The 54714-nt window shown below is 57.9% G+C and carries 57 protein-coding genes and 1 tRNA gene (1 of these 58 only partly in view); 26 read left to right on the top strand and 32 right to left on the bottom strand.

Annotation, left to right across the window (positions count from 1 at the left end; translation table 11 throughout):
* Window positions 1–47: 47 nt before the first annotated feature.
* A complete protein-coding gene (locus HX823_RS29280; RefSeq protein WP_033902701.1) occupies window positions 48–665 on the top strand; it encodes a TPM domain-containing protein in 618 nt (205 codons plus the stop codon).
* A gap of 87 nt (window positions 666–752) precedes the next feature.
* Window positions 753–1970: an SAM-dependent methyltransferase gene (locus HX823_RS29285; RefSeq protein WP_177078104.1), complete on the top strand. Its 1218-nt coding sequence runs from the start codon at window positions 753–755 to the stop codon at window positions 1968–1970.
* A gap of 103 nt (window positions 1971–2073) precedes the next feature.
* Here the strand turns inward: HX823_RS29285 and HX823_RS29290 are convergent, their stop codons facing one another.
* From HX823_RS29290 to HX823_RS29315, 6 genes are all read right to left on the bottom strand, one after another.
* Window positions 2074–2973, bottom strand: a complete 900-nt coding sequence (locus HX823_RS29290; protein ID WP_177078106.1) for a DMT family transporter — start codon at window positions 2971–2973, stop codon at window positions 2074–2076.
* 102 nt (window positions 2974–3075) lie between these two features.
* Window positions 3076–5634 (bottom strand): TonB-dependent receptor, encoded by a 2559-nt coding sequence (locus HX823_RS29295; RefSeq protein ID WP_177078108.1) that lies wholly within the window; start codon window positions 5632–5634, stop codon window positions 3076–3078.
* Window positions 5635–5762: 128 nt separating this feature from the next.
* Entirely contained in the window at window positions 5763–6734 is a 972-nt protein-coding gene (locus HX823_RS29300) for a FecR domain-containing protein (RefSeq protein WP_177078110.1), read from the bottom strand.
* On the bottom strand, window positions 6731–7270 hold the full coding sequence (locus HX823_RS29305; RefSeq protein ID WP_038842305.1) for an RNA polymerase sigma factor: 540 nt from the start codon (window positions 7268–7270) through the stop codon (window positions 6731–6733). Before HX823_RS29305 ends, HX823_RS29300 begins: the two co-directional genes overlap by 4 nt.
* Before the next feature lie 201 nt (window positions 7271–7471).
* Window positions 7472–8344 (bottom strand): dihydrodipicolinate synthase family protein, encoded by an 873-nt coding sequence (locus HX823_RS29310; protein ID WP_177078112.1) that lies wholly within the window; start codon window positions 8342–8344, stop codon window positions 7472–7474.
* 28 nt (window positions 8345–8372) lie between these two features.
* Window positions 8373–9155, bottom strand: coding sequence for an aldolase (locus tag HX823_RS29315; RefSeq protein WP_033902694.1), 783 nt, complete (start codon window positions 9153–9155; stop codon window positions 8373–8375).
* Window positions 9156–9260: 105 nt separating this feature from the next.
* Between HX823_RS29315 and HX823_RS29320 the strand changes: the two genes are divergently transcribed.
* Window positions 9261–9788 carry a helix-turn-helix domain-containing protein gene (locus HX823_RS29320; protein ID WP_028619304.1) on the top strand — a complete coding sequence of 176 codons (528 nt, stop codon included), beginning with the start codon at window positions 9261–9263 and terminating at the stop codon, window positions 9786–9788.
* A 124-nt stretch (window positions 9789–9912) separates the two neighbouring features.
* Here HX823_RS29320 and HX823_RS29325 read toward each other — a convergent pair whose 3' ends face one another.
* Window positions 9913–10929, bottom strand: coding sequence for a DUF4917 family protein (locus tag HX823_RS29325; protein ID WP_177078114.1), 1017 nt, complete (start codon window positions 10927–10929; stop codon window positions 9913–9915).
* Between the two features lie 123 nt (window positions 10930–11052).
* Here HX823_RS29325 and yiaY point away from each other — a divergent pair, with 123 nt between their 5' ends.
* Complete coding sequence (yiaY, locus tag HX823_RS29330) at window positions 11053–12201, top strand: L-threonine dehydrogenase (protein WP_177078116.1); 1149 nt, start codon at window positions 11053–11055, stop codon at window positions 12199–12201.
* On the opposite strand, the gene HX823_RS29335 is transcribed toward yiaY, so the two are convergent.
* On the bottom strand, window positions 12168–13355 hold the full coding sequence (locus HX823_RS29335) for an MFS transporter (RefSeq protein ID WP_177078118.1): 1188 nt from the start codon (window positions 13353–13355) through the stop codon (window positions 12168–12170). The two genes, yiaY and HX823_RS29335, sit on opposite strands and share 34 nt — an antisense overlap.
* A gap of 94 nt (window positions 13356–13449) precedes the next feature.
* Here HX823_RS29335 and HX823_RS29340 point away from each other — a divergent pair, with 94 nt between their 5' ends.
* The 5 genes from HX823_RS29340 to HX823_RS29360 all read left to right on the top strand — a co-directional run bounded on the left by HX823_RS29340 (window position 13450) and on the right by HX823_RS29360 (window position 18690).
* Entirely contained in the window at window positions 13450–14124 is a 675-nt protein-coding gene (locus tag HX823_RS29340; RefSeq protein ID WP_177078120.1) for an NAD(P)H-binding protein, read from the top strand.
* Window positions 14124–15038, top strand: a complete 915-nt coding sequence (locus HX823_RS29345; protein ID WP_038842319.1) for a LysR family transcriptional regulator — start codon at window positions 14124–14126, stop codon at window positions 15036–15038. Before HX823_RS29340 ends, HX823_RS29345 begins: the two co-directional genes overlap by 1 nt.
* Before the next feature lie 129 nt (window positions 15039–15167).
* A complete protein-coding gene (locus tag HX823_RS29350) occupies window positions 15168–16361 on the top strand; it encodes a CaiB/BaiF CoA-transferase family protein (protein WP_177078121.1) in 1194 nt (397 codons plus the stop codon).
* Entirely contained in the window at window positions 16358–17299 is a 942-nt protein-coding gene (locus HX823_RS29355) for a hydroxymethylglutaryl-CoA lyase (RefSeq protein WP_177078123.1), read from the top strand. Before HX823_RS29350 ends, HX823_RS29355 begins: the two co-directional genes overlap by 4 nt.
* Before the next feature lie 59 nt (window positions 17300–17358).
* Window positions 17359–18690, top strand: a complete 1332-nt coding sequence (locus tag HX823_RS29360; RefSeq protein WP_061435646.1) for an MFS transporter — start codon at window positions 17359–17361, stop codon at window positions 18688–18690.
* On the opposite strand, the gene HX823_RS29365 is transcribed toward HX823_RS29360, so the two are convergent.
* Window positions 18691–19179, bottom strand: coding sequence for a DMT family transporter (locus HX823_RS29365; protein WP_038842331.1), 489 nt, complete (start codon window positions 19177–19179; stop codon window positions 18691–18693).
* A 68-nt stretch (window positions 19180–19247) separates the two neighbouring features.
* Between HX823_RS29365 and HX823_RS29370 the strand changes: the two genes are divergently transcribed.
* Window positions 19248–20165 (top strand): LysR family transcriptional regulator, encoded by a 918-nt coding sequence (locus HX823_RS29370; protein WP_038842334.1) that lies wholly within the window; start codon window positions 19248–19250, stop codon window positions 20163–20165.
* A gap of 7 nt (window positions 20166–20172) precedes the next feature.
* On the opposite strand, the gene HX823_RS29375 is transcribed toward HX823_RS29370, so the two are convergent.
* Window positions 20173–20457, bottom strand: a complete 285-nt coding sequence (locus HX823_RS29375) for a type II toxin-antitoxin system RelE/ParE family toxin (protein WP_025855368.1) — start codon at window positions 20455–20457, stop codon at window positions 20173–20175.
* Window positions 20447–20686 (bottom strand): CopG family ribbon-helix-helix protein, encoded by a 240-nt coding sequence (locus HX823_RS29380; RefSeq protein ID WP_133074346.1) that lies wholly within the window; start codon window positions 20684–20686, stop codon window positions 20447–20449. The genes HX823_RS29375 and HX823_RS29380 overlap by 11 nt, the downstream gene beginning before the upstream one ends.
* A 104-nt stretch (window positions 20687–20790) precedes the next feature.
* Here HX823_RS29380 and fos point away from each other — a divergent pair, with 104 nt between their 5' ends.
* The 3 genes from fos (at window position 20791) to HX823_RS29395 (ending at window position 22544) form a co-directional block, all read left to right on the top strand.
* Window positions 20791–21201: a fosfomycin resistance glutathione transferase gene (gene fos / locus HX823_RS29385; protein ID WP_177078126.1), complete on the top strand. Its 411-nt coding sequence runs from the start codon at window positions 20791–20793 to the stop codon at window positions 21199–21201.
* 54 nt (window positions 21202–21255) lie between these two features.
* Window positions 21256–21897, top strand: coding sequence for a LysE family translocator (locus tag HX823_RS29390; protein WP_177078128.1), 642 nt, complete (start codon window positions 21256–21258; stop codon window positions 21895–21897).
* A gap of 119 nt (window positions 21898–22016) precedes the next feature.
* Window positions 22017–22544, top strand: a complete 528-nt coding sequence (locus tag HX823_RS29395; RefSeq protein WP_016975135.1) for a DUF4142 domain-containing protein — start codon at window positions 22017–22019, stop codon at window positions 22542–22544.
* Between the two features lie 54 nt (window positions 22545–22598).
* On the opposite strand, the gene HX823_RS29400 is transcribed toward HX823_RS29395, so the two are convergent.
* The 4 genes from HX823_RS29400 to HX823_RS29415 form a co-directional block, all read right to left on the bottom strand.
* Window positions 22599–23024 (bottom strand): low affinity iron permease family protein, encoded by a 426-nt coding sequence (locus HX823_RS29400; protein WP_038842343.1) that lies wholly within the window; start codon window positions 23022–23024, stop codon window positions 22599–22601.
* Between the two features lie 82 nt (window positions 23025–23106).
* Window positions 23107–23607: a methylated-DNA--[protein]-cysteine S-methyltransferase gene (locus tag HX823_RS29405; protein WP_177078130.1), complete on the bottom strand. Its 501-nt coding sequence runs from the start codon at window positions 23605–23607 to the stop codon at window positions 23107–23109.
* A gap of 104 nt (window positions 23608–23711) precedes the next feature.
* Window positions 23712–24122 (bottom strand): type II toxin-antitoxin system HicB family antitoxin, encoded by a 411-nt coding sequence (locus tag HX823_RS29410; RefSeq protein ID WP_177078132.1) that lies wholly within the window; start codon window positions 24120–24122, stop codon window positions 23712–23714.
* A gap of 136 nt (window positions 24123–24258) precedes the next feature.
* Entirely contained in the window at window positions 24259–25143 is an 885-nt protein-coding gene (locus tag HX823_RS29415) for a LysR family transcriptional regulator (protein WP_177078135.1), read from the bottom strand.
* Window positions 25144–25238: 95 nt separating this feature from the next.
* Between HX823_RS29415 and HX823_RS29420 the strand changes: the two genes are divergently transcribed.
* From HX823_RS29420 to HX823_RS29430, 3 genes are all read left to right on the top strand, one after another.
* Entirely contained in the window at window positions 25239–26402 is a 1164-nt protein-coding gene (locus tag HX823_RS29420) for an MFS transporter (protein WP_177078137.1), read from the top strand.
* Window positions 26399–27565: an MFS transporter gene (locus HX823_RS29425; RefSeq protein ID WP_177078139.1), complete on the top strand. Its 1167-nt coding sequence runs from the start codon at window positions 26399–26401 to the stop codon at window positions 27563–27565. Before HX823_RS29420 ends, HX823_RS29425 begins: the two co-directional genes overlap by 4 nt.
* A gap of 322 nt (window positions 27566–27887) precedes the next feature.
* Window positions 27888–28127: a DUF6124 family protein gene (locus HX823_RS29430; protein WP_033902672.1), complete on the top strand. Its 240-nt coding sequence runs from the start codon at window positions 27888–27890 to the stop codon at window positions 28125–28127.
* Window positions 28128–28205: 78 nt separating this feature from the next.
* On the opposite strand, the gene HX823_RS29435 is transcribed toward HX823_RS29430, so the two are convergent.
* The gene (locus HX823_RS29435; RefSeq protein ID WP_028619324.1) at window positions 28206–28511 is read right to left on the bottom strand and encodes a DUF6482 family protein; all 306 of its coding nucleotides are present in this window, start codon (window positions 28509–28511) and stop codon (window positions 28206–28208) included.
* 23 nt (window positions 28512–28534) lie between these two features.
* On the bottom strand, window positions 28535–29059 hold the full coding sequence (locus tag HX823_RS29440) for a DUF3833 domain-containing protein (protein ID WP_038842360.1): 525 nt from the start codon (window positions 29057–29059) through the stop codon (window positions 28535–28537).
* Between the two features lie 382 nt (window positions 29060–29441).
* On the opposite strand from HX823_RS29440, the gene HX823_RS29445 reads away from it, so the two are divergent.
* The 5 genes from HX823_RS29445 (at window position 29442) to HX823_RS29465 (ending at window position 34382) form a co-directional block, all read left to right on the top strand.
* On the top strand, window positions 29442–29786 hold the full coding sequence (locus HX823_RS29445; protein WP_177078169.1) for a toxin: 345 nt from the start codon (window positions 29442–29444) through the stop codon (window positions 29784–29786).
* Window positions 29783–30097 carry a DNA-binding transcriptional regulator gene (locus HX823_RS29450; protein WP_017529609.1) on the top strand — a complete coding sequence of 105 codons (315 nt, stop codon included), beginning with the start codon at window positions 29783–29785 and terminating at the stop codon, window positions 30095–30097. The genes HX823_RS29445 and HX823_RS29450 overlap by 4 nt, the downstream gene beginning before the upstream one ends.
* 929 nt (window positions 30098–31026) lie before the next feature.
* A complete protein-coding gene (locus HX823_RS29455; RefSeq protein WP_177078141.1) occupies window positions 31027–31902 on the top strand; it encodes a hypothetical protein in 876 nt (291 codons plus the stop codon).
* Window positions 31903–32841, top strand: a complete 939-nt coding sequence (locus HX823_RS29460) for a thymidylate synthase (RefSeq protein WP_177078142.1) — start codon at window positions 31903–31905, stop codon at window positions 32839–32841.
* A 119-nt stretch (window positions 32842–32960) separates the two neighbouring features.
* Window positions 32961–34382 (top strand): DNA cytosine methyltransferase, encoded by a 1422-nt coding sequence (locus tag HX823_RS29465; RefSeq protein WP_177078144.1) that lies wholly within the window; start codon window positions 32961–32963, stop codon window positions 34380–34382.
* Here HX823_RS29465 and HX823_RS29470 read toward each other — a convergent pair.
* Together HX823_RS29470 and HX823_RS29475 are read right to left on the bottom strand one after the other, a co-directional pair.
* Window positions 34315–35238: a response regulator gene (locus HX823_RS29470; RefSeq protein WP_177078146.1), complete on the bottom strand. Its 924-nt coding sequence runs from the start codon at window positions 35236–35238 to the stop codon at window positions 34315–34317. The two genes, HX823_RS29465 and HX823_RS29470, sit on opposite strands and share 68 nt — an antisense overlap.
* Window positions 35235–37607 (bottom strand): ATP-binding protein, encoded by a 2373-nt coding sequence (locus tag HX823_RS29475; protein WP_177078148.1) that lies wholly within the window; start codon window positions 37605–37607, stop codon window positions 35235–35237. The genes HX823_RS29470 and HX823_RS29475 overlap by 4 nt, the downstream gene beginning before the upstream one ends.
* 267 nt (window positions 37608–37874) lie before the next feature.
* On the opposite strand from HX823_RS29475, the gene HX823_RS29480 reads away from it, so the two are divergent.
* Window positions 37875–38666, top strand: a complete 792-nt coding sequence (locus HX823_RS29480) for an HNH endonuclease (RefSeq protein ID WP_256350319.1) — start codon at window positions 37875–37877, stop codon at window positions 38664–38666.
* A 549-nt stretch (window positions 38667–39215) separates the two neighbouring features.
* Here the strand turns inward: HX823_RS29480 and HX823_RS29485 are convergent.
* The 6 genes from HX823_RS29485 to HX823_RS29510 all read right to left on the bottom strand — a co-directional run bounded on the left by HX823_RS29485 (window position 39216) and on the right by HX823_RS29510 (window position 44369).
* Window positions 39216–40211, bottom strand: coding sequence for an integrase arm-type DNA-binding domain-containing protein (locus HX823_RS29485; protein WP_256350320.1), 996 nt, complete (start codon window positions 40209–40211; stop codon window positions 39216–39218).
* A 188-nt stretch (window positions 40212–40399) separates the two neighbouring features.
* A tRNA-Gly gene (locus HX823_RS29490) sits at window positions 40400–40473 on the bottom strand.
* Window positions 40474–40583: 110 nt separating this feature from the next.
* On the bottom strand, window positions 40584–41468 hold the full coding sequence (locus HX823_RS29495) for an alpha/beta fold hydrolase (RefSeq protein ID WP_177078150.1): 885 nt from the start codon (window positions 41466–41468) through the stop codon (window positions 40584–40586).
* A gap of 305 nt (window positions 41469–41773) precedes the next feature.
* A complete protein-coding gene (locus HX823_RS29500; protein ID WP_177078152.1) occupies window positions 41774–42466 on the bottom strand; it encodes a 16S rRNA pseudouridine(516) synthase in 693 nt (230 codons plus the stop codon).
* The gene (locus tag HX823_RS29505) at window positions 42466–42678 is read right to left on the bottom strand and encodes a cysteine-rich CWC family protein (RefSeq protein ID WP_038848158.1); all 213 of its coding nucleotides are present in this window, start codon (window positions 42676–42678) and stop codon (window positions 42466–42468) included. Before HX823_RS29505 ends, HX823_RS29500 begins: the two co-directional genes overlap by 1 nt.
* 68 nt (window positions 42679–42746) lie before the next feature.
* Window positions 42747–44369: a methyl-accepting chemotaxis protein gene (locus tag HX823_RS29510; RefSeq protein WP_038848160.1), complete on the bottom strand. Its 1623-nt coding sequence runs from the start codon at window positions 44367–44369 to the stop codon at window positions 42747–42749.
* Between the two features lie 262 nt (window positions 44370–44631).
* Here HX823_RS29510 and HX823_RS29515 point away from each other — a divergent pair, with 262 nt between their 5' ends.
* Window positions 44632–45015, top strand: a complete 384-nt coding sequence (locus tag HX823_RS29515; RefSeq protein ID WP_177078154.1) for a hypothetical protein — start codon at window positions 44632–44634, stop codon at window positions 45013–45015.
* A gap of 48 nt (window positions 45016–45063) precedes the next feature.
* On the opposite strand, the gene HX823_RS29520 is transcribed toward HX823_RS29515, so the two are convergent.
* Window positions 45064–46176: an enoyl-CoA hydratase/isomerase family protein gene (locus tag HX823_RS29520; protein WP_038848167.1), complete on the bottom strand. Its 1113-nt coding sequence runs from the start codon at window positions 46174–46176 to the stop codon at window positions 45064–45066.
* Window positions 46177–46312: 136 nt separating this feature from the next.
* Between HX823_RS29520 and ung the strand changes: the two genes are divergently transcribed.
* Window positions 46313–47005, top strand: a complete 693-nt coding sequence (gene ung, locus HX823_RS29525; RefSeq protein ID WP_064055046.1) for a uracil-DNA glycosylase — start codon at window positions 46313–46315, stop codon at window positions 47003–47005.
* Between the two features lie 6 nt (window positions 47006–47011).
* Here the strand turns inward: ung and HX823_RS29530 are convergent, their stop codons facing one another.
* The 5 genes from HX823_RS29530 to HX823_RS29550 all read right to left on the bottom strand — a co-directional run bounded on the left by HX823_RS29530 (window position 47012) and on the right by HX823_RS29550 (window position 52384).
* Complete coding sequence (locus tag HX823_RS29530; protein ID WP_038848173.1) at window positions 47012–48046, bottom strand: AbrB family transcriptional regulator; 1035 nt, start codon at window positions 48044–48046, stop codon at window positions 47012–47014.
* Complete coding sequence (locus HX823_RS29535; RefSeq protein WP_012722750.1) at window positions 48039–49553, bottom strand: tripartite tricarboxylate transporter permease; 1515 nt, start codon at window positions 49551–49553, stop codon at window positions 48039–48041. Before HX823_RS29535 ends, HX823_RS29530 begins: the two co-directional genes overlap by 8 nt.
* Window position 49554: 1 nt before the next feature.
* Window positions 49555–50013, bottom strand: a complete 459-nt coding sequence (locus HX823_RS29540; RefSeq protein WP_038848178.1) for a tripartite tricarboxylate transporter TctB family protein — start codon at window positions 50011–50013, stop codon at window positions 49555–49557.
* A gap of 61 nt (window positions 50014–50074) precedes the next feature.
* Complete coding sequence (locus HX823_RS29545; protein ID WP_033902662.1) at window positions 50075–51058, bottom strand: tripartite tricarboxylate transporter substrate binding protein; 984 nt, start codon at window positions 51056–51058, stop codon at window positions 50075–50077.
* Window positions 51059–51091: 33 nt separating this feature from the next.
* Entirely contained in the window at window positions 51092–52384 is a 1293-nt protein-coding gene (locus HX823_RS29550; protein ID WP_033902661.1) for an OprD family porin, read from the bottom strand.
* A 234-nt stretch (window positions 52385–52618) separates the two neighbouring features.
* Here HX823_RS29550 and HX823_RS29555 point away from each other — a divergent pair, with 234 nt between their 5' ends.
* Window positions 52619–53290, top strand: a complete 672-nt coding sequence (locus HX823_RS29555) for a response regulator (RefSeq protein WP_010212220.1) — start codon at window positions 52619–52621, stop codon at window positions 53288–53290.
* Window positions 53283–54668, top strand: a complete 1386-nt coding sequence (locus tag HX823_RS29560; RefSeq protein ID WP_177078156.1) for a sensor histidine kinase — start codon at window positions 53283–53285, stop codon at window positions 54666–54668. The genes HX823_RS29555 and HX823_RS29560 overlap by 8 nt, the downstream gene beginning before the upstream one ends.
* On the opposite strand, the gene HX823_RS29565 is transcribed toward HX823_RS29560, so the two are convergent.
* Window positions 54669–54714, bottom strand: partial view of an HDOD domain-containing protein gene (locus HX823_RS29565; RefSeq protein WP_177078158.1) — the 3' end only. Its footprint extends 776 nt past the window's final position; the window shows 46 of its 822 coding nt (coding positions 777–822); the start codon falls outside the window, past its right edge — the gene reads right to left on this strand; its stop codon occupies window positions 54669–54671.

Here is a 54714-nt window from a genome sequence, read left to right on the forward strand (position 1 = left end):
GGCTTCAGGCGGCTGGTGATGATAATAATGAGAGAGCAAGCACAACCATGGCATTACTGACTGAACACGAGCAGCGCCAAGTCGCGGAAGCGATCGCCCGCGTGGAAAAAACCACCGACGCAGAGTTGGTGACCGTGCTGGCCGCCCGCGCCGACGACTACGCCTATATCCCGCTGTTGTGGGCCAGTCTGATCGCGTTGGTGGTGCCCGGCGTGGTGCACTACTTGTCGGGTTACCTGACCATGTACACCTTGCTGTTGGCGCAATGGGCGACATTCATCGTGTTGTGCCTGGTGTTCCGTTTGCCCAAGGTGACCACGCGGTTGATCCCCCGTTCGGTGCGCCACTGGCGCGCGTCCAACCTGGCGCGGCGGCAGTTCCTGGAGCAGAACCTGCACCACACCCTGGGCAGCACTGGCGTGCTGATTTTTGTCAGCGAGGCGGAACGGTACGTGGAGATTCTGGTGGATGACGGCATTTCCAAGCGCCTGGATGACGGCAGTTGGGATGTGATCGTCAAGGCGTTTACCCAGCAGGTGAAACAGGGGCAGACGTTGGCGGGGTTTATCGACTGCATCGAAGCCTGCGGCGAGTTGTTGAAGGTGCATGTGCCGGTGACGCAAACCCGCAATGAACTGCCCAATCGATTGGTGGTGCTGGAGTAAGGCGTACCGCTGGTCAAATAACTCCGTGCCCTGGCGGGCTATCCCCCCTAAAATGCCCGGCATTCCCTGCCCGAGGCGTTTTTGTTCATGTCTGTCACCGCTCAACCTGCCCGCCCTGCGCCGGATCATCACGACCAGTTCATTGAACTGCTCAGCGCAAGCCTCGCGCAAAACGCCTTTATCAAGCTGGTGCTGGCCAAGTACGTCGGTGAGGAAGCCGAGTTGCAGCGGCTGATCATCAAGCCGGTCACGGTCAAGGAGCAGGCGTGCCTGTCCTTCGTCTACCGCTACAAGACCCGCGACATCACCAAGAACTTCCCGCAGGCCGAAGGTGTTGCAGCGATTGCCGCGTTGCTGCCGGCGCAGTTCAAGAACGCGCACCTGCTGTCGCTGACTGACGAAGTCCAGTTGGAATACAGCAAGAAGAACAAAAGCTCGCTGTTCAAAAGCAAGCCGCAGCAACTGCGTGAAGCGCCGTCGGCTGAGCATAACCGCGAGAAGAATCGCTTTCTCGACCTGAGCCGGCCATTCCTCGCCGACCTCGGTGTGACCGACGCCAGACAGGCGCTGATCCCGTCGATGTCGCGTAAGTGGAAGCAGATCAACAAGTTCATCGAAGTGTTCAGCCACGCGCTCACCTCGTCGCCCTTGAAGCTGGACCAGCCGGTGCGTGTCGCTGACTTCGGCTCGGGCAAGGGCTACCTGACCTTTGCCATCCACGACTACCTGCGCAACACCCTCAAGGCCGAGGGCGAAGTGACCGGCGTCGAGCTGCGCGAAGACATGGTGACCCTGTGCAACTCAGCGGCCGCCCGCCTGGAGCATCCGGGGCTGGTGTTCAAGTGCGGCGATGTACGCAGTGTGGCGCCCAGCGAACTGGACGTGATGATCGCCCTGCATGCCTGCGACATTGCCACGGACTACGCGATCCACACCGGCATCCGTTCCGGCGCGTCGATCATCATGTGCTCGCCGTGCTGCCACAAGCAGATCCGCCTGCAGATCCAGAGCCCGCTGCTGCTCAAGCCGATGCTGCAATACGGCCTGCACTTGGGCCAACAGGCCGAAATGGTCACCGACAGCTTGCGTGCGCTGTTCCTCGAAGCCTGTGGCTACGAGACTAAGGTGTTCGAATTCATCTCGCTGGAGCACACCAACAAGAACAAGATGATTCTTGCCGTGAAGCGCACCGAGCCGGTGGACAATGCGCAGTTGCTGGAGAAAATCCAGGAACTCAAGGCGTTCTACCACATCACCGAACACTGCCTGGAAACCCTGCTGCGCGCGGATGGCTTCTTAAGCTGAACACACACAACCCCTGTGGGAGCGGGCTTGCTCGCGAAAGCGTCAGATCAGTCGAACTCTTGGTGACTGACACACCGCTTTCGCGAGCAAGCCCGCTCCCACATTAGACAACGCTCGGCTTTGAAACGGGTGCTGGCTGCACCGTCGTCTTGCGCCCCAGCATCACCGTCACGATCACTCCACAGGCAAACAGCCAGGTGATTGGCTCGATGTGTTCGCCAAAGAACAGCGCCGAAAACGCGATGGTGAAGAAGATCTGCAACAGCTGGATCTGGCTGACCCGCGCAATCCCGCCCATGGCCAAGCCGGCGTACCAGGCAAAGAACCCCAGGAACTGCGAGAACAGCGACACGTAGCCAAACGCCCACCAGGCGCGCATGGAAATCGCCCCTTGATGCTGCGCCGCCAGGTACCACACCGGCCCGATCAGCACGGGCGTCGACAGCACCAGCGCCCAGCAGATCACCTGCCAGCCGCCCATCTCCTTGGCCAATCGGCCGCCTTCGGCATAACCCAAACCGCCCACCGCGATTGCACCGAGCATCAGCAAATCACCGGCCTGGATACTGCCGGCCCCGGTGATCAACGCGTAGCTCAACACCAAGCCACTGCCCAGCGCCGCACAGGCCCAGAAGGCTTTCGACGGCCGTTCATGGGACAGCCACGCCGCGTACAGCGCCACGCACAACGGTTGCAGGCCGTTGACCAGCGCGCCATGGGACGCCGGCAAGGTCTGCATGGCCCAGGCTGACAACACCGGGAAACCCAGGATCACGCCCGCGATCACCAGGCACAGCCCGCGCACCTGGCGCCAGGTTGGCCAGCGCTCACGGCGCCACAGCAACAGCGCCGCCGCGGGGATCGCCGCGAACAACGCGCGGCCCAGGCCGTTGAGCAACGGGTGGATTTCCTGCACCACGATGCGGGTGAAGGGCAGGGTCAGGCTGAAGATGATGACGCCCAGCAGGCCGAGGGCCATGCCGGTGTTTTCGCGCGAACTCATGAGGTAGAACCGAAATCTAGAGGGCTTCAAGGGAAGCCCATCTAGCCACATCCCCCGCCGATTGCGGGCCTACAGCTGGGTGCGGATTTATCCGTACAGTTTTCAGAAGAAGCGCGTGATGCTGATCTTGGCATCACGGCCCTTGGTGTAGGCACGGTCGCCGCTCAGGGCCGGACGGAAGTTCTCGTTGAACAGGTTGTCCACGGTGAAGTTCACTTCGGTGCCTTTCAGGTAGGCCTGCTGTGGTTTCCATTTGGCGAACAGGCCCTGGGTGTTGTAGCGCTTGTTGCCGTACTGGTCATAGAACAGGTCGCCCACGCTGCTGCCGGGGCCGCCGGAATATTTGTCGCTGGGCAAACGCGAGGTCGCGCCGATGAACTGACCGGTCCAGCCCACTTGGGCATCCCACGCCGGAATGTTGGTGCCGAGCACCAGTACCCATTTGGTCGGCGGAATATCCCGTGCCGCCACATCCGGGCCCCAGGGGTTGGTGTAGGCGCCTTCATGGTCACCCTTGGCATAGGCGAAGGACACCGAACCGAACAGGTAGGTGGAGTTGTAGAACGATTCGAGTTCGAAGCCCTTGATGGTCAGGCCGCCGATGTTGCGATAGTTGGACATGGCGCCCGGCGGGCAAGCGGTGGAAATGGTGCCGCCGTTGATGGCCTGGTTCTGGCAACCGACGCCGGTGGCCTTGAAAATTTCGTCTTCGACTTTGTTGTGAAAGAAGGTGGTGCGCAGTTGCAGGTTGTCGTCGTGGGCGATCAGGTTGTCGAAACTGCTGACCGTGCCCACGCTGATCGAGGTGATGCGTTCCGGGTCGAGGTCGACGCTGGTGGCGGTGCGGCTGCCCAGGCCCTGGACCTCGTACTGTTCATCGATCACCGGCGCGCGCCAGGTCTTGCTCCAGTTGGCGAACAGGCCGAGGTGCGGGTTGACCGTCCAGAACACCGCCAGGCGCGGCGACCAGCCGGTGTAGGTGCGGTCGCTGTAATCGTGGCCGAAGGACGGATCGGGGTTGCTGTAGTACGGCGCATCGTTGGCTTCGCCGCGGTTGCGCACGTGGTCGTAGCGCATCGATGGGGTGATGGTGACGTCGCCCAGGGTCACTGCATCCTGCACGAAGAAACTGTTGGTATCGACCTTGCCGTGGGGCATGAAGCCCGGTTGGAAATGCCCGTAGTTGTAGCGCGGGGTGTTGTAGGTGGTGCCCGGCATCCACATTTCGGTCTCGCGGATGTGCTTGCGGATTTGCCCGCCCACAGTGACGGCATGTTGCAACGGGCCGGTGTCAAACAGGCTGACGTTGCGCACGTCGAGGTTCTTGTCGGTGTAGGCGGTGTCCATTTTGCGCCCGCCGGTGGCCAGTTGGAAAAACGCCGTGGCGTCGCGTTCGTCGGTCTGGTCGGTGTTGGACTGGGAGTATTTAACGGTCAGGTCCACCAGCGGGTTGTCCAGCGGTGTGTATTCGTATTTGCCCGACCACGTGGTGTCGACCGTGTCGCGATGGGCCAGAAACCGCTTCAACGCCGCTTCGTAGCCATAGCGGTCAATGTTGGCCTGGGTGGGCGGCGTCGGGTAGCTGGCCGCCGAGAACGGTGTCCAGCGGTCGCTGTGTGAACGCGAGTAGGACAAGCCAACGGCGTGTTCTTCGGTGAAGTGGGCGTTGACCTTGAACAGCTTGCCGTCGACATTTTGCGCGGAGTTCGGCAGACGCTGGGGGTTGATCGGGTACTGATTGTTCTCGTTGGGCAGTTTGGCCGCGACCTTCATGTCGTCGCCATCGCGTTGAGTCAAATAGGCCAGTGCATCGAAACGGCCATCGTCGGTACGCCCGTACACGGCGCTGCTGTAGACCTGCTCATGGTCGTTGCTGGAGTAACCGTATTTGAGCATCGCGCCACTGTTGCGACCGTCCTTGAGCAGGTCGGGGGCATCCTTGGTGGTCATGTTGACCGTACCGCCAAACCCGCCGTTGCCGGTGAAAGGCGAGTTGGGGCCTTTCTCCACCTCGATGCTTTTGATCAGTTCGGGCTCAATGAACACCGTGCCTTGCTGATAGCGTTCAAAGCCGCTTTTGGTGGCGCCATCGACGGTCAGCGGGACGTCTTCGGCATCGCCGAACCCACGGATATTGATGGTCTGGCCGCCAGGTTTCAGCGAGCCGCCCTGGCTGACGCCGGGCAGGGTCTGCAACAGGCTGGGGATGTTATTGGACTGGTAACGGTCAATCTCTTCCTGGCTCAGGGTCGAGCGGCCAACGGTGTTGGAGTTGACCTCGGTACCGGTGCCGATCACGCTCAGGGCGTCCAATTGGATCACGCCGCTGTTGGTGGTCTTGCCCTCATCGGGGCGCACGACGTAGGTGCTCCCGACCTTGATCAGGGTGAACTCGCCGTTTTTCAGCAGGGTACGAATCGCCACTTCCGGTGTGAAATCGCCGTTGAGCGCCGGCGCCTGCACGTTCTTGAGCAGTTCTTCATCGAACAGCAGCTGGATTTTCGCCTGCTGCGCCACCTGGCTCAGGGACGTGGCCAATGACTGCGCTGGCAGTTGCAGCGTGAGCGAGTCGGCCTGGGCACTGAGGCTGAATACCAGGCAGCTAGCGATGAGCGTCGGTCGAAGAAACAGGTGCGAAGCGTGGCAAGGCGCGCGAAACATGAAATCCCCCGGTGTGGCCAAATGGCCGAAAAGGTGTGCGTATCAAACGCAGACCGGGGGAAGACGGGGCTGCTCGAAAAAACCACACCTGCGAATGCAAAATATTCTCAAATAAGAATTTTGCAGGGTTATTTGCTCGGTTCGATCCTTACGATTCCATCGGCCGACGCCACGGTTTTCACCGGCAGCAGGGCAGGCAGGGCATTGAGCAACGCGTCGGGATCATTCACATCCAGATTGCCCGAGACCTTCAAGTGCGCCACGGCGTTGCTGACCTGCAGCGGCGCCTGAGGGCGATACAGGCTCAGCTCATCGATCAGGCTGGCCAACTCGCGGTTGCGAAACGACAGGTGGCCGCTGCGCCAGTCGGCGACCTCCTCGGCGGTGAGGGTCTGCTGCTGCAACGTGCCTTTGGCGTAGCTGAAGATCGCACGTTGCTGGGCGCCCAACAGGGTGACGGGGCTTTTGGCGTCCGGCTCGAACGCGACCTGCCCATGGGCGACGCTGACCACCAGTTGCTGCTGGCTGCGGCGCACATCGAAGCCGGTGCCGACCACGCGCACATTGGCCTCGCCGGCTTGCACGAACAACGGTCGTTCCTTGTCGGCGGCCACTTCGAGGTACAGCTGGCCTTTGTCCAGGTGCACGATGCGTTGGTGCGCGGTGAAATCCACACGTACGCGGGTGTTCGCATTCACATACAAGGTGCTGCCGTCGGGCAGATTGAGGGTGCGCATGCCTTTGGCGTGGGCTGCGACCTGGGTGTGATACAGCTCGCGGGGCGCGCCGATAGGCGTGGTCATGACCGCGCATAACAGGGCGGCGGCCACGGCCAGGGCAGGGCGCCATGCCGACGGTTTGCGCTTGGGCAGCGCCACGGGTTTGTTCAGTTGCTGCAACTGGGCCAGGTCTGCCCACAGTTGCTCGAATTCGGCATAGGCGCGGGCGTGGGCGGGCTCGGCTTGCCAGGCGGCAAAGGCCTTGCGGTCGGCACGCCCCGCGTCATTATTGCGGTTGCGGGCAAACCAGCTGGCGGCTTGGGCATCGATGGCGTCGCTGTCTTCGATGTCGAGCACGTCGGTGTCGCTCAGGCGGTTCATTCTGGCTGCTCCGTGCCGGGTTCGTGTTGAAGGCGTCGCTTGCAATGCAGCAGGGCAAAAGCGATGTGCTTTTCCACCATGCTGGTCGAAATGCCCATGCGCTCGGCGATCTGCGCCTGGCTCAAGCCTTCGAAGCGGTGCAGCATAAGGGCTTCTCGCCTGCGGGGCGAGAGTTCGGCGAGGACTTCTTTCAACTGTTCCAGGCGTTGCAAGCGCTGCACGGCGGCCATGGGATCGTTTTGCTCGTCGGTGACCGGCTCGGCGTCCATTGCGGCCTGATCAGAGTGGACGGTATGCCGTACCTTCTGTTTGCGCCAGTGATCACGCAGCAGGTTGCGCGCCATCTGGAACAGAAACGCCCGTGGCTGCTCGACCTTGGCCCGGTCGCGGTAGTCCAGCCACTGGGTGAAGACATCCTGGGTCATGTCCGCCGCGTCGCTGGCGTTGTCTGTGCGCTTGCGCAGGAAATACAGAATATCTGTATAGAACCCGCGAAAGGCATCGGCCGACAGCGGGTCGGGCTTGGGACGAGACATGGATATCCTTCTTGACGAAGCACGACGTGGAGAAAGTCGCGAATGGTATCGAGAACCATTGTCATTTGTCTCTATTTTACGGATGTACACCGCAAAAAATGTGGGAGCGGGCTTGCTCGCGAAAGCGGTGTGTCAGTCGATTTATCCGGTGACTGGCACACTGCATTCGCGAGCAAGCCCGCTCCCACAGGGGATCGTGGGTTAGCGCAGTAATGTTTTCAGTTGTTCAATCCCGGTTTCGCCCAGTGGGAACACCGGCAGACGCGGGTCACCCGCTTCCAAGCCGGTCAACCGCAATCCGGCCTTGATCGTCGCCGGCAACCCACCCTTGAGGATGAAGTCCAGTAACGGCAACTGGCGGTAAAACAGCTCCCGCGCCTGGGTCAGGTCATTGGCCAACACCGCCTCATACAACGCCAGGTTGAGCTGTGGGATCAGGTTCGGCGCCGCCGTGCACCAACCCTTGGCACCCGCCGCGAAGGCTTCCAGTGCCAGCGGGTTGCAACCGTTGTAGAACGGCACGTCGCTGTGGCGATGCAACTGGTGCATGCGCTGGATGTCCCCGGTGCTTTCCTTGACCATGGTCACGCTGGCCACCTGCTTGATGATGCGCAGGATCAGGTCCACCGACATGTCCGTGCCGCTGGTGGCCGGGTTGTTGTAGAGCATGATCGGCACGCCGATGCTGTCGCCGATCGCGGCGTAGTGGGCGATGATTTCCGCTTCGCTGAGTTTCCAGTAGGAGGTCGGCAGCACCATCACCACATCGGCGCCATTGGCCTCGGCGTAGCGGGCGCGGCGTACGGCTTTGGCGGTGGTGAGGTCGGACACGCTGACGATGGTCGGCACGCGCCGCGCGATTTTTGCCAGGCTGTAGGCGCTGACTTCGTCCCACTCGGCGTCGCTCAAATAGGCACCTTCACCGGTGCTGCCCAGTGGCGCGATGGCGTGTACGCCGCCGTCGATCAGGCGGTCGATGGAGCGGCCCAGGGCGTCGAGGTCAATGCGTTGGCCGTCGGCGCTGAACGGGGTGATGGTGTAGCCGATGATGCCGTGAATGTTAGGGCTGGACATGGGAAGTCTCCGGTCGAAAAAGGGCAAGTCAGTTCAGGCAATCGGCGTGTTGACGCAGGTTCTGCCGGGCGTAGTAATTGAACGCGGCTCCGTGACGCTTGGGCCGGGAGATCCAGTCATGGGCCTCGCGTCCCAGCTCTGGCAGGATCGGCTTGATGGTGCCAGCCGCCATCGCCAGCAACTGCAATTTGGCCGCGCGCTCGATCAACTGCGCGATCACGCAGGCTTCCTCGACGCTCGCCCCGGTGGACAACTGCCCGTGGTGCGAGAGCAGGATCGCGCGCTTGTCACCCAGTGCCGTGGTGATGATTTCCCCTTCTTCATTGCCCACCGGCACACCTGGCCAAGCCTCCAGGAAGGCGCAGTCTTCGTACAGCGGGCAGAGGTCCATATGCGACACCTGCAGCGGTACTTCAAGCATCGACAGCGCGGCGATGTGGGTGGGGTGGGTGTGGATGATGCAGTTCACATCCGGCCGCCCACGGTATACCCAACTGTGAAAACGGTTGGCGGGATTGGGAATGCCGTGGCCTTCCAGTACTTCAAGGTCCTCGTTCACCAGCAACAGGTTGCTGGCGGTGATCTCATCAAAACCCAGGCCCAATTGCTGAGTGTAATAGGTGCCCTGTTCCGGTCCGCGCGCGGTGATCTGCCCGGCCAGGCCGGAGTCGTGGCCGTTCTCGAACAGGATGCGACACGTGAGCGCCAGCTTTTGCCGGACGGTCCACGTATTATCCGCCAGGGTGTTTTGCATCTGGACCAGTGCTTGCTTGACCAGTTGGTCTTTTGGGAGTGCTAATGTCTTGGCCATATCGGGTGCCCTCGGTGGCTGCAAATGACACTAACGATGCTATATGACACTTTGTGTCATTGGCAAGCACAGCTCATCGCTTACTGCATGGATTAATCGCAGCGCATGTCTATCCGTTTGAAATTATTGAGAAAAAAACTTGGTGTGACGTTGGATGTCCTGGCCGAAAAGTCCGGGATGACCAAGAGTTATCTGTCCAAGGTCGAGCGCGGGCTCAACACGCCGTCGATTGCCGCCGCGCTGAAACTGGCCAAGGCGTTGAACGTGAAGGTCGAAGAGCTATTCAGCGAAGACAGCGTCAGCCTCGACAGCTACAGCCTGGTGCGCAGCCATGAGCGCCCGGACACGTCACCGGGTTATGCGGTGCTGGCCCATCAGGTCAGCGAACGCAGCCTGCTGCCGTTCATCATCTACCCGCCGGCGGAGTTCACCGACAAGACCTTCAAGGAGCATGTGGGGGAAGAGTTTCTGTTTGTGCATGAAGGCCAGGTGGAAGTGGATTTCATGAACGAACGGGTGATCCTGGAACGCGGCGATGCACTGCACTTCAATGCGCAGAAGCCCCATCGATTGCGCTCGGTGGGGCCGGTGCAGGCACAATTGCTGGTTGTGGTGCACAGCTCGGAAGAATGACCACGATACAGGATTGAAATAGGGGCCAGTGTGGGAGCGGGCTTGCTCGCGAATGCGGTGGGTCAGTACCTGATTTATTAACTGATCCACCGCATTCGCGAGCAAGCCCGCTCCCACATTTTGATCAGCGTTCGACAGGGACGGACAGGGCAGGATGACCCAATGGATGCGTGCGCGCCGCAAAGAACTTCAGTTCCACGCCCGCCCCGTCGAACAACTCCGAATACCGTCGCTTCTGCTGACGGATAAACCCCTCACTGCGTCCCGACACCGAGATCGCCAGCGTCGTCACGTTGGCCTGGCGAATCGCATCCACCAAGTGTTTATCCTGCGCTCCCAAGTCATGGCCAAAGATGCACAACGCACCTTCGTGGCTGAGCAACTGCTCATAGCAGAACGACAGGTAATCCGAACTGCGGATGGTCTTGAGCTTTTCCTCAACCTTGCCCTCGCTGACAAACAGCGGCACATCATCGAGGGTCTTGATCGTGTTGTTGATCGCAAAGCTGCTGAGCAAGGTGCTATCAGTGGTCGGCAATTTGCGCGCGGTACCATCCAGGTTGCGCACCAGGTGCAGGCCGCCGTGCAGGTAGAGGATGCGTGGTGCGTCGGTGCGGGTATTGCGCAGGTCGAAGCTGGTGTCTGCGCTGCGGAACAGGTCATCGATGCCCGGTGTATGCAGGATCGCCCAATAGTTGAGCAGGTCGTAGTTGCTGGTGAACACCGTCGAGTATTGCTTCAGCTCAGCGTTGATCGTCGCCAGCGTCGACGGCTGCACCAGGCGCCACGGGATATGCACGGCGTGGATGGTATTGATCAAGGCTTCCTTGATCGCGTAATAGCGATTGCGCGGCGCCGCCGAGCTGACCGCCAGGGCCTTGTTGACCCGGCTGGTGGTCTTCAACGCGCCCAGGGCCTGCTCGAAACTGCGGGTTTGCAGGGCGTCGAACACGCTGAGCTCGGATTGGCTGAGGGGTTTTTCCTCAACGGTGCGGGCGTTTTCGAACAGCGAGTCGTAGGAGAAGTCTTCCCAAATGGCACGGCTCGCGCCATTGCCGATCAGAATCCCGCTGAAGTCCGTGCTGCTGCGCAGTGCGCTCCAGTCTTCAAGGTGGGCGTCAATATCCTGGAAATCCTTCATTGCGGCGGGTCTACTCGAAATCGGCTGGGCGGAGACTTTATCACGGCTCGGCGTTGATCCTGATCAAGATGCGGCGGGTGGCGCAGGTTGATGCTGTAGGCATAAAGCCTCTGAGGATTGACCATGAGCAGCACCTTCTTCATCCCCGCCGTCAACATCATGGGCATCGACTGCCTCGACGAAGCCATGACCGCCATTCGCAACTACGGCTTTCGCAAGGCGCTGATCGTCACCGACGCCGGCCTGGCCAAGGCCGGCGTGGCGAGCATGATCGCCGAGAAACTGGCGATGCAGGACATCGACTCGGTGATCTACGAAGGCGCCAAGCCCAACCCGACTGTGGAAAACGTCGAGAAAGGCCTGGTGCAGTTGCAGGAAAGTGCCTGCGATTTCGTGGTGTCCCTGGGCGGCGGATCGCCCCATGACTGCGCCAAGGGCATCGCCCTGTGCGCCACCAACGGCGGCAAAATCGGCGACTACGAAGGCGTCGACCAGTCCGCCAAACCGCAACTGCCGCTGGTGGCTATCAACACCACCGCCGGCACCGCCAGCGAGATGACCCGTTTCTGCATCATCACCGACGAAACCCGCCATGTAAAAATGGCCATCGTCGACCGCAACGTCACGCCGCTGCTGTCGGTCAACGACCCGGCGCTGATGGTCGGCATGCCCAGGGGCCTCACTGCCGCCACCGGCATGGACGCGCTCACCCACGCCATCGAAGCCTACGTGTCCACCGCCGCCAACCCGATCACCGACGCCTGTGCCATCAAGGCCATCGAACTGATCAGCGCCAACCTGCGCCTGGCGGTGCGCGATGGCAGCGACATGGCCGCGCGGGAGAACATGGCCTATGCACAATTCCTCGCCGGCATGGCCTTCAACAATGCATCCCTGGGTTTTGTGCACGCCATGGCGCACCAACTGGGTGGTTTTTACGACCTGCCCCACGGCGTCTGCAACGCGGTGTTGCTGCCCCATGTGCAAAGCTTCAACGCCAGCGTCAGCGCCAAACGCCTGAGCGACGTAGGCCGTGCGTTGGGGGCCGACGTCAAGGGCGTCACCGATGAGGAGGGCGCGCAGGCCGCCATCGCCGCGATTCGCAGCCTGGCCCATGATGTCGAGATCCCGGCCGGACTGCGCGAGCTGGGCGCCAAGTTGCAGGACATTCCCTTGCTTGCGACCAACGCGCTGAAGGATGCCTGTGGGCTGACCAACCCTCGGCGGGCGGATCAGCGTCAGATCGAGGAGATCTTTCGCAACGCATTCTGATCCGTGTGGCAGCGGGCGACGCACACGCATGCGGCGCCCGCCAACACCAGGCATAAAACCGCCAACGGCCACGCCTGCTGACTCACCAGCAGGCTCGCCACACCGCCGATCAACGCGGCCATCAGTTGATGCATGAAGCCGCTCAAGGCCATGGCATAGGACCCGCTCACCGGCGCTTCATCATTGGCCACGGACAAGCTGATCGGGTAACTCATCGATTGCCCGAACACCGCCAGGCAGTACGGCAACCACAGCAAGATGGCGAGCCCGCTGGCGAACAGACTGCCGAGCAGCATCACCGCCGTTCCCAGCAATACCAGGGTGACGCCCCAGCCCATCATCCTCAGCCGACCCGTGCGAGCAACGAAGCGATTGACCATCAACGCCCCCGCGAGATACGCCGCGCTGATCGGCCAGCCCAGCCAACCATAGTGCGCCGCGCTCCACTCGAAACGGCCCTGCAGGATCAGCGGCGCGCAGGTATTGAACGCGATGATCACCCCATAACCCAGGCCGCCGGCCAAGGCGGCGTGCAGAAACGGCGGGTGTCGCACGATTGCGGCGTAGATGCGCCAGGCGCGGACCTGCGAGTCGACGTTCACCCGCGTCGGGAACGTTACGCGGTGCAACACCAGCATCAACCCAACCGCGCCAATCGCCAACCCATAGAAGATCGCCTCCCAGCCGAACGCCACCTGCAACAATGAACCGGCGAATTGCCCGATACCCAAGGCCACGACGAAGGTCATGCCCAGCCACGACAAACCCTTGGCCAACAGCGCACCCTTGAAACTGTCGCGCACCAACACCCGCGCCATCACCGAAACACCGCCAGCGCCCAAGCCTTGAACCAGCCGCAATGACAGGAAGGTTTCAACGTTGAACGCCAAGGGGATTGCTGCACTGGCCAGCGCATACACGGCGAGCGCCGCCAGCAGCACGGGCTTGCGCCCAAAACGCTCACCCAGGCTGCCCCATAGCAACATCGGTAAAGCCATGCCGACCAAGTAAATCGCCAGGGCCAGGGCAACATGGTCTTCGGCGGCGGGGAGGGCGTGGGCAATGGCCGGGACGGCGGGCAGGTAACTGCTGATGCCGACCTGGGCGAGGAAGGCGGCGCTGCAGGCCAGGGCAAGGGTGGTGGTATTGTTCAAGGGCCGACTTTTCCTTTTTCAGCGGTAAGCTACAAGCTGATAGTGTGTTTGTCTCTAACGTGCGGCTAAACGTTTGTAACCAAGGAACCAACCCATGAGAGTTCTGTTATTCGGCGCCACAGGCATGGTCGGCCAGGGCGTGCTGCGTGAGTGCCTGTTGGCCGCCGACGTGCAGGAAGTCGTTGCTGTCGGCCGCACAGCCCTGACCCAGGAACACGGCAAGCTGCATCAGGTGTTGCACAGCGACATGCTGGATTTCCAACCGCTGGAAAACCTGTTGCAAGGCTTTGATGCGTGTTTCTTCTGCCTCGGCGTATCGTCGGCGGGGATGAATGAAGTCAAGTACACCCACCTCACCTATGACCTCACACTGGTCGCCGCCAGCACCCTGGCGCGGCTCAATCCGCAGATGACGTTTATCTATGTGTCCGGCGCCGGTACCGACAGCTCCGAAGCGGGCAAGTCGATGTGGGCGCGGGTCAAGGGCAAGACCGAGAACGCGTTGCTGCGCCTGCCGTTCAAGGCGGTGTACCTGTTCCGTCCGGGCGTCATCCAACCCTTGCATGGCGTGCGTTCGAAGACGCCGCTTTACCAATCCTTCTACTCGGTGCTTGGCCCCCTGTTGTCGTTTGTGCGGCGGCTGAAACCGGGTTGGGTGGTGAGCACCGAGACAGTGGGCCGGGCGATGTTGCAGGCGGCCAGCCAAGGCGCGCCGCAGTCGGTAGTGGAGCAGGCCGAGATCAATCGGCTGGCCAGCGAGCGTCGCTGATGCTGCACAGGAGCCTGGTGCGGCGGCTGGACCTGATCACGCTGCAGCTGTTCGTCGCGGTGTTTGAGGAAGGCACGCTGACCCGCGCCGCCAACCGTGAAGCCATTGCCGTGTCGGCCGCCAGCAAGCGCTTGATGGAGTTGGAGCAGGTGCTGGGCGTCAGCCTGTTCGTGCGGCGGGCCAAGGGCATGGACCTGACGGCCGCTGGTGAAACGCTGTTGCACCATGCACGACAGATGCTGTTCAACGTCGAGAAGATGGGCCTGGAGTTGGGCGAGCACAGCCACGGCGTGCGCGGTTATGTGCGGATGCTGGCCAACCTGTCGGCGATCATTCAGTTTCTTCCGGAAGATTTGCGGGATTTTTCCGAGCTGCATCCGGAAGTGAAAACCGACCTGGAAGAGCGTCCCAGCAATGGCGTGGTGCAGGGCGTGCTGGATGGCGTGGCGGACCTGGGCATCTGCTCCAGTGACACCGACACCAAAGGCCTGCCCAGCGTGACCTATCGCCACGACAAATTGGTGGTGCTGATGCCGGCGGATCACCCGTTGGCGGCGCGCAAAACCCTGGCGTTTGTCGATACCCTGGACAGTGATTACGTGGGCCTGCACGCCGCCAGCTCCATCAATATGCGCACCCACGCCGCCGCGCGCGAGGCGGGCAGGATGCTGCGCCTGCGCATTCATGTGCCGGGGTTCGATGCGATGTGCCGGATGGTCCAGGCGAACATGGGCATCGGCATCCTGCCGCAGAAAGCCTATGAGCTGTTTGGTCGTGCATTGGGTTTGCATGCCGTGCCGCTGACGGATGACTGGTCGGATCGCAGCTTGATTTTGGTGGTGCGTGATGAGGCGCAGTTGTCGCCGGTCAGCCGGTTGTTGTTCGAATATCTGCGCACCGAGCACAATTTGTAGTGAGCGGGGCAAGCCCGCTCACTACAGTGTTCGCGTTTAGCGAACGCTCCTTGCCAACTGACGGTTGGATTTCTCCTGCACCTGGCCTCTAGTCTTGGCATCACATTCCAAGAATAAGAGGTACACCCCATGACGGCTCCCCTGAGCGGTATCAAGGTGATCGAGATCGGCACCCTCATTGCCGCGCCGTTCGCCGCCCGGCTGATGGCCGAGTTTGGCGCCGAGGTGATCAAGATCGAAGCCATGGGCCAGGGCGACCCGCTTCGCAAATGGCGAAAGCTGCATGAAGGCACGTCGCTGTGGTGGTACCTGCAATCGCGCAACAAGAAGTCGCTGGCGCTGGACCTCAAGTCGCCGGAAGGCCTGGACCTGATCAAGCAACTGCTCGTCGACGCCGATGTGTTGATCGAAAACCTGCGGCCCGGTGGCCTGGAGAAACTCGGCCTCGGTTGGGATGTGCTGCATGCCCTCAACCCCAAGCTGACGCTGGTGCGTATCTCCGGCTACGGCCAGACCGGCCCTTACCGCGACCGTCCGGGTTTCGGAGCCATCGGCGAGGCCATGGGCGGTATCCGCTACACCACCGGCAACCCGGATTCGCCGCCGGCGCGAGTGGGCGTGAGCCTGGGTGATTCCCTGGCGTCGTTGCACGGCGTGATCGGCGCGCTGATGTCGCTGCTGCGGGTCAAGACGGGGCAGGGCGATGGGCAGATTGTGGATGTGTCGCTGGCCGAAAGTGTGTTCAACCTGATGGAAAGCCTGGTGCCGGAATACGACATGCTTGGCCATGTGCGCGAACGCAGCGGCGGCGCCTTGCCGGGCATTGCGCCGTCCAACACCTACCTGACGGCCGACGGTGCCTATGTGGTGATCGCCGGCAACAGCGACCCGATCTACAAGCGCCTGATGCACACCATCGGCCGTGCCGACCTGGCCGAAGCACCCGAATTCGCCCACAACGATGGCCGCGCCGCCAAGAGTGGATTGCTCGACGCCGCGATCACCCACTGGACCAGCAGCCTGCCCATCGAGGCGGTGCTGAGTGCCCTGGAAGCCGCTGAAGTACCCGCCGGGCGTATCTGCTCCGTGGCCGATATCGTCAGCGACCCACACTACCAGGCGCGTGACATGTTGCTCACTGCCCAGCTGCCCGGCGGTGTGTCGGTGAAGATGCCGGGCATCGTGCCCAAACTCTCGGAAACCCCTGGCGGCGTGAACTGGCAGGGCCCGACGTTGGGCCAGCACACCGACGACATCCTCGGCAGCCTGGGCCTCACCGGCGCCGATATCCAACGCCTGAAAACCTCGGGAGTGGTGCAATGATCACTGATTATTCCGACGCACTGATCGTGCAGGAAGTGTCGCCGCGCGACGGCCTGCAGATCGAGCCGACCTGGGTCGAGACGGCCGACAAGATCGCCCTGGTCGACCAGCTGTCCCTCGCCGGTTTTTCGCGGATCGAAGCCGGTTCGTTCGTCTCGCCCAAGGCCATTCCGGCGTTGCGTGATGGCGAGCAAGTGTTCCAGGGCATCGAGCGCAGGCCGGGTGTGATCTACGTCGCGTTGATCCCCAACCTCAAGGGCGCGCAGCGTGCCATCGCGTCCCGCGTCGATGAGCTGAACCTGGTGATGTCTGCCAGCCAGACCCACAACCTGGCCAATATGCGCATGCGTTGCGAGGTGTCTTTGGCGGCGTTTGATGACATCGTCAGTTTTGCCCGCGATTACCCGGTAAGGCTCAACGGCAGCATCGCCACCACCTTCGGTTGCCCGTTCGAAGGCAAGATTGATGAAGACCGCGTGTTGCAGATTGTCGAGGCGTATCAAGCGCTGGGCATCCAGGGTATCAGCCTGGCGGACACCACTGGCATGGCCAACCCGCGTCAGGTGGCACGCCTGGTCAAACGCGTGCTGGAGCGTGTGTCCGCCAGCGATTTGACCTTGCACTTCCACAACACTCGCGGCCTGGGGTTGTGCAATGTGCTGGCCGCCTATGAAGCCGGCGCCCGGCGTTTTGACGCAGCGCTGGGGGGCTTGGGCGGTTGCCCGTTTGCGCCGGGAGCGTCGGGCAATATCTGCACCGAAGACCTGGTGAACCTGTGTGATGAAGTCGGGATTCATACCGGTATCGACCTGCCGCACCTGCTGCAGATGTCCCGCCGTCTCCCCGCTTTGCTGGGGCACGAATTACCCGGCCAAGTGGCCAAGGCCGGACGCAACTGCGATCTGCATCCACCGCCTGCCTACATCGCCACGCTGTAACACCGCACCAGACAACAAAAACAATCGGGCGCCTGTGAGCAGCCCGCTGGAGAGAAACCATGAGCACTAATACGTTGGAGGCCGGCGCGCGCCCGGCCGCTGAAATCGATGCCGAAAAAGCCCTGGTCAGCAAGGTCGCCTGGCGCCTGATGCCGCTGATCATGGTGTGCTACCTGTTCGCGTTTTTTGACCGGATCAACATCAGCTTTGCCAAGTTCCAACTGCAAGCGGACCTGAGCCTGAGCGACACCGCCTATGGCCTCGGTGCCGGGCTGTTTGTGGTGGGTTATGTGATCTTCGAAGTGCCGAGCAACATGATGCTGTACAAGGTCGGCGCGCGGCGCTGGATTGCGCGGATCATGATGTCGTGGGGGCTGGCGACGGCGGCCATGGTGTTTGTTACCGCCGAATGGCAGTTCTATGCGCTGCGCTTTCTGATCGGCGCCATGGAGGCGGGTTTCGCGCCCGGCGTGCTGTATTACCTGACGCTGTGGTTCCCGCAGCATTTCCGTGGGCGCATCACCTCGATGCTGTTCCTGGCCTCGGCCTTTGCGGGCCTGGTGGGCGCACCGTTTTCCGGCCTGGTGCTGGAACACCTCGACGGTGTCTTCCAGATGCGCGGCTGGCACTGGTTGTTCCTGCTCGGCGGCTTGCCGTGCATCGGCCTGGGTTTCCTGGTGCTGACCTTGCTCAAGGACCGCATCGAAGACGCCCATTGGCTGACGGCGGCGGAGAAGACCTTGCTGTCGAGCCGCATCGCCAAGCATGAGCCGAACCAGCACGGGGGCTCGCTGCTGTCGGCGATCCGTATTCCTGGGTTCCTGATGCTCGGCTTCATCTACTTCCTGATCCAGGTGGCGTCCTACGGCCTCAACTTCTGGGCGCCGCAGTTGATCCGCAGTGCCGGCACCCAGAGCCCGGTGATGATCGGCCTGCTCACGGCGATTCCTTATGTGTGTGGCGCCATCAGCATGGTGGTGATCGGGCGGCTGTCGGATGCCACGGGCGAGCGTCGCAAGTTCGTCTGTGGCCTGGTGGTGCTCGGGGCGGTGGGCTTCTTCAGTGCCGGTATTTTTGCCGATCACACCACCTTCCTGATCATCGCCCTGGGTATGTTGGGCGCGGGCATCATCGCGTCGATCCCGACCTTCTGGACCCTGCCACCCAAGTTGCTGGCCGGAGCTGGCGCCGGCGCGGCGGGTGGTATTGCGGTGATCAATACCCTCGGCCAGTTTGGTGGCATTGTCAGCCCGGTGATGGTGGGGCGGATCAAGGACCTCACCGGCAGCACCACGCCGGCGCTGTATGTGATTGGTGTGTGCGCGCTGTTGGCGGCGGCGTTGCTGTTGTGGGGCCTGCCGCAAAAACTGCGCACCCTCGATAAGGGCTGATCAGCCAGCAGTTGCCAAGGCACGGGCGGGTGTAGCGCTGAACTGAATCAACACGACCCCGCCGATCAACAACAACGCCCCCAGCACGCGGGGCGTTGTCAGTTGGCGCTCCACCAGGCCGAACAGGCCGAAGTGATCCAGCACCAGCGACGCCAGAATCTGCCCGGCCATGGCCAGCGCGATAAATCCCGAGGCGCCGAGCTTGGGCAACAGCATCAACGCCAGGGAAATAAAACACACGCCAAACGCGCCACCGGCCCACATCCACAGCGGCGCCTTGCTGATAAACGCCAGGCTCGGCAGCGGCAGGCGCAGCGCCAGAATCACCGGCAGTAACACGATGATACTCACCAGCAACGACGCCAGCGTGGCCCACAGCGGATGGCCGAGGCCGCGTCCGAGGTTGGCGTTGATCGCACTTTGAAACGGCACCACCGCGCCGGCGATGACCGCCAGCGCCAATAAACCCACCCAATGCAGCGTAGTCATGTCGAATCTCCCAGAGGTTTTGCTGGACTCTAGGCTATTCGTCACGCAAATTTAAATTCCAAGTTCTTATGCCGAGCATGCAGCTGATGAATGATCTGCGCCGCATCGACCTCAACCTGCTGGTGATCCTCGACGCCTTGCTCAGCGAGCAACACGTCACCCGTGCGGCTGAGCGTTTGCACCTGAGTCAGCCGGCAGTCAGCCATGCGCTGGCGCGTTTGCGTGACCTGCTCGGTGATGCGCTGCTGGTGCGCCAAGGTGGCAGCCTGGTGCCAACTGCCCGCGCGCTGGAGTTGGCCGCGCCACTGGCCGAAGCCCTGGCCCAGGTGCAGGCCTTGCTGGCGCCGAATCGCTTTGACCCGGCGTCGGCCAAGCGTAGGTTTCGCGTGGCGATGTCTGACTACAGCGCGGCGATTTTCCTACCCGACCTGGTGCGAGTGCTGCGCCGCGAAGCGCCGGGTATCGACCTGCAAATCATCCAGGCCAGCCGTGAGGGCATGGTGGACGGGGTGCTCAATGGCGATATCGACCTGGCGGCGGGCGTGTTCCCCGACATGCCCGCCGAACTGCGGACTACGCCATTGTTCGAAGAGCACTACACCTGTCTAGTGGACCGCGACAGCCTTGCGGCAAGCGGCACACTGGATCTGCCCACCTACCTGTCACGTCCCCATGTATTGCTGGAAATGCGCGGCAGCGGCACGCCGGAAATCGAGCGGGCGCTGACAGCGATTCGTGAGCGTCGGCATGTGGCGATCAGCCTGCCGCACTGGGGCGTGGCGCCGCAGTTGATCCGCGGCACGGACTTGATCCTGACCGTGTCTTCCCGAGGCTTGCTGGAGATTGATCACGCGCATTTGCTGGCGGTACCACCGCCCTTTCATATTCCGTCGTTTGCGTTCGAGCTGGCGTGGCATGCACGGCGGGGTGGGGATTCGGGGTTGCAATGGTTGATTGGGCGGGTGCAGGGGGTGTTACAAATCTGAGCCTTCATCACCAGGATGCGGGTGGCTGGCGCCGGGTATGGAAGATCCGCATCACTTGCAATCGGCCCTCTCGGATGCGATACGGGACAATGTAGGGCCATCTAGGCACGACCCATTCGCGAGTCCCTGGCACGCGTCCCTCTTTTCCCATCGCTGGAAATTCAGCAATCTGTTGGAGCCCAGTCAAGATTGCCTGGACAAATTCGTGGGCCGCTTTTGGATTTTCTTCAGCAATATAAGCGGCTTCATCGTCAAGGTTCCTGAGGGCTGCCCTCAGCCACTCAACCTGCATTGGCGCGCCATTTATCAGCGACAGCTTCTACCTCGGCAGCGGTAGCGAAATCGCCCGCATCCGCTTCTTTCAGCGCTTTTTGAATTTCCTCAATTTGCCAGGCTTCGCGCGTGAGGTATTCGCGTAATGCGTCAACCGCCAGAAAGGATTTGCTGCGCCCGGTGGCCTTGGCGAGACTGGCAAGCGTATCGGCGATATCTTCCGGTATACGTAGGGACATGACAGACATGACGACCTCGTTGTAGTGACATGTAGTGCAACATACTACATTGTCACCGTGCCCCTGGTTTCCCCCGTTCGTCAGGGGGCGTTCTGATTGTAAAAGGAGTATTCATGCTCTCAGGCTTCAACCACCTGACCCTGGCCGTCACCGACTTGCCGCGCAGCATCCGCTTCTACCATGAGCTGCTGCAACTTCACCTGGACGCCACTTGGGACTCCGGCGCCTATCTCTCACTGCCGGGGCTCTGGTTATGTTTATCGCTTGATCCACGGCGTGACTCGAAGCCGGCGACCGATTACACCCATTACGCGTTTACCGTGGCTGCGGCTGATTTCACCCGGTGCGTAGAGCGCCTGCGAGCGGCGCAGGTAGAAGAATGGCGCGACAACCGCAGTGAAGGTGCCTCGTTCTATTTTCTCGACCCCGATGGTCACAAGCTCGAAGCCCACGTCGGTGACCTGGCCTCACGGCTGCAAGCCTGTCGCGCCAAGCCCTATGCCGGAATGAAGTTTTACCCGTAGCACGGGAACGTGCAGAATCTGTTTACCTCTTAACCCTCCGTTTGAGTCGCGCCCATGACCCCATCCTTGCTGCTCGCCGTACTCGCTTCAGGTTTCATCTACGGTATTACCCCGGGGCCTGGGGTGTTGGCCGTGTTTGGTATCGGTGCCGCCCGTGGTCGTCGGGCCGGTGCGGGTTTCTTGTGCGGGCATCTGCTTGGGGATGTGGTGTGGTGCTCCACGGCGCTGATCGCCATCGTCGGCGCGCGGGAAGTGGGCAGCAGTGCGTTTGATGTGCTCGGCGTGCTCAGCGGCCTTTACCTGTTCTGGCTCGGCTGGCGTGCGATCCGTACCCAGCGTCGCAGCAGTGATGCGCCTCAGGGCGCGGCGCGGCATCCGTTCTGGCACGGCGTCCTGTTCGGCCTGACCAACCCCAAGGCGTACCCGGTGGCGGTGGCGACGTTTACGGCGTTGTTGTCCAGCCGTGCCGAATTGCTGACCTGGTCGATGCTGCCGTCGCTGATCTTCCTGAGCTTCGTCGGCGGCCTGCTGGCCTACGCGATCCTGATCGGCGTGGTCGGCGCGCAGAGGGTGCGTACGGTGTATCAACGCCATGAAATCCTGATCACCAAGCTCTGTGGTGTGATGTTTATCGGCTTCGCCATCAATGCCCTGGCGCACGCGTTGCCGGGCCTGTTTGGCAGCAAACCCGCTTGATTTGACGATGACCGTTCGTCGCACTGGCGAGTTTTTTCTAAACCTTTGCCGCCCTGAAAATTCGAATTGAGGGCGGGGTGTGTTCCCCCGCCCTTATTTTCAGCCTGGAGGAACCCATCATGAGCCGCATGGCTATCCGGTTACGCACCGCCAGTTTCGCGATGCTGCTGGGCCTCGGCGCCAGCAATGCTTTCGCCCAGTCGCCTGCTGAATTCATCGAGCAGGCTTCGGCCAAGGGTATGGCCGATATCGAAACCAGTCGCATGGCCCACGCCAAGACCTCGTCCCAGGAGATCAAGGACTACACCATCGAGGTGATCAACGAGCGCACCCTGGCCAACCAGCACCTGGCGGCCATTGCCAAGAAGCTCGACCTGCCGGTGGCGCCGCGCGAGAAGATCGTCGACAAAGCCGAAACCCTGATGCCCGAACTCAAGGACGGCGACTCGTTTGATGCGGCCTACACCGCGCAGCAAGTGAAGGAAAATGAAGACGCCATCGCGCTGTTCAAACAGGAAGGCGCGGCGTCGGATGTGCCGGAAATAAAAGCGCTGGTCGACGAGACGCTGCCCAAGCTGGAAGAGCGTTTGCAGAAGGCTCGGGCCTTGGCATCGACTTACGGTAAAGGTCATCAAGGCGACGGTTAAGTTCGTCATCTGAAATAAAAAAACGGCGGTTGGATCAGATCCAACCGCCGTTTTTTATGCCTGGTTCAAATCGGTTTTGGTCGGTGCCGCATCGTCGGCAGCATGACCGCAGCTGCTGTTCAGGCTCACCGTGCCGGTGTTGCCGATGCTGCGGTATTCCTGGCGCAGTTTTTCCAGTTCCTTGCGATCCAGGCCATCCAGGCTGAGTACGGCATTCTGTGCATCCTTGGACACGCGCAGCAGTTCATCGATCTTGATATGCAGGATGTCGTTGTCGCGGTTTTGCGTGTTCTGGATCAGGAACACCATCAGGAACGTGATGATGGTGGTCGAGGTGTTGATGATCAGTTGCCACGTATCGTTGTAGTGGAAATACGGCCCGCTCAGGCTCCACGCCAGGATCAACGCCACCGCCGCGTAGAACGTGCGCGGGCTGCCGGCCCAACGGGACAGGGATTGGGAGACTGCGGAGAATTTCATGACCGTTTTCCTTGGAAGGGGGTGATGAAATAATGGACCGCAGGGATTCTTTGAAATTTCTTTTTACATTTGCTGAGGGCCTTCAGAACGCCAATTCAGCCTGGCCTGTACCTTCCAGCGCAAGCAAATACTGCTTGGCCTCCAAGCCTCCCGCAAAGCCGGTCAACCCGCCTGACGCGCCAATGACCCGATGACACGGCGCAATGATCGAGATGGGGTTACGCCCATTGGCGGCGCCCACTGCGCGTACGGCTTTCGGGTTGCCGATCTGCTGGGCGATCTGGCTGTAGCTGCGGGTTTCGCCGAAGGGAATCGTTAGCAGCGCCTGCCAGACTTGTTTCTGGAAGTCAGTGCCGGCGAAATCCAGTTCCAGCTCGAAATGGTTGCGGGTGCCGGCGAAATACTCCTGCAACTGGCGTTGGGTTTCCACCAGCACCGGGTTTTCAGGCGCTTCGTACAATTCACCCAGGCGTACACGGTTGGCGCGTTCGGTTTCCCACAGGATGGCGCTGAGTTTGCCGTCGCGTGCCACCAGGGTAAGTTGGCCGACCGGGGAGGGCATGAGTTTGTATTCGTAGGTCATGAGCGGGCTCCTGAAGGTGGGTGTAGTGGGAGTCTAGAGTGGAGCGCTGATCGGCAAACTACGTTTCTTGCGATCAAATTCAGCGCCGCCAGTAGAGCCATCCGTTACCCTTCCTGCTGCAGCACTTTAAGCGCCGCCGACGCCAGAAACCCCGAGCGGCTTTTCTCTTCCGGATGATGCAGTACATATTCATCGATGCGGTTCAGCAGGTAGCCCGGCAGCGTGATGTTGAGCTTCTGCGCCTTGCCCAGATACCTGGTGACATCAATGTCCACCACGGCCCAGGTGCAGCCTGCGTACTGGGGGTTTGCGGCATGCAGGGTGACCTTCTGCGCACTGGGAATCGGTGCACCGTCTTCCGCCAGGATCTCGAAGTGCCCTTCGATGGCTTCGCGAGCCATGTCCATGGCGTCGTCTAGGTCGTCACCGGCGGAGTAGCAACCGGGAATATCCGGCACTTCTACGCCCCAGGCGTGATCCTCGTCGCCGCTTGAAATTGCAATCGGGTAAAGCATCATTGAACCCTCAAAAGGGTACTTACTATAACCACCAAAGCTTTGTAATCAACGCGACCGCATCCATTCATATTGAACGAATTTTCCGAAAGGAACGTACGAGGGCTCTTTCAAAACCCTTGATACGCTATCTAGGCTATATCACTCTATTTATTACGTTCATAAAGGCTTGGATCAATAAGTTGTGTTCTTGTTTTCGGGTAAGAACTAACAGTTGCGCACACGCATCCACTTCCGCCAGCGGCCTGTACGTCACACCTTTATTCATCAAACTCTGCGTACATGCCGGCACCAACGCCACACCTTGCCCGGCGGCCACCAGCGCAATGATCGACGTGATCTGCCGCCCGGTCGGGCCTGGGCGCAAAGGCTGGCCGTGATGCCGATAAAGCTGCTCGATGGACTGGTTGAGCCCCGATCCATAGTCCGCCGGAAACAGGATCAACGGGTAGGCACTGAGCTGCGCCAGGTTGACGCTTGCCTGGCGGGCCAACGGGCTCTCACTGGACACGGCGGCCACCAGCCTTTCTTCGCCCAGGGACAGCGCTTGCACCGCTTCGCCTTGCGGCAACAGGCGACTCAAGCCGATATCCAGCCGCCCATCCGCCACCTGCGCACCCAGGCTGCCGGAGGCGCATTCCACCAGGGTCAATTGCACATCGGGAAAACGCAGGGCAAACGCCTGGATCGCCTGGCTGAACAGGTCCGACAGCGCGATCGAACTCACATACCCCAGCGTCAGTTGCCCCGCAGTGCCCGCCGCCAGTTTGCCGGCGATCACTTGCGCCAACTCAACCTGCTCCAGCACACCACGGGCATAGGGCAGGAACGAGCGGCCTTGCGCGGTGAGGGTGACCGTACGGCTGGTGCGATCGAACAGCTTGAAGCCCAACTCGGTCTCCAGCGCCGAGATCTGGCGGGTCAGCGGCGGCTGCGCCAGGTGCAGGCGAATGGCCGCGCGGCCGAAGTGCAATTCTTCGGCGACCGTCAGAAAGTAACGCAGCTTGCGTAGGTCGAGCATCCTGGTCCTTGGGTATCGATCGGTCTGAAATCGGTATTGGTTTTAGACCTGCCGGCCATTCTATAAAGACCTCACAAAATAAAACGAGAGGTTTCATGAAACCGCGCCTGCATTGTGCCCGTCTTGCCCTGTTCCTGTGTGGCTGCGCGGCGTTTCTCAACCTGTATGCCACCCAGAGCATTCTCCAGACGTTCGCCGCGCAGTTTCACATCAGCGCCAAGGCGGCGGGGTGGAGTATCACCGTGACGACCTTGGCGGTGGCGATCACTGCGCCTTTCGTCAGCCGGCTGACCGGGCGCTTTGAGCAACGCACGGTGATCAGCGCTGCGGCGTTGTTGCTGGCGGTGCCAGCGTTGATGACAGCCTATGCCGACAGCTTTGCCGAGGTGCTGGTGTGGCGCTTTGTGGAGGGCATGCTGATTCCGGTGGTGTTCGCCACCAGCGTGGCTTATATCGGCGACCGCTGGCGTGGCGGCACGGTCACGGAGGTCACCAGCCTTTACGTGGCCGGGACGGTGTTGGGCGGGTTTGCCGGGCGCTTCGTCACGGGCGTGATGACAGAGTACGTGGGCTGGCGCGAAGCGTTTGAGATGTTGGCGGTGTTAAGCCTGATGGTGGGTGGGTTTATCCAGTTCCTGTTGCCGGTCAGCCGTGCGCGCTCCGTGAGGGTTGAAACTGCGTTTTCGGCGGTTTTTCGCAAGCCTTTATTGGCCGCTTACGCGGTAGGTTTTTGCGTGCTGTTTTCCCAGGTGGCGGCGTTTACCTACGCAGGTTTGTATCTCGGATTACCGCCGTTCAGCCTGGGGCCTGCGGCGCTGGGCACGCTGTACATGGTGTTCCTGCTGGCGCTCGTCGTGATCCCCATCGCCGGCCGCCTCAGCAAGGCCCGGCCACATGCTGAACTGCTGAGCGTGGCTGCGGTGCTGGGTATTACCGGCTCCGCGCTGACGCTGTTGCCCTCTTTGGGGTGCATCGTGGCAGGCCTCGCGCTCAGCTCGACTGGCGTGTTCCTGGCCCAGGCGGCGGCCAACGCATTCACCACCGCGACCGCAGGTGACAACAAAGCAGGCGCCGTGGGCGTGTACCTCACCTGTTACTACCTGGGCGGCAGTTGCGGTGCGATTGTGCCTGCGTTGATCTGGGAGCGTTGGGGCTGGGCCGGGTGTGTGGTGCTGATTATCGCCTTCCAGGTGTTGACCTTGTTGATCGCGCTCACTGGCTGGAAGCCCGTTAAACCTCAACTGATCGCGACGCCATGAACGACACCTCAAACCGCCGCCGTACCTTGATCGCCGGCTGCAGCGCCCATGCCGTGCATGATGGCCTTACCGATGTCATCTACGTGCTACTCCCAATCTGGCAGGCGCAGTTTGCGCTGTCCTACGCCCAGATCGGACTGTTACGCGGTGCCTATTCCGGGATGATGGCAGTGTTCCAACTCATGGCCAGCCGCGCCGCGAAACACTGGGGCCGTTTATCGATGCTGGTGGGCGGCACAGCACTTGTCGGTGCGGCTTATCTAATGGTGGGCCAAGCCACTGGATGGGTGATGTTGCTGCTGGCACTTCTGTTAGGTGGATGGGGCGCCAGCACCCAACACCCGCTGGCCTCTTCGATGATCAGCGATGCCTACGAGGGCGGTGGCGGAATCAAGCAGGCGCTGTCCCAGTACAACTTTTCCGGCGACATCGGCAAAACGCTGATTCCGGGCTTGATCGGGTTGCTGCTCACCGTCATCAGCTGGCGTGCCAGCGCGACGTTGCTGGGGTTGCTCGGCTTGGCAGCGGCGGGGTTGCTGTGGTGGCTGGTTCCTGCAAAAGTATCCGAATCCACCTCTACAAAAAGCGCAAAGCCTTTCAGCGGAAGTGGCTCCGTCACCGGCCTGCGCGCCTTGATTCTCACAGGCACCCTCGACAGCGCCGTACGCATGGGCTTTCTCACCTTCTTGCCCTTTCTGCTGCAAGCCAAAGGCGCGGGCACTGCCGGTATTGGCCTGGCCCTGACGCTGTTGTTTATCGGGGGCGCATTCGGCAAATTGCTCTGCGGTTACCTGGGGGCGCGCATCGGCATGATGAAAACCGTGTGGCTAACGGAAACCAGCACCGTGTTGCTGATCGTTGCCGCCGTGTATGTGCCGCTGGCCGGGTTGATGGCGATGCTGCCGTTATTGGGCCTGGTGCTCAACGGTACGTCTTCGGTGCTGTATGGCGCCGTGCCAGATCTGGCGGGCGCTGGGAAGCGGGAGCAGGCGTTTGCGTTGTTCTACACCGGCACCATCGGTGGTGGTGCGCTGGCGCCGGTGGTGTTCGGCGGGGTGGGGGATGCGTTGGGCGTGTCGGTGGCGGTGATGGTGTTGGCGGGGGTGTTGTTGGTGACGTTGCCGTTGGCGTGGGTGGTGCGGCGGGGGATGATCGATGAGTGATAAATGCAGGATCGGGGTGTGCTCCTGAAACTTGCGGCATTGCCTACACAACCATCAGAATCGTCCGAGTTGTGCGTCTTGGGCGACCTCTTTAAGGTTCGTCTGCCGCTGCCTATCAGCGGTCGGGTTTAGTAGCCCGATAAAAAATTTCCTCGGCGTATGGCTGTCCTTGCAGTCAGGCATTTCAGTGCCTGAATCTATTGGTAGCTGTGCGCAGGGCGTCTTCGGGCGCGCCGGTTTTCGAGGAAATTTCCGGTCTACTAACCTGCGTACAGCTGCCACCCTAACCCTTTGGGTGGTGGTCCTTACCGAGGATCAACAGATGTGTAATGACTCATGTAATCCATCCGTAAAACTGTTCAGCGTCCGTCCCGAAGCCAACACCGAAGCACTGCTCGCCAACGCCTACGAAACCATCGCCGGCGCGGGAGCCATGACCAGTGAGTTCGCCGAAACCCTGCCTTCCCAACAGCGCTACCTGGCCCTTGCGATTCAGCAAATGATCGAGTTGGGGCTGATGCTGGTGGAAGCGGCGCAGGACCGCGTGGATCAAGCCGCCTAGCTCGTTTGGCGCACTGAATAGGCTTGCCTTCCCAGGCCGCCCATACCACGGGGGAGGGGAGCCAACGAATTCCAAATCTTACAGGGACGAGGCCAGCGTAAACGGAATGCGCAATGCGCCAATCGGTCCTTCCCGCACACCGCACATTTCATCGTGCACGCAGTGCTGAACCAGTACACAAGGGAAAGGTGGAACCCGTTGCAACAGGCTGCGCAAATGCGTGGTGGAGCCGATGCGCAGCGGCTGGGCGTCATCGCCCTGCAGTGTCATCTCCGCGTTATCCAGCCTGACGCGCGCGATATAGAAGCCACCCTCCAGCGACAGCAACTCCAGCTCGCGAACTTCACCGTTCATGGCCAACTCAGTCAGCATTTGCAGGTTCATGTTTCACCCTCACTGCGGGTCATTCATTGGCGACGAAAGAACAGCGTGACTTGGCCCCATTCGACGCCGAACTTGGTCATGCTGGAGCGGTTGATCAAGGTGTCCTCGTCCATCAGATACATCCAGTCATCAAAGCTCACCTCGTAGACCGAACCGTCCACCGGCAGGTTGAGCCTGTAGCGCCAACGCAGCGCGTTACCCGCCACTTCGCCGATTGCCTCGCCGACCACATCACCCGCCCGGCCCTTCCAGCGCCCCGGGCCATCCGGTGTCAGCGTCCACACACGTTGTTGACGCGTGCCGTCGCTATACAGAAAACGCTCGTCGAGAATCAAGGCGTTGCCCTCGCGCCGGCTGGCGATAGCCACTTCAAAGCGCTTGGTGACCTCACCGGAACGCTTCTGGAAAATGCCCCAGGCCTTGACGGGCTTGCTGAAGAAACGCTCCAGGTCCAGATGCGGCTGCTGATCAACGTAGCGCTCGACGCCTACGTTGGCGCAACTGCTCAAACTCAACATCAATACCCATGAAACCAGTAGTCGTGTCATGGTCGGCTCCGTGATTGTGCGTCAGTACGTTCGACGAATACTTGTACAAGAATATAGATTTGTACAGGTATTCCCGACCGATGAATGATGCGTCAAATCGCGGCCATAAAAAAACCGGTCACACAGGACCGGTTTTTTAGGCATCCCCCGTCAAACACAGCCTGACGCGAAACGAGAATTTGAGTGGAGCGGGTAGAGGGGTCGAATGGGCCACTTGGTGCGCGGGTTTCAGGGCTTTTTTTGGTTCGCTATACAAGCCGCTATACGAGAATTTTCCGGATCGACTGGTCCCGCACCGCCTGTGACGACGCAGCGCGCTGGGGGTGACGGCGGCCCTTGGATGAGTTATTTTAAGTGTAAGCAACTTGCGTATATTTTTCCTATGAAAACGGTCTTCTTCGAAACCACAAGCTTCACCGCCACTGTTGGTGACTACCTGACTGACGATGAGTATCGGCAGCTTCAGACCGAAATGCAGGCGAATCCTGAAGCAGGCGATGTGATGCCACGTACCGGAGGTTTCAGAAAGCTCCGCTGGCAGGACGTTCGCCGAGGCAAGGGAAAGCGCGGTGGGCTGCGTGTCATTTACTACTGGCTGATGAATGACGGTCAGTTTTGGATGTTTGCGATCTACGACAAGGATGAAATGGCGAACCTGACCGCTGATCAGGAGAAAGCACTGAAAGTTGCGATTGATGCAGAGTTGAAAAAACGAGGTGGAAAATGAAAAAGCGCGATCTGTTTGCAGAACTGATGCAAGGTGTTGGCGAGATGGCTGAACACCGGCAGGGGAAGATTACGCTTCGTCAGTACGAAGTGGAGGCCCTTGCGCCCCCAGAAGTGACGGCTGCTGAAATCATTTCTATCCGTGAAAAGCTGCACATGTCACAGCCAGTATTCGCCCGGCAGATCAGGACCAGTCCTGACACGCTGAAAAACTGGGAGCAATCGAAGTCCAAGCCCAATGCTCAGGCGGCGCTGTTGATTAAGCTGGTTGAGCGCTTCCCGGATATGGTTGAGCGACTGAACGCTGTTTGAGCTGATCGGTTCAAAGCCCGGCTTGGTGCCGGGCTGACTGCATTAGTCTTGCTCAGGTGTAGAGGGCAGCGCTGACGCAAGCGTCTCAAGGCTCGAAACAGGTTGATCCAAGCCTCTGGCTCCTCTGAATGTGACTGCTAGCTGATGCTCCTCTGTTTCAACAACGTCGTTGTTGTTCATGCGCGAACCTCCCGTTGCGGGTGGCGGTTTTTAACGCGTGCGGGTGGGGATTTCAGTCGGCTCAATAAGCTGACGGAAGATTCCGATATGTGTAACGAAGTATCGATTGGACGTAATGGGCGGTGCCCTTGCGTGAAAGGGGGATAAGCCATTCTCCTTAGCTCCTTCGTGAGATTAAGGAACCACCACCTGCCGTTCTGACACAGTCAGGGTGGCAGACCGCGCGAGGGTCAGAAACCGGTACACGAAGGAACACCGGCCAGGCCGAAGCCTGCCTCGCGCGGTCCGCCATAGTAATGCAGCAGCAGACGCAAAAGCGCCGTTGCAGCTATGGCGCTTTTCGCGCCTTCGTGAATTTGCGGGTTCTGACACCCGGTCACAGTATGTAAGTGACGCTAAAAGAGTACCGTTTGAAGGCGGGGTGAGCAACTCGAAATTGTAAGAGAGCGTTTATACGAAGTATCTATAAGTCATGGATGATCCATGCTGATTCTCTGAAGCTAGATAATCAATAAATAAACAGATTGAAGCCTGATTAGTTATGAGTGGGCGCGCGGAAAGTTAACATTTTAAATGTGCGCAAAGCGAATTTTGTATTTGTTGTGGCTTTTTTCAGCATCTTAATACGCGCGCGCAAAGATGCGCTGATTTATAGGTGTTAATGTTAGGTGTTCTTTGTATTTTGTTGCTGATTTAGATTTTGTGGTATAAGCTAAGTTTGTGGTTTTATAGTCGCTCAAGGAGTTTTTATGTTGCTGAGTAAGGGAAGTATTAAAGGTAAACGTATAATAACGGGTTCTGTTCCCTCATCTGAGCGTGAGGCTAGTTATGAACTGCGTATTGATAAGCTTGTTGACTCTGAAGGACGTCTCGTTGAGGAGTTTTTACTAAAGCCTCAGGGAATAGTAAAGGTTGTTTCAACAGAAATTGTTACTGTACCTTTGAATGTTATGGGGTTTGTTTTTGTAAAAACAAAATTGTGCAATGACGGCGTCCTGGCTTTGAATATCGGAATAGTCGATCCTGGGTTTAGTGGTCCTTTACAAAGCGCGCTGATAAACTTCGGTAAAGGGGCTGTTAGATTGAGGGCGGGGGATGTATATAGTCGAATAGTTTTTCATGATGTGGATTCGAATTGTCATGCGGCAATGGGGGGGGCGCTAAGTCATTCTGACGTATTGAGAAATGTTGTCGATCAAGTTGATGGCGCCCTAGGTGGGTCGTTCTTGAATATATCTGAAACAGTAGATAAAGCAGCAGGAGAAATGCTGAGCAAGGCGAAGAACTCAGCGATATTATGGATCTCAACAGGTGCTGTATTTGTAACGCTTTTAACATTTGCACTGAATTTCATGAATATGTGGGCCGTAGGTTATCAGTTTAAACCGCAAGTTGAGCAGCTTGAAAATAAGAAGATGGAGGAGGTGATGAGTAGGGTTGTAAGTTTAGAGCGGAAAAACTCTGATCTGGTTCAAGATTTAAAGTTGAAAGAATCTATCAACAAGACAGCAGAAAAGAATAGTGAAATGTTAAGTCTTGCCTTGTTAAGAATTGAGGGGCTGGAGAAAGCATTGTCTCTTCCAGCAAGCGGCATCATGGAGAAAGACATAGTGAGGAGCAAGTAAGTGGCCACTGATGGATTAAACTCTTTTTTATCTTTGGATGACGCGTTTAAATTCTCTATAAGTAAGTTGCTGGCAGATGGAGTTCGATGTCGCCCTCGCGGAATAGAAACCTTAGAGCTTAACGCATTTGGTTTTACTATTCTTGATCCTCGTAGGCGATATATAAGCATACCTGAGCGGCGTTGGAGTATTGTCTACGCCATTGGTGAGTTTTGCTGGCATGCAAGGGGGGGGGTGTATGTTGATGAAATTGCGTATTATGCCTCTAAATGGAAAACTTTAAATAAAAAATCTATTGCTGCAGGAAGTTGCTATGGTGCCAAGATATTTGGTGCGGGGGAAAACTCAATTAGTCAATGGGACCGTACATGTAATGTTTTGAAGCGTGATCCTGACAGCAGAAGAGCTATATTTAATTTTTCTGACGATGACTCTGATGCCGCTGACATAGAGAGTGATATTGCCTGTGCAGTTAGCCTGCAGTTTTTTATAAGAAATAGTTTTTTGGACGCTGTATGTACGATGAGGAGTAATGATGTAATGCTTGGCATGTCATATGACGTGTTTTTATTTACGATGCTTCAAGAAATGATGGCTCTAACTTTAAATGTAAAGATTGGTAAATATCATCACTTTGTAAACTCTATACATCTGTATTCCAAAGATATAGAGCGGGCGAGCACAATAATTGAATCTGAATTGACAGTCTTTCAACCGATGCCTGCAATGAAGGATTTATCAGGATTGCCAACATTTTTGGAGCGTGAGCGTTTAGTTGTTTTAAATAAAACCTTCGAGTTTGATAGTGCGTTAAATGATTACTGGGAGATCATGCTCTCTGTGATTAAGAAGTGGGAGGGGATGAATGGCGGTGTGAGGCAGTCGTGCAAAATAAAAAATCCTATGATTAATGAACTTTTTGATCTCCGGTTTGGGTGAGGCTTTTTCAGTTTATAATGTGGCCCGTAATCGACGTTGTGTTATTTATTGTCTGTGAGCTGATTTGAGTCTTTGTTTAGCGTTACCTTAGTATTGATAATGTCACGGTAGAGGAGCGCTTGGGTGCGTTATACGCCCTGGAATTAGTTTTTAGAAGGCGATATACTGTTAAAATTGGTGTCGGGGAAAAGCAAGTGCCTAAACTATTCAGCGCAAAAAGCAGTAAAACTCAAGAAATTCAAAAGAAGCCTACCTTCGTCGATATTTTTGCTGGTTGTGGTGGATTAAGCCTCGGTTTAATGCAGGCCGGCTGGGATGGGCTTTTTGCTATTGAGCATGATAAATATGCTTTTGAAACATTAAATAATAACTTAATTGAAAAGGAGTCGGGTAATAAGTTTTCTTGGCCGGCATCGCTTCCTAAAACTGCGCATAGTGTGTATTCGATTTTAGAAGATAACACTGATTTTTTGAAGGGTTATGCTGGTAAAGTTGATATGTTGGTTGGTGGTCCCCCTTGTCAAGGATTTTCAAGTGCGGGAAAAAGAAATATAAGTGATCCGCGCAATAAACTTGTTGAGGCCTATCTGGAGTTTGTTAAGGTGCTTCAGCCTAAAGTCTTGCTTATTGAGAACGTTCGAGGAATCACCTCGAGTTTTAGTGATGCTAGCGATCCAGAAGTAAAAACTAATTATGCAAATCAGATAATAAATTCGCTTTCGGTTGATTACAATGTTTCAACGAAGGTTCTTGACACTTCAAGTTTTGGTGTTCCTCAACGAAGACAGCGTTTTTTTATAATCGCCTTTAGAAAGAATGTTGCGCGTGAGTCACTTAATCCGTTTTTTGAAATAGAGCAAGACCGTCCTCAGTTTCTGAAACTCAAGACTATAGGTTCAATTCCAGTTTCATCGAAGCAAGCTATTTCAGATCTCGAAATTAAAAAGAATGGAGTTGCAGTCAGCCGCGATACCGCGGGCTTCATGGAGATTTCTTATTCTGGTCCTTTAACGAGCTACCAGAAGCTCATGAATGCTGGGGGTATTAGTCCTCTTTCTGATACGCGATTAGCCCGTCATAGGCCTGAAATTTCAGACAGATTTGAAAAAATTATAAGGTTATGCCACGCGGATGGTCGTCTGAATGTGTCACTGTCTGCAGAAATTAAAGCGAGTTTTGGCTTGAAGAAAAGTGCTATTAGAGTTTTAGATCCGAGCGCCCCATCACCTACAATCACTAGTATGCCCGACGATCTTATTCACTATTCAGAGCCTCGCACGCTAACGGTACGAGAAAACGCTAGGCTGCAAAGTTTTCCGGATTGGTTCACGTTTCATGGAAAGTACACCTCGGGTGGTAGCCTAAGGCGGAAAGAGGTGCCAAGATTCACTCAGGTAGCAAATGCTGTTCCACCACTTGCGGCCGAAGCCATAGGCTTGACGATCGCAAGATTGATTGAGTCAGAGAGAGATTTTAATTTGGTGCCTGAAGCTGTAGAGCTAAAAGCTCGTCGAAGCATTCTTGATATTCAAGAAGCTTAACCCTTAACGCCCTCATATCGTTGCTAGTAAGTTCGATACCTTTTCGATCAAATATTTTTCTCGAAAAACCATTTGCTTCAACACGAATATGAGCTAAATCATTTCTCTTGGGCATAACCTCATTGCGGTAGCCCTCAAGCTTATGATGGTGCGCCTTGTGTACATCCAACTGTGTAAGAGATTTTTTTAAAAGACGTAATCTATCATCGCTTGTATAGACGCCATGGTGCTCCATCAATTCACGAATATGTGTTATCGCCACAATTGTCTTTGTTGTTTCTTGATAAGAAATTTGTTTTTCTTCAACTCGCTCTATTACGGTTGCAAGCGATGTTTTTTTAAAAATTGCGTCAGAACGCTCATATAAGTCTATTAACAGGTCGTTAACTATTTGGTCTATATCACTAGTGGCTCCCATAACAATGCCTCGGGAGTGGTCAATATCCAATACTTTGCGTACTAAATTTTCAAATACACCCTCAACAATATCTGGAAGATCGTTTCTGTGGGATGCGAATACTCCCTGGACATCGAGCGCTGTGGCTTTGCTCATTAACTCTGCTGGAGCCATTCCTGAATAAAAAATAATATCTTTATAGGGAAAGATTTCCCTTACCTCTGCTAATCCCTCGTCGCCTTTTTTTCCTGGGCCTAGATCATAGTCCATTAAAATAAGATCAATATGGTCTCCATAAATGTCGTCAGACAAAAACTCTTTAGCTTGATCTACTGAAGACGCGAACTTCACTCGTAAACGGAATCCCTCCTTTCTTATAAGGGCCTGAATTCTGTCTCGCTGAGCATGAACATTTGCTTGATTGTCTTCAACCCATAGCACGTTAAAGTCAAGTCTCATTTTGCTATCCTTATCAAAAAGCTTGCCCCTTTGGTTCCGGTTTTACTCAAAGCTTCAATGGTCCCATTCATTTCCCCAAGTACATGAGAAACATGGTATAGACCCAATCCTGATCCATCTGTTTTAGTGTAGCCTTTTTCGAAAATTCTATCTAGATCATCTATGCTATCAATAAAGCCACGACCATTATCCGCAACAGTTATATGGACTGAATTTTTACTTGGGTGAGTTATTTCAAACGTGATTTTGCTAGCTCGGGCTCTGCGGGCATTAGAAACTAAGTTGTCTATAACTACAGAAATATCAATTGGTTTGAATTTTTGTAAAAAACCTTTGCTGTCGTTAGTTACTGACATGCTAATTGGGCCTGATAAAAAATCTTTAGCAACGCCATTTATGTACTGCTCGATGTACTCTCCTAAATCAGCTTCGATTTTTTCAGATTCGAGACGAAAATTTGCCTTTGTCGCGAATTTAGATATGCCCATTATTTTTCTGTTAAGAAGGGCGATTCCATCCATTGCATTAATTACATCCGATACAGAGACTACGTCGTTTCCTGATATTTTCACAAGGAAATTTTCCAACTGCTGTTGGATGTCCACCGAGTATATAGTGACCTGATGGTGAAGGTTGATTATAGTATCTGTTTCTAATGTAGTGATTGAAGATAAAAATAAGTTTCTTTTCTTTTCTTCGACTAGCTTTTCGGAGTAGTTGGATACTAATAACTCTGCCTTTCTAGCCCTTTCTTGCGCCGCCTCTTTTGCTTTTCTTTCTTCGTCGGCTTGTTTGTGAGCGCGTTCTTCAGACGCTCTAAGTTCTTCGAATTTTTTTTCCGCTACATCAATTTTATTTAGTAAGTTGTTGTCTTGGGTTTTCTCGGCAATTGCTCTTAGGCTGGTTAGGGAGCCTTCGAATTGGGATGATCGTTCACTCAAGATTCCGATCAATCTTCGGCTGTAATCGAGAAGTTCGACATTTTTATCATCGACTAGTTTTGCAACAGCATTTGTAACTCGAGCTCGTCCTGGATCAGTTAACAGCCTTGATACATCGCTTGTGTTTTTGTCTTCTTTATCTACGAATGTAACGGGAACTACGTATCTTTCCAAACGTATTTGGCAATAGTCGCGGAAACACTTTTTCAGCTCTGCGACAGCAGGTGTTTCTATTAGACCAGTGTTACGACTTGATGCCTCCTGGAAGTCACTATCTACTCCGGAAACATCAATTCGGCCGATCACATCACGAGTACCTAAGAAACGGGCATACCCCTGTTGTTTTCTCCTATCCATGCCAAACCAGTCGTCGCCTTCATCCCCAATGGGAAATACTCTGAATCCATTACGAAATAAAAATACAGATCCAAATTGAACTGAAGGAACACCCATTCGTTTGGCAAATGTAAGTTTTGCTGATTGGTTTAAAAAGAAAACCTGGCAACGAAACTCAGAATTTTCGAGCAGTGTAAATTCGTTTGGTTCGCGAATTTTATAAATTAACTCTCCACGGTCGATCAGCGTGCTTTCTATATACTTTCCTGAAGGATCAATTTGCACATCTATAAATGTGGTTTTTTCCTGCAGCGTGGAAAAAATGAAATTACCTACATCACCATTAACTAGCGAATTGTGAGATGCTGTTTCTCCTTTTCGGTCTAGTTGGTTTTGGTGCTCTTTGTCTGTCTCTGCTTCGTGTGGGGCAATAATTTTGATTGTAAATCCATCTGTAGCTGCGCCAAAAGGATTTATGAGTTTGGCAAGTGCGGATTTTAGTCGTAATATTTTCTCTCTGTTCCAAACTATTCTTGTGTTTTCAATTGAGATTACGGTTCCATGTTCGAGTTTTGGAGTGCCGTGAGGCAGAATAAAACCCGCTGAATTTAATTCATAATCTACAGTGATGTTGTGGAAATGCTCGCGGTGATTTTTGTCAAAAAGGGTCCAGTCAACAGTAATTGTATGTACTCCCTTACCCTTTTCTGATTTGGGTCGGGTTTGTAGTTTGACTATGGTTCCTAGTCTATCTGATGAAAATCTACCAATACCTTTACTGCCGGCATAGCTACGCCGATCTGCAATATCGTTTCGAAAGTCCATGTTTCGATTTTTTGTTCTTTTTGATGAATAAGCTACAAATAACCATTTTGACCTAATATCATCGTAAGACATTCCCTGGCCATTATCTGAAATTATTATACGGTCAGTGTCGAAGTAGATACTAACTAACTTTGCATCTGCGTCAAAAGAGTTTTTAACAAGTTCGAATATTGCGACCTCGTCGTCTGTAATGAGATCGCTGCCTAATACGCTTTTTAACCCGCTGCTCACGTCAAAATGCAGAGCCTTGTTGTTAGCAATAACCATCCTAATTATTACTCCGAACTATTTTCTGTTTTTAGCCTTAACTCCATCTGAGACGGGTTAATGGCGACAAAGGTTATTGGTGTGAGCTCAAATTAACCTAGATTATTGGCCATGAGAAGATTTTTATGAATGAATCTGCCAGTTCTTGAGGGAAGGGTCCCTCGTGGTTTTGTAGAGACTGCTGGGTTGTTGGCAAAAAGCCGTTGCGGGGAGGTTGGCAAAACGACACCATAGTACGCTAACCACCTGTTTGAAAAGGTAGCGTGTATGGAAATACCTAAGGACAGCTCGGCGTTTTTGATGCCAAAGCGTCAATCTAACCCTGCATGGAGCCGAGATGAGCTGATCCTTGCTCTGGATCTTTATCTACGGTACCGCACTGCCTTGCCTTCAAAGGATCATCCGCACGTGTTGGAGCTTTCAAACCTATTGGGTCGTTTAGGAGGACTACTGAGCTTCGGCGAAAGTGGCACGTTCCGAAACGCGAATGGCGTCCATATGAAGCTCGGTAATTTCCGTAGGTGGGATCCGGAATACGTAAAGGACGGGAGAACAGGGCTTGCTAAGGGAAATAAAGATGAGGGGGAGGTGTGGAGTGCGTTTGCTAATCATCCCGACAAACTGGCGGGAGCGGTGTTTGCTATTCGAAGAGCTGTCGAGGGCGGGCAGATCGTCAGGTTTCTTGAGCTTGAGGCCGTAGATGAGTTTTGGGTTCAAGATGCAGAGGAAGGAAAATTGTTAACCGTCCTGCATCGAATTCGTGAGCGTAAACGTTCTCTCGTCGAAGCAAAAAAGAAAGATATGCAGAGGAGGTATGGCCAGCTCAGATGCGAGGCATGTGATTTTAACTTTTCAGAGCATTATGGGCCAGGGGCACAAGGTATTATCGATGTTCATCATATTAAACCAGTTCATACACTTAGGCCTGGTGAGAAAACGAAATTGTCAGATCTGGCGCTGGTTTGTGCGAACTGTCATAGAGTCATTCATTCGAGAAAGAAATGGCTCACTGTCCAACAGGTTCGAGCGCTTTATGATGAGTTCAATAATCATCTCTGAGTGTTTCAATGGAGCACAGTTTTTAAGTGGCTGATTTAAGCAAACTATTATTTTTTCAGAGAGCACATATAAATGACTCGGCTTTTGCGGTGATGAACGACTTGGCTTTTAAGCGCTCATGTTTTTTTTGTGAGGCAGTGCTAGTCCTCTTTTGAAATTTCAGGTTCTAATTCGAAATCTGATTGAAAGGCTAAAGAAAAACCATGAGCTACTTGTGTGGGTGTTTAATTTTGCAGGGCTGCTTCATTAAAGGCATCGTATTTTCTGCTCTGAATGTTTAGCGCAGTCAGGAAGTAGTTATTCTGGTTCGCAATTCAATATGGTGCTCAGTGATATTTCGATTCTCCAGCGCCCCAAGATAATCCACATACCACTGTACCATTCTCTGCCGCTGCGCCAGAAAAACCGCCTTGTCATACACCCCCTTCAACCCCGGCTTCTTATGCGCCAGGTGCATATCCCGCCAATCCTCCGGCCAACCATGCTCCGAGAGCAACGTGTCGCACGTATGCCGGCTCCCATGCCCAGTCATACGCCCCTTATAGCCAATCAACGCAAAGCACTTATTGATCGACCCATCAGAGATAACCGGCACCTTTTCCCACTAGACGGAAACAGATACCGCGAACAACCCGTCCGCTTTTGCAGCTCCCTGATCATTTCAACCGCCTGAGTAGGCAGTGGCACCAGATGATCCCGCTTCATTTTCATCTTCGCCCCAGGAACGCTCCACAACCCGTTCTCCAAATCGAACTCCGCCCATTCCGCCCAGCGCACCATCCCTGGCCGTGACGCGGTCCACACGGTCAACCAAGCCGCCGTTTTCACAATCACACCGCTTTCCGACTCCCGCAGTGCCTTGAGAAAGTCCGGCAACTCCTCCTCCAACAAATGCGGATACTGGTTCTCCGGCGGCGCCTTCTCAGCAATCGCGAGCAGATTGCTGGCAGGATTGTTTTCAGTCATGCCCTTAGCGATGGCCAGCGCAAATATCTGATTCACCCACACCCGCACCTTTTCCGAAGTGTTTTGCGCCCCACGTTTCTCGATGCGTGCCTGCAGGTTGGCGCAATCGCCACGGGTGATGTGATCGAGAGGTTTATGCCCAAGGGCAGGGAGGATGTCGTTCTTCAGGGCGCCGCCAATCCCCTTGAGGGTTTTCTCAGCCCGACCATCTTTGATTTTCTTTTCCAGCCACAAATCAGCCGCCACTTTGAACGTATTGGCCTCAGCGACGGCCTGTGCCGCTTTCAGTGCAGCTTTATGCGTAATGGGGTCGACGCCATCAGCATTAAGCTTCAACGCCGCACGTGCTTTTTCTCGGGCGTACTTGGCGCTGACATCAGGATAGGTGCCCAACCCATGCCAGCCCCATTTCCCATTGGGCTTTTTGTACCGCAGCACCCAGCGCTTACGACCCGCACTGGTCACAAGGAAGTAGAGGCGGTCAGCCCCGTAGTTTTGGTAGTAGTCCTTCGCCTCAGGCTCCAATGCAGCCAACACCGTATCGGCCAAGGGCAGGCGCTTGATATCAATACGTTTCATGGCGTTTGTATAGCGTGGTTCGATCTAACTCCACTATACAAACCGCTATACAAAAAATTCCAGACTGAGAAGACAAACGGCGGAGTGCGAGGGAACGTGTGGAATCGCTGAAAGCCCCGAATTGACTGGGCTGGTCGCTGATGTGGAAACGTGGGGGATGATGCGCAACAACGAGGGAAAAGCAGAAGTGGAGCGGGTAGAGGGAATCGAACCCTCGTCGGAAGCTTGGGAAGCTACTGTTCTACCATTAAACTATACCCGCTCAGAGCGGCTGACTTTGTACCAGATGTTCGCGGGGATTTGAAGTTTTTCTTCAAAAATGTGTGGGTTACGTGCTTGTGGGAGCAGGCAAGCCAGCTCCCCCACAAGCGTTCAAATGGCAAAGGCATGCTGTGCCTGACCCTGGTGATAGCGCAAGCGGCTGACTTGCCGCTCCGGTTTCAAGAAGCCCACCACCGCCTCCCGGCTGTCCCGGCACGCCGCCTTGTGCTCCATGTCCAGGAAATGCCCCGTCGCCTGAATCGTGCTGAAGCTGCTGTTGGCCACATGCTGGCCAAACAGCTTGGCATCCTGGGCGCTGGTGTATTCGTCCCATTCACCGTTGAGGAACAACACTGGAACGTCGATCTGCTTGGCCGCCTTGAGGTAGCACAGACGATCGCTGTTCAGCACATGGCTGATGTGAAAGTGCATCTGCCCATACTCATGCTCGGCCAGGCTGCTCACGTGCTTGTAGTTGAAGCGCTTGAACAGTGACGGCAGGTGTTTGCCGATGGTGCTGTTGACGAGGTGGCCGACGCGGTCGCGGTCGAGGTTGCCGAGGTAGTCGACGCCGCGTTCCAAGTAGTCGCGCATCGGGGCGTTGATCACCGGCGAGAACGAGCTGATCACGGCCTTTTCCACGCGACGAGGGCGGTGGGCGAGGGCGACCAGGGCAGCGGCACCGCCCCAGGAAAAGGACAGTACGTGTTCGGCGGCGAAGTGATCGATGAGTTCCAGCAGAAGCTGGCCTTCGACTTCCTTCGTCAGCATTTGCTCGTGGCGGTTGTGGATTTTGGAGCGGCCAGCGTAGGGCTGGTCGTACAAAACCACATTGAATTGCGGGTACAGGCTTTTCACGGTTTGGGCGAAGGATGCCGTGGTGGCCATGGAGCCGTTGACCAGGATGATGGTCTTTGCAGCAGCGTCCGCGCGATAGAACTCCGTGTAAACCCGATACTGACCCTGTATATCCAGCACAGCGATTTCTGGCCTCATGTCGTAAGACTCCTGGCAAGCGGGTAGAGCGCGCAGATCACTCTGCACGAGCTTTGTGACAGGTAGGCATACGCCTGGAAAAGGAGGGCCCATGTCGGTCCGATCACGGCTGGCCGACGGCTGTTGTTATGGCGGGCTGTTTGCCTGAGAGGCCCGTAGATCAAGCGCGGGCGGGGCAAGGTGTTTCTTGGAGGTTATAGGCGACTCGCCAGTCATATTTAAACTGGTGATCCTGATTCAAGCAGCAGAGGTGCGACCCCGCAAGGCGACAGGGCGGTTTTTTGCCATCACCGGCTGAACGGTCGTCAGACCTGTCGGATTTCGTCGTCAGTCAGCGCCCGATACTGGCCCGGCGCGAGGGCCACATCCAGCACCAAAGCGCCCATCCGCTCGCGGTGCAGGCCGATCACCTTGTTATCAAAGTGTCCGAACATGCGCTTCACCTGGTGGTAGCGGCCTTCAACGATGCTCAGCCGTGCGGTGGTCGGCCCCAGCAATTCCAACTCGGCGGGTTGGGTGGTGAGGTCTTCGAATGCGAAGTACAGACCCTCGGCAAAGGTACTCGCATACTCAGGGCCGATAGCCTGCTCGGTCTCCACGAGATAGACCTTGGGCAGTTTGGTCTGTGGCTGCGTCAGTCGCCGCGACCATTGGCCATCGTTGGTGATCAGCATCAGACCGGTGGTGTTGAAATCCAGACGACCGGCAATGTGCAGCTCACCTTTGTCCGGCTCATCAAGTAAATCCAGCACGGTTGGGTGCTGTGGGTCCGCGGTGGCGCTTACGCACCCCTGGGGTTTGTGCAGCATGAAGTAGCGCGCCGGTTTGCCGGCCTGAAGCACTTCACCGTCAACGCACACACGGCTGAATTCCCGGACCTCGTGGTGAGGATCGCTGACGGCAACGTCATCCACCGACACACGCCGCTCTGCCAGCAACAGGCGCACTTGCTTGCGATTGAAGCGCGGCAGGTTACTGAGGAGACGATCAACCCGCATTACTTCGGCTCAGCCCCGCGCAATTGCTGATCCACCTGGGCACAGCGTGGGCACAGACAAGCCTGGTTGCGCAGCTCCGAGGGCAGAGCCTCAAGCACCGCTGGATCGATGGTGACGCTGAAGCACCAGCAGGCTTGGTCGGCTGTGCGCGGGTCGGCCAGCGTGCAGTCGTTGCGCGCGCCACAGGCGGGGCAGAGTGTTGGCGTGGTCATGGGCGGGTTCGGGCTGGATCGGGCAAGGTATGCCGTGCACGATACAGGTCCGACCCGGCCCAAGCTACTTAGAGCTGGAACTTGCTGACCAGTACGTTGAACGAAGTGGCCAGACGCGACAGGTCCTGGCTGGACGCATTGGTCTGGTGAGCACCGGCGGCCGTTTGGGTGGACAGGTCCTGGATGTTCAGCAGGTTGCGGTCCACTTCGCGGGCCACCTGGGCCTGCTCTTCCGAGGCAGAGGCGATCACCAGGTTGCGTTCATTGATCTTCGCCACGCTGGCGGTGATCCGTTGCAGCGCTTCGCCAGCGTTTTGCGTCAGGGTCTGGGTGTTGTTGGCCCAGGTCAGGCTCTTGTTCATCGCCGCGACCGCATCATCGGCGCCGGTCTGGACGTCGCCAATCATCTTTTCAATATCGACGGTCGAGGTTTGAGTCCGGTGGGCCAGCGCCCGCACTTCATCGGCGACCACGGCGAAGCCACGACCCTGCTCACCGGCGCGCGCCGCCTCGATGGCCGCATTCAGGGCCAGCAGGTTGGTCTGGTCGGCGATCCCACGGATCACATCGATCACCTTGCCGATTTCCCTTACCTGGCCGGCAAGATCTGCCACCGACTGCGTGGAATCGTTGATTTCACCCACCATCGAATGCATGCCGGATACGGCTTGCTCAACTTGCTGGCGCCCGTCTTCGGCCTCGGTGCTGGCTTGGCGCGAAGCTTCCGAGGTGGAGACGGCATTGCTCGCCACTTCGTCCACGGCGGCGGTCATCTGGTTGACGGCGGTGGCGGCTTGTTGAATTTCATCATTCTGACGGGTCAGGCCACGGCTGCTTTCATCGGTGACCGCGCTCAGCTCTTCGGCGGCCGAGGCGAGCTGGTCGGAAGCGTTGGCGATTTCCACCAGGGTGCTTTTCAAGCCGCCCTGCATGTCCGACAGCGCCATCAGCAATTGCCCGGCTTCGTCGGTGCGTTCGGTAACGATGGCTTGGGTCAGGTCGCCCTTGGCAATGCGTTGTGCGCTGTCCACGGCCTGGGCGATGGGGCGGGTGATCAGGCGGGTGATCAATACACCCACCGTGATAGCAATGATGAACGCCAGGACAATGCCGCTGATCATCCAGGTCAACGCGCTGGCACGCAGCTCATCGGCGGCGATGGCACCTTCCTTGATCTGGCGGTTATTGGACTCGATCATCACGCGGATCAACTCGCGCGCCTGGCGGAACAGTTCATTGTTGGTGGTGTTCAGCTGAGTGCGGGCCTGATCGACCTGGTCGCCGTCAAGCAACGCCATGATGCGATCGGAGCTGCTGACGTAGGTGGGCCAAATCTGGTCGAGCTTGTCTCCGGCTGCCCGTTCGTCATCTTCCAACGGCGTCGCGCGATACGTCGCGTAGGCGCTCTGGCTGCGCTTGAGTTCCTGGGCGATATCCTGGCGCACGCGCTCGCGGTCTTGTTGGGCCACGTTGCCGTTAGCCGCATCCATTAACCGATACAACCCGCGATTATGGGCGACCAGGCCATTGAGGGTGGCGGCCGTATTACTCACGGAGACAAGGTTGTTGGAGAACGTCAGCTCCAGTGCCGAAGAGAGGCGCACGACCCCTTTGATCCCCAACAGGCCGACCCCGAGGGTGACCAACGCACACAGTAAAAATGAAAGCAGCAGCTTGGTTGAGATTTTCATGGCTCGAATCCGGCGATAGTAGCGAAGGGCGCACGCTAGAGCCTCCATGGCAGGGTGCGATGTCATAGTGACATCATCGCAATTGAGAAAGTTGCGGGCCAGATAAATTTACTGAATCGATAAAGCTTGAACAGATGTATCAAGTCGTTACGGAAACGCACCAGATTCAGTTTTCGGTGTCACATATTCTGTCATTCGGTGAAAGCCGGGTGCCGCCCTCCAGCGTCGCTAGAGGTGCTCTTCCGCGGTCCAGGAGGCCGCCATGTATCGACGATTGCTGCTCAGCGCTTTACTCGGTCTGACCCTTTGCGCTTGCGTGCCCTATTACGATGGCGGCCAGAGCTATTACCGTTCCGAGGTCTACACCTCACCGGCACCGGTGTATTACTACGGTGGCGGCACGGCGTATCAGTACCGCCGTGATTACTACCCCGCACCGCGCTACTACGCGCCACAACCGCGCTACTACGCGCCACAACCGCGCTACTACTCGGCGCCGCGTTATTATCAGCCGGCCCCGCGTTATTACGGGCCGCGTGCCGGTTACCGGCCTTATCCGAACCAAGGCTGGGGCGGCGACCGGTGGGGGAATGGCGGACACGGACGCGGTTCCGACCATGGAGGTGGCCGCGGCGGTCACCGTTGACAGGCCAGTAATGCAAGCGGCGCATGAAGCGCCGCTTTTTTGTGGGTGTCAGTAATCCGACAAGTCCGCCAACGGATGGCGGCCTTCCCACGCTTTGTTGAAATGCGCCTGCACCACCGCCTCTGGAACCGTATTGATATCCGGCCAATGCCAATGGGGCGTCTGGTCCTTATCGATCAGCCGCGCGCGTACCCCTTCACTGAATTCCGGATGGCGGCAGCAATTGAGGCTCATCGTGTATTCCATCTGGAACACCTGCGCCAGGGACAGGTGCCGGGCACGCTGGATCTGCTCCCACACCAGATGGGCCGTCAGCGGGCAGCCTTCGCTCAGCGTCTGGCCGGCACGGCTGAACAGGGGATCGGCGTGCTCACGCAGTGGGCTCAAGTTGCGCCAGGCACACCGCACATCACCCACATCCAGCCATTCGTCGATCTGGGCCCGGCGCGGCAGCCACTGCGCTTCGGGTTGCTGGTCGACAGCTTCTTGGGCCAGCGCCTTGAGCAGGCTGTTGAGTTGCATCGCGGTCTGTTCCTGCCAGTTCAATTGCAGCAATCCATCCAGCAACTCGTCTTGTTGATCATCGCGCAGGAAGCGGTCGGCCAGGCCGAGGTCCAGAGCGTCGCGGCCATTGATATGCGCGCCGGTAAGGCCCAGGAACAACCCCAGCTTGCCTGGCAGGCGCGACAGGAACCAACTGGCGCCGACGTCCGGGTACAGGCCGATGCTGATCTCCGGCATGGCCAACCGGCTGCTCGGCGTGACGATGCGCACTGCGGCGCTTTGCAACAGGCCCATGCCGCCCCCCAGCACGTAGCCGTGCCCCCAGCAGATCACCGGTTTTGGGTAGGTGTGCAGGCGGTAATCAAGACGGTATTCCGCCGCAAAAAATTGCGCCGCCAGGGCTGGCACCACGCCAGGCTGTTCCCGACAGGCCTGCGCCAGGCTGCGCACTTCGCCCCCGGCGCAAAACGCCTTGGGGCCATTGCCGCGCAGCAGTACACAGTGAATGTTCGGATCCTTGGCCCAAGCGTCCAGGCGTTCGCCCAGGGCCAGGATCATCGGCAGGGAAAGGGCATTGAGGGATTTTTCAGCGTCGAGGCTGGCGATGCCGATGCGGGCACCGTCGCTGCCGGTCAGCTCTTCGAAGTGCAGGTTCATCGTGACCTCAATCGATAAGGTGAAGGATGAGTATGATCGCTTCGTAGGAAAGCGCCGTTGGTGTGTCAGATCAATTGACAAGCGGGGTCGGCTTTCCTAGGGTTCGCCTCATTCTTTTTTACAAGACTATTCAACCATGACCGAAGACGACCGTATCAAACTCGAACCCAGCTGGAAACACGCCTTGCGGGATCAGTTCGAGCAGCCGTACATGGCCCAGTTGCGCGAGTTCCTGCGCCAGGAACATGCCGCCGGCAAAGAGATCTACCCGCCCGGCCCACTGATTTTCAACGCGCTCAATTCCACACCGTTGGATAAGGTCAAAGTCGTGATCCTCGGCCAGGACCCGTACCACGGCCCCGGCCAGGCCCACGGTCTGTGCTTCTCGGTGCAACCGGGCGTGCCGGCGCCACCGTCGCTGGTCAATATCTACAAAGAGCTCAAGCGCGACCTGAACATCGACATCCCCAACCATGGCTACCTGCAAAGCTGGGCCGACCAAGGCGTGCTGATGCTCAACACCACCATGACCGTCGAGCGCGCCAATGCCAACGCCCATGCGGGCAAGGGCTGGCAGTTCTTTACCGATCGGATTATCGAAGTGGTCAGCGAGCATCAGCCGCATCTGGTGTTTCTGCTGTGGGGTGCCCATGCCCAGGGCAAACAGAAACTGATCGACGCGACCAAGCACCTGGTGCTGACGTCAGTGCACCCGTCGCCATTGTCGGCGTATCGCGGATTTCTGGGGTGCGGGCACTTCAGCCGGACCAACAAGTTTCTTGAGCAGAATGGCGAGACGCCGATCGAGTGGCGGTTGCCGCCACTCTGATACGGTTTACGGTTGGGGCTGGCGGTTCCAATGCCTGAACAACGGCTCCGCCAGAAACAGCACAAATAACAGCCGCATCACCTGCATCGCCGTCACCAACGGCACCGACAGTTGCAGGGTCTCCGCCGTCAGACTCATCTCGGCAATTCCGCCGGGCATCATGCCCAAGGTCAATGAGCGCAGGTCCAGATGGGTCAAGGCGCTCAGGCCCACCGCCGCCAAGGTTGCCAGCGCCATGGTCAAGGCCGTACCAATCAGGGTGCGGCCCATGAACGAGGGCGCGCGACGAAAGAACTGACGATTGAAATGGCAGCCCAAACCGCTGCCGATCAACCATTGGCCAATCTGGCTGCCGCCGTCTGGCAGGCCGATATGCAAATCCCACACGACGCTGGCCGTCGCACTCACCAGCAGCGGCCCGAACAACCACGGGTTCGGCTGACGCAACCGCTGCCAACCCCAGGCCACCAGCGCGCCTGTCGGAAACAGCGCCAACAGCCAAGGCCAACTCACCGGCGCCGGATGAAACTGCGGCGTACCGCCTTCCAGCAGATATTTGAAGATCGCCGGCACACACAGCACCACTACCAGCACTCGTAGACTCTGCCCCGCCGCGACACGGCTGAGCACCGCGCCATTGCGTGCGCCGAGGTTGACCATCTCACCGGAGCCGCCCGGCATGCTGGAGAAAAACGCGGTGGCGCGGTCTTCACCGCTGCGGCGCATCAGCCACACGCCGACAACGCTCGACAGGCTGGTAACCAGCGCGCCGAAGAAGATCAGCCCGAAGTGGCTCATCACCTGCTCGATCACCACCGGCGTGAAGTGCAGGCCGATGCCGATCCCCACTACCCATTGGCCGCATTTGCGCCCGCCAGGAATCTCCGCCAACTGCCACGGCGTGAGGCAACGCACCAGGATAATCGCCAGCAACGAGCCGACCATGTACGGCAAAGGCCAGCCGACCAGGCTGGCCAGGTAACCGCCGGCCAGGCCGACCAGCGGTGTTCCCCACCAATGTTTAAAGGTGACCTCAGACATCGGCCACGGCACGACGCTGCAGGGCACGTTTGCGGTAGATGCGGATCAACGGGAAGGCCAGCATCAGCGCCGTCAATACCCACACACCAAAGGTGATCGGGCTCGACCAGAGGATCTGCAGGTCACCGTTGGAGATCGACAGCGCACGGCGCAGGTTCTGCTCCATCAAGCCGCCGAGGATAAAGCCCAGCAGCACCGGCGACAGCGGGAAGTCGAGCTTGCGCAGGATGTAGCCGAAGATGCCGATGCCGACCATCAGGAACAGGTCGAAGGTGGTGGCGTGAACCGCGTACACACCAATTGCCGTGATGATCGCAATCACCGGCACCAGCGCCCAGTTTGGCACGGCCAGGATGCGCGTGAAGATGCGGATCATCGGGATGTTGAGGATCACCAGCATGATGTTGGCGATGAACAACGACGCGATCAGGCCCCAGACGATGTCCGGTTGCTGTTGGAACAGCAGCGGGCCAGGGGTGATGTTGTACAGCGACAGGGCGCCGATCATCACCGCCGTGGTGCCCGAACCGGGTACGCCGAGGGTCAGCATTGGCACCAGGGCGCCGCAGGCGGACGCGCCGATGGCCGTTTCCGGGGCGGCGAGGCCGCGCATGTCGCCCTGGCCGAATTTACCGCTGGCACCGGCCAGGCGTTTTTCGGTCATGTAGGCAACCGCCGAGGCCAAGGTCGCACCGGCACCTGGCAAGACGCCCATGATGAAACCCAGCAAACCGCAGCGGATGTTGACGACAAAGACCGCGCCCGCTTCCTTGAGGTTGAACATCATGCGGCCCGTGGCCTTCACGGCTTCCTGGCCACGGTGGGTTTTTTCCAGCAGCAACAGGATCTCGCTGATGGAGAACAGGCCCAGCACCAACACCACAAACTGGATGCCGTCGGTGAGGTGGATGTTGTCGCCGGTAAACCGGTACACGCCGCTGTTGGCGTCGATGCCCACCGCCGACAGAAACAGGCCGATCAGCGCTGCGACAAAGGTCTTCAACGGCTTGTCACCGGCCATGCCGCCGAGACAGACGATCGCGAACACCATCAGTACGAAATATTCCGCCGGCCCGAAGGCAATCGCCCATTTGGCCAGCAGCGGCGCAAACAACACCATGCCGCAGGTGGCGATAAACGCGCCGATGAACGAACTCCACGCCGACAACGACAGCGCCACGCCGGCCAGGCCTTTGCGGGCCATCGGGTAGCCGTCGAGGGTGGTCATCACGGTAGAGGCTTCGCCTGGGATGTTCAGCAGGATCGAGCTGATACGCCCGCCATATTCGCAGCCCAGGTACACGGCCGCCAGCAGGATCAGCGCCGATTCCGGCGGCAGGCCCAGGGCGAACGCGATGGGGATCAACAGCGCCACGCCGTTGATCGGGCCCAGGCCCGGCAACAGGCCGACCACGGTGCCGATCAGGGTGCCGCACAGGGCGGTCACCAGGTTGTAGGGGGACAGTGCAACGCCGAAGCCCTGGCCCAAATAGCCGAAAGTATCCATATCAGTTCTCCAGAACGTCGAGCAGGCCGAGGGGCAGCGGCACATCCATGGCTTTATCGAACAGCAGGTAAAGACCAATCGCCATCAGGCTGACGATCACCACGCTCGGTAGCCAGCGGCCGCCATACAGGCGCGCCATCGGAATGCCGATCAGCATGCTGCTGAGGATGAAACCCAGGGGTTCGAAGGTGCCGGCGAACACGATCAACAGGCCGACGCAGATGCCGATCTTGATCAGGGTTTCGCGGTCCAGCGCGGGTTCTTCTTCGGTGTGCTTGGTGGGCTGTGGGCGGATGATCATGTAGATCAGGCCCAGGCTCATCAGCCCGAGCATCAGCAACGGGTAGGCGCGCGGCCCGACCGGCTCGTAGGAAAACGCGGCCTGATACGGCCACGCCATCAGCGCGAGACCGGCACAGACCAGCAGCATCACGCTGGCGAAAATGCGTTGTAAGAGCATGTGAAACTCCTGGGCCGCGCCCCGGTTGAAAGGGGCGTGGCCGTGCGACAGGAAGGGGTGATTACTGGATCAGGCCAAACTCTTTGGCCAGCACTTTGTAGTCAGCCACCTGTTTCTTCACGTAGGTGTCCAGCTCCGGGCCGGTCATGGCGAACGGGAACAGCTCGCGCTGGTCACGCAGCTTGGCGAACTCTTCCGAGGCCAGCAGTTTGTCGAAGGCGTCTTTCCACCAGGCGTAGTCGGCATCGCTGACTTTTGGCCCGAGGTAGAAACCGCGCACCACCGGCCAGACGATGTCGTAGCCTTGCTCTTTGGCGGTCGGAATGTTCTTCATTTCCGGCTCGTCCAAGCGCTGCTCGGAGAACACGGCCAGCAGGCGCATGTCACCGCTGAGGATGTGCGGCATGGAGTCGGAGATGTCGGTACTGCCCACCTGGATGTGGCCGCCAAGCAGGGCGGTGGCAATTTCGCCGCCGCCTTCGAGCGCCACGTAACGCAGTTCGCGCGGGTTGATCCCGGCGGCCTTGGCGATCAGCGCGGTTTGCATCCAGTCCTGGCTGCCGACGGTGCCGCCGGAACCGATCACCACACTGCCCGGATCTTTCTTCAGGGCTTTGACCAGATCGTCGAGGGTCTTGTAGGGCGAATCGGCTTTCACTGCGATGGCCCCGTAGCTGGTGCCGACTGCTGCCAGCCAACGCACGGCGCTTTCATCGAAACGGCCGAACTTGCCTTGGGCCAGGTTCAACAGCGAACCGCTGGACCAAGCCACCAGGGTGCCGGCATCGGCTGGACGCTGGGCGACCACGGCGTTGTAGGCCACCGCACCCACGCCGCCTGGCATGTAGGTCACGCGCATCGGCTTGCTCAGCAACTTTTCGTTGACCAGCGCGCTTTGCGCCAGTTTGCAGGTCAGGTCAAAACCGCCGCCAGGCGAGGCTGGGGCGATGCATTCCGGGCGCTTGGGTTCGTCGGCAGCCAGCAGTTGGCCGGCGAACAGCATGCAGCCGGCGGCGAGGGCCAATTTACGCAGTGAAGGGGTCATGGTTATCTCCATCTTTGTTGTTATGAGGGGGTACTACCAAAGGGCGACGCTATAGCTGACCAGCAAGCGCATTTCATCCGCATCACGGGCTGAGTAGTTGGAACGGTAAGTGGCGTTGCGCAGGCGCACGGCCACGTCCTTGAACGTGCCGCTTTGCACCACGTACTTGATCTCGCTGTTGCGTTCCCATTCCTTGCCGGTTTCACCGTTCTTGAGCTTGATGTTGTCACCCGAGAGGTAACGGCTCATGAAGCTCAGGCCGGGGATGCCCAGCTTGGCGAAGTCGAAGTCGTAGCGTGCCTGCCAGGAGCGTTCTTCGGCGCCGGCAAAGTCGTTGATCTGCACAAAGTTGACCAGGTACGGGTCGCTGCCATCCACATACGGGAAGGCGCTGTCGCCGGACATGTGCTGGTAGCCGGCGCTGAGCTTGTGGCCATTGAGGGCATAGCTGAACAGGCCGTTGAGGGACGTGTTGTCGATCTTGCCGCCACGCGCGCTGCCAGTGTCATCACTGATGGCCAGGCGCAGGTCGGTGGCGAAGGTGCCGGGGCCCATCGGGCGTGCGGCCACCAGGCCGAGGAAGTGCTGGCGGTACACGTCGTCGAGTTGGGCGAAGTGGTAGCTGCCGGTGATCTTGTCGGCGAACTTGTAGTCGGCGCCGCCAAAGTTGAAGTGCTTGCCGGTGGCGCCGCTGACGAAGCGGCTGTTCTTGTTGTTGAGCGCGATGTCTTCGTAGTTGCTGTCGTCGCGGTCCTTGGCCTTGTCCAGGCGGCCCCCGGTGAACACCAGATTCTTGAATTCCTTGGAGGTGATCAGGCCGCCGTTGAAGGTCTGCGGCAGGATGCGGCCGTCATTGGGCTTGAGGATCGGCAGTTCGGGGATCAGCGAGCCGATTTTCAGCTCGGTGGCCGAGATCTTCACTTTGCCGGTCAGGCCCAGCTTGGAGTACTCGTCGGCGGCGCGGCCATCGTCGTGGGTGGGCAACAGGCCGGTGCCGGTGCGGTCGGGGCTGGAGTCGAGCTTGACCCCGAGCATGCCCAGCGCATCCACGCCAAAGCCGACGGTGCCGTCGGTGTAGCCCGATTGCAGGTTGAGCATGAAGCCCTGGGCCCATTCGTCGCGTTTGGATTGCTGGGCGCTGGTGCCGTCGCGGAAGTCGCGGTTGAAGTACATGTTGCGGGTTTCCAGGGTCGCGCTACTGTCTTCGAAGAAGGCAGCCTGGCTGAGCGGCGAAAAGCCGGCAAGGGTAGCAGCACTGGCGAGGGCGGTCTGGGTCAGGCGAGAAAAACGAACAGGCGAGGGGGCCTGGGGCTGTGTCGACAGCATCGTTGTGTACTCCGTTATTGTTCTTATTTTGGCGAAAACGCTTCGAGGCGTTTTTCGGGCGCGGCGCGAAGGCAGCTCGGCGGGCATAGACCACCGTGGCTGGATGCTAAAGGGCGAAGCTTTCACTAACCTTTCAGTGGCCTTTCAATGTTTTCGGGCTTCACAGGGCAGGTGGCGCCTGTAAACTGCCCGCCAAAGCGTGGCGCCGACCACCCCTGAACGAGGTAGAAATCCATGCGTGTCCTGCTGGTTGAAGACCATCTGCAACTTGCCGAAAGTGTCGCGCAAGCGCTCAAGAGCACGGGTCTGACCGTTGACGTGCTGCACGATGGCGTGGCGGCGGACCTGGCCCTGAGCAGTGAGGAATACGCGGCGGCGATCCTCGATGTGGGGCTGCCGCGCATGGACGGTTTCGAAGTGCTTGCACGTTTGCGCGCCCGTGGAAAAAATCTGCCGGTGCTGATGCTGACCGCGCGCAGTGATGTGAAAGACCGCGTGCACGGTCTCAATCTTGGGGCTGACGATTACCTCGCCAAACCGTTCGAACTCACCGAGTTGGAAGCGCGGGTCAAGGCATTGCTGCGGCGCAGTGTGTTGGGCGGCGAGCGCCAGCAGGCCTGCGGCGTGTTGGTCTATGACCTCGACACGCGGCGCTTCACCGTGGGCGGCGAGCTGATGACGCTCACCTCCCGCGAGCAAGCGGTGCTGGAGGCGCTGATTGCCCGGCCGGGCCGGGTGATGAGCAAGGAGCAACTGGCTTCCCAGGTGTTCGGCCTGGACGAAGAAGCCAGCCCCGATGCCATCGAAATCTACGTGCATCGCCTGCGCAAGAAACTCGACGGCCAGCCCATCGCCATCGTGACCTTCCGCGGCCTCGGCTACCTGCTGGAAGCCCGCGATGCATAAGCCCAGCAGCCTGCGCTGGCGCCTGCTGTGGAACCTGGCGCTGTTGTTGGTGCTGTTGATGCTCGCCAGTGGCATGAGCGCTTATTGGAATGGTCGCGAAGCTGCTGACACCGCCTACGACCGCACGCTGTTGGCCTCGGCGCGCACCATCGCCGCTGGCTTGACCCAAGTGGATGGCACCCTTAGCGCCAATGTGCCCTATGTCGCGTTGGACACTTTTGCCTACGACAGCGCCGGGCGCATTTATTACCAGGTCAACGACATCGACCAGAAGCTGATCTCCGGCTACGAAAACCTGCCCGGCCCACCGCCGGGTACACCACGCACCGACGATTATCCGGCGCTGGCACGTTTCTATGACGCCATGTATCAGGGGCAGCAGGTGCGGGTGGTCAGCCTGCTCAAGGCAGTCTCCGAGCCGAACATGAACGGTATGGCGGAAATCCGTGTCGCTGAAACTGATGAAGCGCGCGTCAGCATGGCCCGCAGCCTAATGGCAGACACTTTGCTGCGCCTGGGGATGCTCGCTGTCGGCGCATTGCTGCTGGTGTGGTTTGCCGTCAGTGCGGCGTTGCGCCCGCTGGAGCGCCTGCGCACGGCGGTAGAGGAGCGTCAGCCTGACGACTTGCGCCCGTTGCCCTTGGTGGAAGTGCAGCATGAGTTTGGGCCACTGGTGCGCTCCCTCAACCACTTCACCGAACGCCTGCGCGGTCAGTTTGAGCGCCAGGCGCAATTTATCGCTGATGCGGCCCATGAGCTGCGCACACCGCTGGCTGCGCTCAAGGCCCGGCTGGAACTGGGCTTGCGTGCCGAGGACCCCGTCACCTGGCGCAATACCCTGGAAACCGCAGCCCAAGGCACTGACCGTCTGACACATCTGGCTAATCAATTGTTGTCCCTGGCACGCATTGAAAATGGCGCCCGCGCGATTGCCGAAGGTGGCGCGCAGTTGCTCGACCTCAGCCAGTTGGCCCGAGAGCTGGGCATGGCCATGGCGCCGTTGGCCCACGCACGCGGCGTGGCGCTGGCGTTGGAGGCCGACGAGCCGGTGTGGCTGCGCGGTGAGCCGACCTTGTTGAATGAGCTGTTGAGCAATCTGGTGGACAATGCCCTGGCTCACACGCCGCCGGGCGGCAATGTGATTCTGCGGGTGACGGCGCCGGCGGTACTGGAAGTGGAAGACGATGGCCCAGGCATTCCGCTGGATGAGCGGGACCGCGTATTTGAACGCTTCTACCGTCGCAGCCAGCAGGGCATGGGGTCAGGCCTGGGGCTGGCGATTGTCGGTGAGATTTGCCGGGCGCACCTGGCACAGATCAGCCTGCATGATGGCGAACTGGCCGGGTTGAAAGTGCGGGTAAGTTTTATCGCGGGTTGATCAGTAGAACATCGAGCGGGCTTCATCCAGCTCGGCGCGCAACGCA

The organism is Pseudomonas sp. P7759 (assembly GCF_013386445.1).
GTDB lineage: Bacteria > Pseudomonadota > Gammaproteobacteria > Pseudomonadales > Pseudomonadaceae > Aquipseudomonas > Aquipseudomonas azotoformans_A.

What these genes read in the sequence shown, in the direction of transcription:
- HX823_RS29505 (WP_038848158.1), bottom strand. Translation starts at nt 42,678, where the DNA reads ATGACCACGCCAACACTCTGCCCCGCCTGTGGCGCGCGCAACGACTGC.
- HX823_RS29370 (WP_038842334.1), top strand. Translation starts at nt 19,248, where the DNA reads ATGCCGAGCATGCAGCTGATGAATGATCTGCGCCGCATCGACCTCAAC.
- HX823_RS29350 (WP_177078121.1), top strand. Translation starts at nt 15,168, where the DNA reads ATGACGGCTCCCCTGAGCGGTATCAAGGTGATCGAGATCGGCACCCTC.
- HX823_RS29290 (WP_177078106.1), bottom strand. Translation starts at nt 2,973, where the DNA reads ATGAGTTCGCGCGAAAACACCGGCATGGCCCTCGGCCTGCTGGGCGTC.
- HX823_RS29495 (WP_177078150.1), bottom strand. Translation starts at nt 41,468, where the DNA reads ATGAGGCCAGAAATCGCTGTGCTGGATATACAGGGTCAGTATCGGGTT.
- HX823_RS29390 (WP_177078128.1), top strand. Translation starts at nt 21,256, where the DNA reads ATGACCCCATCCTTGCTGCTCGCCGTACTCGCTTCAGGTTTCATCTAC.
- HX823_RS29345 (WP_038842319.1), top strand. Translation starts at nt 14,124, where the DNA reads ATGCTGCACAGGAGCCTGGTGCGGCGGCTGGACCTGATCACGCTGCAG.
- HX823_RS29435 (WP_028619324.1), bottom strand. Translation starts at nt 28,511, where the DNA reads ATGAACCTGCAAATGCTGACTGAGTTGGCCATGAACGGTGAAGTTCGC.
- HX823_RS29285 (WP_177078104.1), top strand. Translation starts at nt 753, where the DNA reads ATGTCTGTCACCGCTCAACCTGCCCGCCCTGCGCCGGATCATCACGAC.
- HX823_RS29470 (WP_177078146.1), bottom strand. Translation starts at nt 35,238, where the DNA reads ATGAGACTTGACTTTAACGTGCTATGGGTTGAAGACAATCAAGCAAAT.
- HX823_RS29530 (WP_038848173.1), bottom strand. Translation starts at nt 48,046, where the DNA reads ATGTCTGAGGTCACCTTTAAACATTGGTGGGGAACACCGCTGGTCGGC.
- HX823_RS29375 (WP_025855368.1), bottom strand. Translation starts at nt 20,457, where the DNA reads ATGCAGGTTGAGTGGCTGAGGGCAGCCCTCAGGAACCTTGACGATGAA.
- HX823_RS29425 (WP_177078139.1), top strand. Translation starts at nt 26,399, where the DNA reads ATGAACGACACCTCAAACCGCCGCCGTACCTTGATCGCCGGCTGCAGC.
- HX823_RS29305 (WP_038842305.1), bottom strand. Translation starts at nt 7,270, where the DNA reads ATGTCTCGTCCCAAGCCCGACCCGCTGTCGGCCGATGCCTTTCGCGGG.
- HX823_RS29540 (WP_038848178.1), bottom strand. Translation starts at nt 50,013, where the DNA reads ATGCTCTTACAACGCATTTTCGCCAGCGTGATGCTGCTGGTCTGTGCC.
- HX823_RS29550 (WP_033902661.1), bottom strand. Translation starts at nt 52,384, where the DNA reads ATGCTGTCGACACAGCCCCAGGCCCCCTCGCCTGTTCGTTTTTCTCGC.
- HX823_RS29320 (WP_028619304.1), top strand. Translation starts at nt 9,261, where the DNA reads ATGTCTATCCGTTTGAAATTATTGAGAAAAAAACTTGGTGTGACGTTG.
- HX823_RS29280 (WP_033902701.1), top strand. Translation starts at nt 48, where the DNA reads ATGGCATTACTGACTGAACACGAGCAGCGCCAAGTCGCGGAAGCGATC.
- ung (WP_064055046.1), top strand. Translation starts at nt 46,313, where the DNA reads ATGACCGAAGACGACCGTATCAAACTCGAACCCAGCTGGAAACACGCC.
- HX823_RS29450 (WP_017529609.1), top strand. Translation starts at nt 29,783, where the DNA reads ATGAAAAAGCGCGATCTGTTTGCAGAACTGATGCAAGGTGTTGGCGAG.
- HX823_RS29510 (WP_038848160.1), bottom strand. Translation starts at nt 44,369, where the DNA reads ATGAAAATCTCAACCAAGCTGCTGCTTTCATTTTTACTGTGTGCGTTG.
- HX823_RS29400 (WP_038842343.1), bottom strand. Translation starts at nt 23,024, where the DNA reads ATGAAATTCTCCGCAGTCTCCCAATCCCTGTCCCGTTGGGCCGGCAGC.
- HX823_RS29405 (WP_177078130.1), bottom strand. Translation starts at nt 23,607, where the DNA reads ATGACCTACGAATACAAACTCATGCCCTCCCCGGTCGGCCAACTTACC.
- HX823_RS29365 (WP_038842331.1), bottom strand. Translation starts at nt 19,179, where the DNA reads ATGACTACGCTGCATTGGGTGGGTTTATTGGCGCTGGCGGTCATCGCC.
- HX823_RS29545 (WP_033902662.1), bottom strand. Translation starts at nt 51,058, where the DNA reads ATGACCCCTTCACTGCGTAAATTGGCCCTCGCCGCCGGCTGCATGCTG.
- HX823_RS29380 (WP_133074346.1), bottom strand. Translation starts at nt 20,686, where the DNA reads ATGTCTGTCATGTCCCTACGTATACCGGAAGATATCGCCGATACGCTT.
- HX823_RS29360 (WP_061435646.1), top strand. Translation starts at nt 17,359, where the DNA reads ATGAGCACTAATACGTTGGAGGCCGGCGCGCGCCCGGCCGCTGAAATC.
- HX823_RS29480 (WP_256350319.1), top strand. Translation starts at nt 37,875, where the DNA reads ATGGAAATACCTAAGGACAGCTCGGCGTTTTTGATGCCAAAGCGTCAA.
- HX823_RS29295 (WP_177078108.1), bottom strand. Translation starts at nt 5,634, where the DNA reads ATGTTTCGCGCGCCTTGCCACGCTTCGCACCTGTTTCTTCGACCGACG.
- HX823_RS29310 (WP_177078112.1), bottom strand. Translation starts at nt 8,344, where the DNA reads ATGTCCAGCCCTAACATTCACGGCATCATCGGCTACACCATCACCCCG.
- HX823_RS29300 (WP_177078110.1), bottom strand. Translation starts at nt 6,734, where the DNA reads ATGAACCGCCTGAGCGACACCGACGTGCTCGACATCGAAGACAGCGAC.
- HX823_RS29560 (WP_177078156.1), top strand. Translation starts at nt 53,283, where the DNA reads ATGCATAAGCCCAGCAGCCTGCGCTGGCGCCTGCTGTGGAACCTGGCG.
- HX823_RS29395 (WP_016975135.1), top strand. Translation starts at nt 22,017, where the DNA reads ATGAGCCGCATGGCTATCCGGTTACGCACCGCCAGTTTCGCGATGCTG.
- yiaY (WP_177078116.1), top strand. Translation starts at nt 11,053, where the DNA reads ATGAGCAGCACCTTCTTCATCCCCGCCGTCAACATCATGGGCATCGAC.
- HX823_RS29520 (WP_038848167.1), bottom strand. Translation starts at nt 46,176, where the DNA reads ATGAACCTGCACTTCGAAGAGCTGACCGGCAGCGACGGTGCCCGCATC.
- HX823_RS29475 (WP_177078148.1), bottom strand. Translation starts at nt 37,607, where the DNA reads ATGGTTATTGCTAACAACAAGGCTCTGCATTTTGACGTGAGCAGCGGG.
- HX823_RS29500 (WP_177078152.1), bottom strand. Translation starts at nt 42,466, where the DNA reads ATGCGGGTTGATCGTCTCCTCAGTAACCTGCCGCGCTTCAATCGCAAG.
- HX823_RS29410 (WP_177078132.1), bottom strand. Translation starts at nt 24,122, where the DNA reads ATGCTTTACCCGATTGCAATTTCAAGCGGCGACGAGGATCACGCCTGG.
- HX823_RS29340 (WP_177078120.1), top strand. Translation starts at nt 13,450, where the DNA reads ATGAGAGTTCTGTTATTCGGCGCCACAGGCATGGTCGGCCAGGGCGTG.
- HX823_RS29415 (WP_177078135.1), bottom strand. Translation starts at nt 25,143, where the DNA reads ATGCTCGACCTACGCAAGCTGCGTTACTTTCTGACGGTCGCCGAAGAA.
- HX823_RS29515 (WP_177078154.1), top strand. Translation starts at nt 44,632, where the DNA reads ATGTATCGACGATTGCTGCTCAGCGCTTTACTCGGTCTGACCCTTTGC.
- HX823_RS29455 (WP_177078141.1), top strand. Translation starts at nt 31,027, where the DNA reads ATGTTGCTGAGTAAGGGAAGTATTAAAGGTAAACGTATAATAACGGGT.
- HX823_RS29445 (WP_177078169.1), top strand. Translation starts at nt 29,442, where the DNA reads ATGAAAACGGTCTTCTTCGAAACCACAAGCTTCACCGCCACTGTTGGT.
- HX823_RS29430 (WP_033902672.1), top strand. Translation starts at nt 27,888, where the DNA reads ATGTGTAATGACTCATGTAATCCATCCGTAAAACTGTTCAGCGTCCGT.
- HX823_RS29555 (WP_010212220.1), top strand. Translation starts at nt 52,619, where the DNA reads ATGCGTGTCCTGCTGGTTGAAGACCATCTGCAACTTGCCGAAAGTGTC.
- HX823_RS29440 (WP_038842360.1), bottom strand. Translation starts at nt 29,059, where the DNA reads ATGACACGACTACTGGTTTCATGGGTATTGATGTTGAGTTTGAGCAGT.
- HX823_RS29315 (WP_033902694.1), bottom strand. Translation starts at nt 9,155, where the DNA reads ATGGCCAAGACATTAGCACTCCCAAAAGACCAACTGGTCAAGCAAGCA.
- HX823_RS29535 (WP_012722750.1), bottom strand. Translation starts at nt 49,553, where the DNA reads ATGGATACTTTCGGCTATTTGGGCCAGGGCTTCGGCGTTGCACTGTCC.
- HX823_RS29325 (WP_177078114.1), bottom strand. Translation starts at nt 10,929, where the DNA reads ATGAAGGATTTCCAGGATATTGACGCCCACCTTGAAGACTGGAGCGCA.
- HX823_RS29355 (WP_177078123.1), top strand. Translation starts at nt 16,358, where the DNA reads ATGATCACTGATTATTCCGACGCACTGATCGTGCAGGAAGTGTCGCCG.
- HX823_RS29420 (WP_177078137.1), top strand. Translation starts at nt 25,239, where the DNA reads ATGAAACCGCGCCTGCATTGTGCCCGTCTTGCCCTGTTCCTGTGTGGC.
- fos (WP_177078126.1), top strand. Translation starts at nt 20,791, where the DNA reads ATGCTCTCAGGCTTCAACCACCTGACCCTGGCCGTCACCGACTTGCCG.
- HX823_RS29485 (WP_256350320.1), bottom strand. Translation starts at nt 40,211, where the DNA reads ATGAAACGTATTGATATCAAGCGCCTGCCCTTGGCCGATACGGTGTTG.